56 protein-coding genes (2 of these 56 only partly in view) are annotated in these 56,704 nt (G+C 67.1%); 29 read left to right on the top strand and 27 right to left on the bottom strand.

Going from position 1 to position 56,704, the window contains the following annotated elements; genetic code table 11:
- From DMB37_RS28095 to DMB37_RS28085, 3 genes are all read right to left on the bottom strand, one after another.
- Window positions 1–409: the beginning of an RND family transporter gene (locus DMB37_RS28095; protein ID WP_135235238.1), read on the bottom strand. Its footprint begins 2,483 nt before the window's first position; only the first 409 of its 2,892 coding nucleotides appear in the window; its start codon is at window positions 407–409; its stop codon lies beyond the left edge, outside the window.
- On the bottom strand, window positions 406–819 hold the full coding sequence (locus DMB37_RS28090; RefSeq protein ID WP_135235237.1) for an MmpS family transport accessory protein: 414 nt from the start codon (window positions 817–819) through the stop codon (window positions 406–408). The genes DMB37_RS28095 and DMB37_RS28090 overlap by 4 nt, the downstream gene beginning before the upstream one ends.
- Window positions 820–1,070: 251 nt before the next feature.
- Window positions 1,071–2,963, bottom strand: coding sequence for a nitrate- and nitrite sensing domain-containing protein (locus tag DMB37_RS28085; protein ID WP_240771683.1), 1,893 nt, complete (start codon window positions 2,961–2,963; stop codon window positions 1,071–1,073).
- Window positions 2,964–3,363: 400 nt separating this feature from the next.
- On the opposite strand from DMB37_RS28085, the gene DMB37_RS28080 reads away from it, so the two are divergent.
- Both DMB37_RS28080 and DMB37_RS28075 read left to right on the top strand, forming a co-directional pair.
- A complete protein-coding gene (locus DMB37_RS28080; protein ID WP_135235235.1) occupies window positions 3,364–5,397 on the top strand; it encodes a M3 family metallopeptidase in 2,034 nt (677 codons plus the stop codon).
- A 169-nt stretch (window positions 5,398–5,566) separates the two neighbouring features.
- A complete protein-coding gene (locus DMB37_RS28075; RefSeq protein ID WP_135235234.1) occupies window positions 5,567–6,226 on the top strand; it encodes a serine protease in 660 nt (219 codons plus the stop codon).
- A 10-nt stretch (window positions 6,227–6,236) separates the two neighbouring features.
- Here DMB37_RS28075 and DMB37_RS28070 read toward each other — a convergent pair whose 3' ends face one another.
- Window positions 6,237–6,863, bottom strand: coding sequence for a TerD family protein (locus DMB37_RS28070; protein ID WP_255508315.1), 627 nt, complete (start codon window positions 6,861–6,863; stop codon window positions 6,237–6,239).
- A 236-nt stretch (window positions 6,864–7,099) separates the two neighbouring features.
- Here DMB37_RS28070 and DMB37_RS28065 point away from each other — a divergent pair, with 236 nt between their 5' ends.
- Entirely contained in the window at window positions 7,100–7,573 is a 474-nt protein-coding gene (locus tag DMB37_RS28065) for an NUDIX domain-containing protein (RefSeq protein ID WP_135235233.1), read from the top strand.
- A gap of 21 nt (window positions 7,574–7,594) precedes the next feature.
- Here the strand turns inward: DMB37_RS28065 and DMB37_RS28060 are convergent, their stop codons facing one another.
- The 3 genes from DMB37_RS28060 to DMB37_RS28050 form a co-directional block, all read right to left on the bottom strand.
- Entirely contained in the window at window positions 7,595–8,884 is a 1,290-nt protein-coding gene (locus tag DMB37_RS28060) for a hypothetical protein (RefSeq protein WP_135235232.1), read from the bottom strand.
- Window positions 8,885–9,005: 121 nt separating this feature from the next.
- Window positions 9,006–9,185, bottom strand: coding sequence for an RNA polymerase sigma factor region1.1 domain-containing protein (locus DMB37_RS40725; protein WP_159080163.1), 180 nt, complete (start codon window positions 9,183–9,185; stop codon window positions 9,006–9,008).
- Between the two features lie 178 nt (window positions 9,186–9,363).
- Entirely contained in the window at window positions 9,364–10,335 is a 972-nt protein-coding gene (locus tag DMB37_RS28050) for a G1 family glutamic endopeptidase (protein ID WP_135235230.1), read from the bottom strand.
- 207 nt (window positions 10,336–10,542) lie between these two features.
- Between DMB37_RS28050 and DMB37_RS28045 the strand changes: the two genes are divergently transcribed.
- Window positions 10,543–11,004 (top strand): transglycosylase SLT domain-containing protein, encoded by a 462-nt coding sequence (locus DMB37_RS28045; protein WP_240771681.1) that lies wholly within the window; start codon window positions 10,543–10,545, stop codon window positions 11,002–11,004.
- Between the two features lie 40 nt (window positions 11,005–11,044).
- Window positions 11,045–11,512 carry a DUF4352 domain-containing protein gene (locus DMB37_RS28040; protein ID WP_135235229.1) on the top strand — a complete coding sequence of 156 codons (468 nt, stop codon included), beginning with the start codon at window positions 11,045–11,047 and terminating at the stop codon, window positions 11,510–11,512.
- Between the two features lie 20 nt (window positions 11,513–11,532).
- Here DMB37_RS28040 and DMB37_RS28035 read toward each other — a convergent pair whose 3' ends face one another.
- Together DMB37_RS28035 and DMB37_RS28030 are read right to left on the bottom strand one after the other, a co-directional pair.
- Window positions 11,533–13,125 carry a carboxylesterase/lipase family protein gene (locus tag DMB37_RS28035; RefSeq protein ID WP_135235228.1) on the bottom strand — a complete coding sequence of 531 codons (1,593 nt, stop codon included), beginning with the start codon at window positions 13,123–13,125 and terminating at the stop codon, window positions 11,533–11,535.
- Between the two features lie 60 nt (window positions 13,126–13,185).
- Window positions 13,186–13,578: a hypothetical protein gene (locus DMB37_RS28030; protein ID WP_135235227.1), complete on the bottom strand. Its 393-nt coding sequence runs from the start codon at window positions 13,576–13,578 to the stop codon at window positions 13,186–13,188.
- 383 nt (window positions 13,579–13,961) lie between these two features.
- On the opposite strand from DMB37_RS28030, the gene DMB37_RS28025 reads away from it, so the two are divergent.
- The 3 genes from DMB37_RS28025 to DMB37_RS28015 all read left to right on the top strand — a co-directional run bounded on the left by DMB37_RS28025 (window position 13,962) and on the right by DMB37_RS28015 (window position 16,058).
- Window positions 13,962–14,606, top strand: a complete 645-nt coding sequence (locus DMB37_RS28025) for a TetR/AcrR family transcriptional regulator (RefSeq protein ID WP_135235226.1) — start codon at window positions 13,962–13,964, stop codon at window positions 14,604–14,606.
- Window positions 14,607–14,859: 253 nt separating this feature from the next.
- Complete coding sequence (locus DMB37_RS40720; RefSeq protein ID WP_167768960.1) at window positions 14,860–15,114, top strand: STAS domain-containing protein; 255 nt, start codon at window positions 14,860–14,862, stop codon at window positions 15,112–15,114.
- The gene (locus DMB37_RS28015) at window positions 15,111–16,058 is read left to right on the top strand and encodes a sensor histidine kinase (RefSeq protein ID WP_135235224.1); all 948 of its coding nucleotides are present in this window, start codon (window positions 15,111–15,113) and stop codon (window positions 16,056–16,058) included. Before DMB37_RS40720 ends, DMB37_RS28015 begins: the two co-directional genes overlap by 4 nt.
- Window positions 16,059–16,088: 30 nt before the next feature.
- On the opposite strand, the gene DMB37_RS28010 is transcribed toward DMB37_RS28015, so the two are convergent.
- The 3 genes from DMB37_RS28010 to DMB37_RS28000 all read right to left on the bottom strand — a co-directional run bounded on the left by DMB37_RS28010 (window position 16,089) and on the right by DMB37_RS28000 (window position 19,318).
- The gene (locus DMB37_RS28010) at window positions 16,089–16,871 is read right to left on the bottom strand and encodes a crotonase/enoyl-CoA hydratase family protein (RefSeq protein WP_135235223.1); all 783 of its coding nucleotides are present in this window, start codon (window positions 16,869–16,871) and stop codon (window positions 16,089–16,091) included.
- 87 nt (window positions 16,872–16,958) lie between these two features.
- On the bottom strand, window positions 16,959–17,576 hold the full coding sequence (locus DMB37_RS28005; protein WP_135235222.1) for a TetR/AcrR family transcriptional regulator: 618 nt from the start codon (window positions 17,574–17,576) through the stop codon (window positions 16,959–16,961).
- Window positions 17,573–19,318: an amidohydrolase family protein gene (locus DMB37_RS28000; RefSeq protein ID WP_135235221.1), complete on the bottom strand. Its 1,746-nt coding sequence runs from the start codon at window positions 19,316–19,318 to the stop codon at window positions 17,573–17,575. Before DMB37_RS28000 ends, DMB37_RS28005 begins: the two co-directional genes overlap by 4 nt.
- 366 nt (window positions 19,319–19,684) lie before the next feature.
- Here DMB37_RS28000 and DMB37_RS27995 point away from each other — a divergent pair, with 366 nt between their 5' ends.
- From DMB37_RS27995 to DMB37_RS27975, 5 genes are all read left to right on the top strand, one after another.
- On the top strand, window positions 19,685–21,640 hold the full coding sequence (locus DMB37_RS27995) for a primary-amine oxidase (RefSeq protein ID WP_135235220.1): 1,956 nt from the start codon (window positions 19,685–19,687) through the stop codon (window positions 21,638–21,640).
- Window positions 21,633–23,081 (top strand): APC family permease, encoded by a 1,449-nt coding sequence (locus DMB37_RS27990; RefSeq protein WP_135235219.1) that lies wholly within the window; start codon window positions 21,633–21,635, stop codon window positions 23,079–23,081. The genes DMB37_RS27995 and DMB37_RS27990 overlap by 8 nt, the downstream gene beginning before the upstream one ends.
- Before the next feature lie 102 nt (window positions 23,082–23,183).
- Window positions 23,184–24,680 carry an AIM24 family protein gene (locus DMB37_RS27985; RefSeq protein ID WP_135237862.1) on the top strand — a complete coding sequence of 499 codons (1,497 nt, stop codon included), beginning with the start codon at window positions 23,184–23,186 and terminating at the stop codon, window positions 24,678–24,680.
- Window positions 24,681–24,921: 241 nt separating this feature from the next.
- Complete coding sequence (locus tag DMB37_RS27980; RefSeq protein ID WP_135235218.1) at window positions 24,922–25,368, top strand: L,D-transpeptidase; 447 nt, start codon at window positions 24,922–24,924, stop codon at window positions 25,366–25,368.
- Window positions 25,369–25,487: 119 nt separating this feature from the next.
- Window positions 25,488–25,856 carry a DUF1304 domain-containing protein gene (locus tag DMB37_RS27975; RefSeq protein WP_135235217.1) on the top strand — a complete coding sequence of 123 codons (369 nt, stop codon included), beginning with the start codon at window positions 25,488–25,490 and terminating at the stop codon, window positions 25,854–25,856.
- A 7-nt stretch (window positions 25,857–25,863) separates the two neighbouring features.
- Here the strand turns inward: DMB37_RS27975 and DMB37_RS27970 are convergent, their stop codons facing one another.
- From DMB37_RS27970 to DMB37_RS40715, 3 genes are all read right to left on the bottom strand, one after another.
- Window positions 25,864–27,327 (bottom strand): family 1 glycosylhydrolase, encoded by a 1,464-nt coding sequence (locus tag DMB37_RS27970; RefSeq protein WP_135235216.1) that lies wholly within the window; start codon window positions 27,325–27,327, stop codon window positions 25,864–25,866.
- 146 nt (window positions 27,328–27,473) lie between these two features.
- Window positions 27,474–27,974, bottom strand: coding sequence for a hypothetical protein (locus DMB37_RS27965; protein WP_135235215.1), 501 nt, complete (start codon window positions 27,972–27,974; stop codon window positions 27,474–27,476).
- Window positions 27,968–28,138 carry a hypothetical protein gene (locus tag DMB37_RS40715; RefSeq protein ID WP_167768959.1) on the bottom strand — a complete coding sequence of 57 codons (171 nt, stop codon included), beginning with the start codon at window positions 28,136–28,138 and terminating at the stop codon, window positions 27,968–27,970. Before DMB37_RS40715 ends, DMB37_RS27965 begins: the two co-directional genes overlap by 7 nt.
- 898 nt (window positions 28,139–29,036) lie before the next feature.
- Between DMB37_RS40715 and DMB37_RS27960 the strand changes: the two genes are divergently transcribed.
- A complete protein-coding gene (locus DMB37_RS27960) occupies window positions 29,037–30,731 on the top strand; it encodes a cutinase family protein (RefSeq protein WP_167768958.1) in 1,695 nt (564 codons plus the stop codon).
- A gap of 53 nt (window positions 30,732–30,784) precedes the next feature.
- Here DMB37_RS27960 and DMB37_RS27955 read toward each other — a convergent pair whose 3' ends face one another.
- On the bottom strand, window positions 30,785–31,246 hold the full coding sequence (locus DMB37_RS27955; protein ID WP_135235213.1) for a hypothetical protein: 462 nt from the start codon (window positions 31,244–31,246) through the stop codon (window positions 30,785–30,787).
- A gap of 481 nt (window positions 31,247–31,727) precedes the next feature.
- Here DMB37_RS27955 and DMB37_RS27950 point away from each other — a divergent pair, with 481 nt between their 5' ends.
- The gene (locus DMB37_RS27950) at window positions 31,728–32,735 is read left to right on the top strand and encodes an alpha/beta hydrolase family protein (protein ID WP_240771680.1); all 1,008 of its coding nucleotides are present in this window, start codon (window positions 31,728–31,730) and stop codon (window positions 32,733–32,735) included.
- A gap of 34 nt (window positions 32,736–32,769) precedes the next feature.
- Here DMB37_RS27950 and DMB37_RS27945 read toward each other — a convergent pair whose 3' ends face one another.
- Entirely contained in the window at window positions 32,770–33,219 is a 450-nt protein-coding gene (locus DMB37_RS27945; protein ID WP_135235212.1) for a hypothetical protein, read from the bottom strand.
- A gap of 382 nt (window positions 33,220–33,601) precedes the next feature.
- On the opposite strand from DMB37_RS27945, the gene DMB37_RS27940 reads away from it, so the two are divergent.
- Window positions 33,602–34,546, top strand: a complete 945-nt coding sequence (locus DMB37_RS27940; RefSeq protein WP_370465221.1) for a glycoside hydrolase — start codon at window positions 33,602–33,604, stop codon at window positions 34,544–34,546.
- A gap of 384 nt (window positions 34,547–34,930) precedes the next feature.
- On the top strand, window positions 34,931–35,425 hold the full coding sequence (locus tag DMB37_RS27935; protein ID WP_135235211.1) for a DUF4254 domain-containing protein: 495 nt from the start codon (window positions 34,931–34,933) through the stop codon (window positions 35,423–35,425).
- A gap of 27 nt (window positions 35,426–35,452) precedes the next feature.
- Here the strand turns inward: DMB37_RS27935 and DMB37_RS40710 are convergent, their stop codons facing one another.
- Window positions 35,453–35,608: a hypothetical protein gene (locus DMB37_RS40710; protein WP_167768957.1), complete on the bottom strand. Its 156-nt coding sequence runs from the start codon at window positions 35,606–35,608 to the stop codon at window positions 35,453–35,455.
- A 268-nt stretch (window positions 35,609–35,876) separates the two neighbouring features.
- Between DMB37_RS40710 and DMB37_RS27930 the strand changes: the two genes are divergently transcribed.
- Window positions 35,877–37,139: a CdaR family transcriptional regulator gene (locus DMB37_RS27930; protein ID WP_167768956.1), complete on the top strand. Its 1,263-nt coding sequence runs from the start codon at window positions 35,877–35,879 to the stop codon at window positions 37,137–37,139.
- A 61-nt stretch (window positions 37,140–37,200) separates the two neighbouring features.
- Here DMB37_RS27930 and DMB37_RS27925 read toward each other — a convergent pair whose 3' ends face one another.
- The gene (locus DMB37_RS27925; protein ID WP_206055379.1) at window positions 37,201–38,043 is read right to left on the bottom strand and encodes an alpha/beta fold hydrolase; all 843 of its coding nucleotides are present in this window, start codon (window positions 38,041–38,043) and stop codon (window positions 37,201–37,203) included.
- Window positions 38,044–38,477: 434 nt separating this feature from the next.
- Between DMB37_RS27925 and DMB37_RS27920 the strand changes: the two genes are divergently transcribed.
- Window positions 38,478–39,917, top strand: a complete 1,440-nt coding sequence (locus DMB37_RS27920; RefSeq protein ID WP_240771679.1) for a lipase family protein — start codon at window positions 38,478–38,480, stop codon at window positions 39,915–39,917.
- Window positions 39,918–39,923: 6 nt separating this feature from the next.
- Here DMB37_RS27920 and DMB37_RS27915 read toward each other — a convergent pair whose 3' ends face one another.
- Window positions 39,924–40,763: a DUF72 domain-containing protein gene (locus DMB37_RS27915; protein WP_135235209.1), complete on the bottom strand. Its 840-nt coding sequence runs from the start codon at window positions 40,761–40,763 to the stop codon at window positions 39,924–39,926.
- A 108-nt stretch (window positions 40,764–40,871) separates the two neighbouring features.
- On the opposite strand from DMB37_RS27915, the gene DMB37_RS27910 reads away from it, so the two are divergent.
- On the top strand, window positions 40,872–41,294 hold the full coding sequence (locus DMB37_RS27910) for a PPOX class F420-dependent oxidoreductase (protein ID WP_135235208.1): 423 nt from the start codon (window positions 40,872–40,874) through the stop codon (window positions 41,292–41,294).
- Between the two features lie 387 nt (window positions 41,295–41,681).
- Entirely contained in the window at window positions 41,682–41,927 is a 246-nt protein-coding gene (locus DMB37_RS27905; protein WP_135235207.1) for a cold shock domain-containing protein, read from the top strand.
- Between the two features lie 54 nt (window positions 41,928–41,981).
- Here DMB37_RS27905 and DMB37_RS27900 read toward each other — a convergent pair whose 3' ends face one another.
- From DMB37_RS27900 to DMB37_RS40705, 5 genes are all read right to left on the bottom strand, one after another.
- Window positions 41,982–43,166: a TetR/AcrR family transcriptional regulator gene (locus DMB37_RS27900; RefSeq protein ID WP_135235206.1), complete on the bottom strand. Its 1,185-nt coding sequence runs from the start codon at window positions 43,164–43,166 to the stop codon at window positions 41,982–41,984.
- Window positions 43,167–43,180: 14 nt separating this feature from the next.
- The gene (locus tag DMB37_RS27895) at window positions 43,181–44,728 is read right to left on the bottom strand and encodes a long-chain-fatty-acid--CoA ligase (protein ID WP_135235205.1); all 1,548 of its coding nucleotides are present in this window, start codon (window positions 44,726–44,728) and stop codon (window positions 43,181–43,183) included.
- A gap of 8 nt (window positions 44,729–44,736) precedes the next feature.
- Entirely contained in the window at window positions 44,737–45,567 is an 831-nt protein-coding gene (locus DMB37_RS27890) for an SDR family NAD(P)-dependent oxidoreductase (protein WP_135235204.1), read from the bottom strand.
- Between the two features lie 135 nt (window positions 45,568–45,702).
- Window positions 45,703–46,890, bottom strand: a complete 1,188-nt coding sequence (locus tag DMB37_RS27880; RefSeq protein WP_135235203.1) for a lipid-transfer protein — start codon at window positions 46,888–46,890, stop codon at window positions 45,703–45,705.
- Window positions 46,891–47,093: 203 nt separating this feature from the next.
- Window positions 47,094–47,261, bottom strand: coding sequence for a hypothetical protein (locus DMB37_RS40705; RefSeq protein ID WP_167768955.1), 168 nt, complete (start codon window positions 47,259–47,261; stop codon window positions 47,094–47,096).
- A 335-nt stretch (window positions 47,262–47,596) separates the two neighbouring features.
- Here DMB37_RS40705 and DMB37_RS27875 point away from each other — a divergent pair, with 335 nt between their 5' ends.
- From DMB37_RS27875 to DMB37_RS27855, 5 genes are all read left to right on the top strand, one after another.
- Window positions 47,597–48,907 carry an acyl-CoA desaturase gene (locus DMB37_RS27875; protein WP_135235202.1) on the top strand — a complete coding sequence of 437 codons (1,311 nt, stop codon included), beginning with the start codon at window positions 47,597–47,599 and terminating at the stop codon, window positions 48,905–48,907.
- Window positions 48,908–49,174: 267 nt separating this feature from the next.
- Window positions 49,175–50,023: a S8 family serine peptidase gene (locus tag DMB37_RS27870; RefSeq protein WP_135235201.1), complete on the top strand. Its 849-nt coding sequence runs from the start codon at window positions 49,175–49,177 to the stop codon at window positions 50,021–50,023.
- Entirely contained in the window at window positions 50,013–50,237 is a 225-nt protein-coding gene (locus DMB37_RS27865) for a hypothetical protein (protein WP_135235200.1), read from the top strand. The genes DMB37_RS27870 and DMB37_RS27865 overlap by 11 nt, the downstream gene beginning before the upstream one ends.
- Window positions 50,238–50,266: 29 nt before the next feature.
- Window positions 50,267–51,190 carry a hypothetical protein gene (locus tag DMB37_RS27860; protein WP_206055021.1) on the top strand — a complete coding sequence of 308 codons (924 nt, stop codon included), beginning with the start codon at window positions 50,267–50,269 and terminating at the stop codon, window positions 51,188–51,190.
- Complete coding sequence (locus DMB37_RS27855; protein WP_135235199.1) at window positions 51,187–51,570, top strand: hypothetical protein; 384 nt, start codon at window positions 51,187–51,189, stop codon at window positions 51,568–51,570. Before DMB37_RS27860 ends, DMB37_RS27855 begins: the two co-directional genes overlap by 4 nt.
- Window positions 51,571–51,597: 27 nt before the next feature.
- Here DMB37_RS27855 and glpK (DMB37_RS27850) read toward each other — a convergent pair whose 3' ends face one another.
- Window positions 51,598–53,121 carry a glycerol kinase GlpK gene (gene glpK / locus DMB37_RS27850; RefSeq protein WP_135235198.1) on the bottom strand — a complete coding sequence of 508 codons (1,524 nt, stop codon included), beginning with the start codon at window positions 53,119–53,121 and terminating at the stop codon, window positions 51,598–51,600.
- A 28-nt stretch (window positions 53,122–53,149) separates the two neighbouring features.
- Complete coding sequence (locus DMB37_RS27845; protein WP_135235197.1) at window positions 53,150–53,914, bottom strand: IclR family transcriptional regulator; 765 nt, start codon at window positions 53,912–53,914, stop codon at window positions 53,150–53,152.
- Between the two features lie 253 nt (window positions 53,915–54,167).
- Between DMB37_RS27845 and DMB37_RS27840 the strand changes: the two genes are divergently transcribed.
- The 3 genes in view from DMB37_RS27840 to glpD are tightly spaced (at most 41 nt apart) and all read left to right on the top strand, a layout consistent with a single transcriptional unit that may run on beyond the window.
- Window positions 54,168–54,995 carry an MIP/aquaporin family protein gene (locus DMB37_RS27840; RefSeq protein WP_135235196.1) on the top strand — a complete coding sequence of 276 codons (828 nt, stop codon included), beginning with the start codon at window positions 54,168–54,170 and terminating at the stop codon, window positions 54,993–54,995.
- 41 nt (window positions 54,996–55,036) lie between these two features.
- Complete coding sequence (glpK, locus tag DMB37_RS27835) at window positions 55,037–56,557, top strand: glycerol kinase GlpK (protein WP_135235195.1); 1,521 nt, start codon at window positions 55,037–55,039, stop codon at window positions 56,555–56,557.
- Window positions 56,558–56,595: 38 nt separating this feature from the next.
- Window positions 56,596–56,704: the 5' end (the start) of a glycerol-3-phosphate dehydrogenase gene (glpD, locus tag DMB37_RS27830; RefSeq protein WP_135235194.1), read on the top strand. 1,571 nt of this gene lie beyond the right edge of the window; the window shows 109 of its 1,680 coding nt (coding positions 1–109); the start codon lies at window positions 56,596–56,598; its stop codon lies beyond the right edge, outside the window.

Here is a 56,704-nt window from a genome sequence, read left to right as displayed (position 1 = left end):
TGTCCTGCGTCAGCCGGTCGAGCAGCGCTGAGTAATACCGGTGCGCGTCGTTCCCGAGCGGAGCGTCCCCTTCCAGCAGCACGTAGACGAAATTGTTCGTCCCCGCCCCGCCGAACGAATCGCCCATCTTGACGATCGCCTGTACCGAGGAGGCCTCGTCCGGCAGAAAGGACCTGGCGTGCCCGTTGACCACCGTCTCCAATTGCGGGACAAGAAGATTGAGCCCACCCGCGAGGAGCAGCCACACCACGACGATCGGCACCGAGAACTTGTACAGCAGCCGCGCTGGCAACGGCCGACCCGGCGCGCGTCGCGCAAGCTTTCGGTCGAACGGCACCGAAAACTCCCCGCGCACCCGGTCGAGCACCTCGCGTACCTGGATCGATGCCCGCGTCCTTCGCTCGCTCATGACACCGGCACCGTGCAGTTGACCGCGGCGAATCGTCCGTTCGCCACCTGCGCGTCTCGGGCTTGCCCGTCGATGACTATCCGGCAGGAGACCTGGTCGGCTTCCGACTGCGCCACGATGCCGGTGGCCAGGGTCAGCTTGCGAGTGCGCAGGGAGGTCCGCCACGGCAGGTCGGCGGAGACGTCGTTGACGTTGCCGTGCTCGTCCAGATACGACAGCCGCACCGGTGTGCCCCGCGGACCGTCGATCTCGTAGTCGACAACCTTCTCACTCAGTCGCCCCAATACCGGAGGCGCGCTCGAATGCCCGATCGCCAGGTCCGGGATCTCGCTCAGGCGCAGCCGGGCGATGAATATGGCCGTCGAACCCAAAACCAGGAACACCACGCCGTATACCCAGGCACTCTTCATGACGCTCTCCGCTATCCGTCCCGTGTGTCCTTGTGTTCCGCGAGTTCGCGGCGCCGGCGTTGCAGAGCTCGTTCGCCGGCATCTCAGCGGCAGTCGATTCGACAGTCACGGATCTCCGCCATATATTTCCGTGACGGACGGTAACAGATAAAATCGTATATAGGCAATATGCCATATGACATAGGCGCGAGACGGCTCTGACCACCCCTTTCGATCTGGAATCCCGGCCGGGACCGGTCCTACGACGCCCGTCAGCCGCGCAGGATCAACCCGCCGGGCACCCTGGTCTCATCCGCACCCTGCGCGGCAACAGCACTGTGCGGCGGCACCGCGGTCACGCTCTGCGCACCCAGCTCAGTCGCAATGATCTCCGCGGGCAAATGCAACCGCGCGACGATCCCACTGATCGGTGACGCGGTGAGCTCGACCGCGATACCTAGCCGCCGCGCCAACCGTCCGACCACATACAGCCCGACATACCGCGTCGGCGCGACGACGAAGTCCTGCTCGCCGCGCAGCCGCGCGTTCGCCTGCGCCAACTTGTCCGACGGCATCCCGATGCCGTGATCGACGACCGCGAGCAGATACCCGGCGGCGACCATCCGGCCGTGGATCTCCACTTCGACGTCCGGCGGCGAGAAGGCGAGACCGTTCTCGATCAGCTCGGCGAGCATGTGTGCCAGACCGGTGACCACCCCGCCGACGATCGCGACCTCATCGAGCCGGTGCACCACCACCGGGTGATAGTCGGCCACCTCGGACAGTCCGGCCCGAATCACATCGCTGAGCGCGATCGGCTCGGCCCAGCGCCGCGGGCTCGCCTCACCGACGAGCACCAGGAGATTCTCCGCGTTGCGGCGCATCCGGGTGGCCAGGTGGTCGAGCTCGAACAGGTTGGACAACCCCCTGGGATCGAGTTCTGTGCGCTCGAACTCGCTGATCAAGCCGAGCTGGCGGCGAACCAGGTTCTGACTGCGGCGCGCGAGATTCGCCAAGGATTCCTCTGTGTTGCGACGAACCAGCGCCTGCTCAGAGGCCAGCGCGAAAGCGGTGCTCTGCACACCGTCCAATGCCGCTGTCAGGGCCGTGATTTCAGTACTCGCGCCAGGTGCGGCGCGCACCGGCTCCGGTGGGAGCGGCTGCGAACGATCAGCCGCCTGCCAGGCTGCAATGATGCGTGGCAGTCGGCGATCAGCCACATCGTCCGCGTCGGCGGCCAGCAGCGCCAGCGGGCGCACGATTGCCCGCACACTGACGAAAACCAGGGTCACCTCGGCGATTACCGCAATCAGCGCCGCGAGCAGGACACCGCCGAGGATCAGCGCGGCATGCATACGCAGCACCGCCGCGCGCTGCCGCACATCGTCACCGATCACCTGTTGCACGCTGCGCTGCTCATCGATGACCGCCGTCATCTGCGCCCACCAGTTCCCCGGATCTACCGGGCGCACCAGCGGTCCGTGGTAAGAAGCGACGGCGACCTGCTCCGATTCTGCTGCCGCGGTGGCGTTTTCACCATGCAGCACGGCATCGAGCAGCCGCTGCCGACGGTCCGTCGCGTACAGCGCGAACGCGGCGAGGCCCGCCGTTTTGGCGGCGCGAATCTCCAGGAATTGCCCGTACTCGTCAGGCTGGAACGCGTTGGCGGTGAAGACGCCATTGAGGAAGCCACGCTCCTTGGCCGTCTGTTCTTTCACATCACCCAATGCGTACAGCGCTCGCAATCCGTGCCGGATCTGCTCGTCGCGCGCCGAGTCGAGGCCGAGCGTCAGACGATTCAGCACGGCGATGCCGTCGGTATAGAACTGAAAGGCCGCCTGCCTGCTGACCCGATAGCCATCGATCTGCGCACGAGTCGTCGCGAGAGTCGCGAATCTGTCGAGAGCCGAGCGTAATTGGTCCGCACCGGCGGTTCCGGCGGCGAGTGTATCGATCGCCCGATCGGTGCTCACTCGTTGATCAGCCAATGCCCGCTCCAGCCCGACATCACCACCCAGCAACCCGTTGCTCAGGCCACGCTCCCGCTGTATCTCCTGCACCAGGTCCTGCACCGCCAGGGCGTGCGACACCGCGGTGACGGTCGCACCGCTCTGCCGATAGGAGCCGACCTCCCGGACCACGATCACCCCGAGCGACACCGACACCAAGACCAGCGAAACAATCAGGATTCGCCCCAATAGCCCACGGATCGTGATTTCCGTTCTGCTACCGGCATTTTCCGATCGTCGACGTGAACGCACAGCCAGCTCCTCCGATTTACCGAAGCGATCGCTTCCCGGTGAGCACGGAAAGTCAGGTGCAGCCTCTAACCGCACCATCCAGCTGTCAACGCGAAGAACGGACAAATCAGGCACCTGTTACATTTCTAAACACGCTGGTAATCAACCATTTTCGACATGTCGATGCCCGCACAGCGGACCGGCGGACGCGGTGAGGTTTTTGGCGATGCACAGGTGGCCGAGCAACCCGGCGAGCACGGCGGCGTCGCGACGCATTGCGCACATCCGCCGACGGCCGCAGGGCGTTCCGACATAGGGTTTCCCTATGACGAGCAACCCGTTCTTCGAGCGCAGCACGCTTCCCTACCAGTTGCCGCCGTTCGCCGAGATCGCCGAGGAGCACTACCTGCCCGCGTTCGAGCGCGGCATGGCCGAGCAGCTGACCGAGATCGCCGCGATCACCGCCACGGACGAAGAGCCGACCTTCCGCAATACCGTCGTGGCACTCGAACGCTCGGGCGCGCTGCTCACCCGCGTCTCCAATGTCTTCTTCAACATCGCTTCGTCGGACTTCACCGCGGGGACCGAAGCGATCGAGGCCGAGCTGTCGCCGCGGCTGGCGGCGCACCGCGACACCATCCACCTGAATGCGGACCTGTTCGCCAGGATCGAATCGCTCTACCGGCGCCGCGCCGACCTGGACCTCGACGCCGAGGAACTGCGGTTGGTGGAGCAGTATCGCCTGCGGTTCGTCCGGGCGGGCGCCGGACTGGACGCGGCGGGCCAGGCGCGGTTACGTGAGCTCAACACCGAACTCGCTGCGGCGACAACGGAGTTCGGGCAGAACAACGTGACGGCAAGGAACGCCGCGACGGTGCTCGTGGCGAACGTCGAGGAACTCGCAGGCCTCAGCCCCGCCGAAGTGATCGCCGCGGCCGAGAACGCCCGTTCGGCAGGCCACGAGGGCGCATGGGCGCTGAGCCTGCAGAACGTCTCCAACCAGCCCGTCCTCGCCGAGCTCGCGGACCGGGACCTGCGGCGCAGGGTGATGGCGGCCTCGCTGGGGCGCGGCTTGCCCGAGAACGGCAACCTCGCCGTCCGGATCGCCGCCCTGCGCGCCGAACGCGCCGCACTACTCGGCTACCCGGACCACGCCGCGTACGCGGTAGCAGACCAGACCGCGCGCACCCCGGAGGCCGTCGAGGAGATGCTCGGACGGCTGGTCCCGCCCGCGGTGGCCAACGCCGAGCGCGAGGCGACCGAGTTGGCGGCGGCGATGCGCGCGAACGGCACCGAGGGCGAACTCTGCTCGTGGGATTGGCAGTTCTGGTCGCAGCGGGTGCGGGCCGAGCGGTTCTCGCTGGACGCCGAGGCCTTGCGCCCCTACTTCGAACTCGAGCGGGTGCTGCACGACGGGGTGTTCTTCGCCGCCGAGCAGGTCTACGGGATCACCCTGCGCGAGCGCACCGATCTGGTCGGTTACCATCCGGAAGTCCGGGTCTTCGAGGTGTTCGACGCGGACGGCAGCGCACTGGGGCTGTTCCTCGGTGACTTCTTCGCGCGGCCGTCCAAATACGGCGGGGCCTGGATGAACGAGCTGGTCAGCCAATCCCGGCTGCTGGAGACGCAACCGGTGGTGGTGAACAACCTCAACATCGTGAAGCCACCGGCCGGTGAGCCCGCGCTGCTGACCTGGGACAACGTCCGAACGCTCTTTCACGAGTTCGGGCACGCGCTGCACGGGTTGTTCTCGGATGTGCGCTACCCGTTCTTCGCAGGCACCGAGGTGCCGCGCGACTTCGTGGAGTTCCCGTCGCAGGTCAACGAAGTGTGGATGGTCCGGCCGGACATGCTGGCCAACTATGCCCGCCACATCGAGACCGGCGAGCCGATGCCCGCCGAGCTGGTCGAGCGGATGACCGCGGCGCAGCGGTTCGGTGAGGGCTTCCGGACCGTCGAGTATCTCGGTGCGACGCTGCTGGATTGGGCGTGGCATCGCGTGCCCGAAGCCGAGGCGCTGGCCGGGGCCGACGCGGAGGCGTTCGAGGCGAAGGCGCTGCGCAAGGCCGGACTGGCCATCGAGGCGATCCCGCCGCGGTACCGGACGGGCTACTTCGCACACATCTTCGCGGGTGGATACGCCGCCGGGTACTACTCCTACATCTGGAGCGAGGTGCTGGACGCGGACACGGTGGACTGGTTCGACGACGGTGCCGCGTCGATCCGGGAGAAGGGGGCGGCCTTCCGGCGCGAGCTGCTCGCCAAGGGTGGGTCGGTGGACCCGTTGGCGGCGTTCGAAGCCTTCCGTGGGCGTGCCCCCGAGATCGAGCCGCTGCTGGCCCGCCGCGGGCTGATCTGAGGGCCGGAGAACGGCACGGCAGCGCACGCCGGTGGCGTACGCTCCGGAGGATCGCCGCTTCCTGCGCGAATTCGGTTGCGACATAGCCCGTTTGGAAACGATCGAGGCGGGAATGTCGCGAACACCCGGCCGGACCGCACCGGGGAGCCGATCCAGAGGAGCCCTGCTCGTGACACGAACCGCACTCGCCTTCGCCGCCGCCACCGCAACCGCGCTGCTCGGAACCGCTTCCGCCCAGGCTCAGGCGGACGACACCCCGCCGACCGTCGGCGGTGGCTCCGGCATCCTGGTCGACTCGAAGGTCGGTTGCACCTTGACGACCATCGGTAAGGACAGCGCCGATCGGCTCGTCGGTTTGACCGCAGGGCACTGCGGTGAGCCGGGCTCGGTCGTCGTGGTCGAAGGCGATCCCAACGGGGCGGCGGTGGGCCGGTTCGCCTACTCCGACCGCACGCTGGACTACGCGGTCATCGAGTTCGATGACCAGCGCGTGCAGCCGGTGCGCGGCGTCGGCGGCACCACCATCACCGATCTCGGTGCGCCTGCCCAGTTTCCGACCGTCGTGTGCAAACGGGGCAGCACCAGCGGGACGAGCTGCGGTGTCGTCTGGGGCGATGTGCGCGCCACCAGCACCGAGACCTGGACCCAAATGTGTGTGATGAAAGGCGATTCCGGTGCGCCGGTGGTGGTCGGCACCACACTGGTCGGCATGGTGAACGCCTATCTCGGCGTCGGGTGCCTCGGGCCGCAGGTCGGCACCAACATCAGCGCCATCATGCACGACCTCAATGCGCGCGGCGGTGTCGGCGCCGGCTATCGGCCGCTCTGACCTACCCGCACTACGGCAGGTAGCGCGCCATCTGCGGGACCGCTTCGGCCAGGTGATGGGCGTATATCCCTTCACCGATCCCGAGAAAGTACCAACACTGCGGTGTGCGAACGAGTTTGCCCATCGCGAGCCCGGTGTGCGGTCCGCCGCTGAGAAGGTAGCGGGTGATCTCGAGGCCCGAGGTGGTGTCGACCAGCCGGAGGTACGCGTTCTCGATCTGCGCGAAACTCTGCCCCGAGTACGAAGTTACGAGAAAAATGACCGACGTCACCTCGGGCGCCAGCCGCCCCAGCTCGACGGTGATCACCTCGTTGTCCCCCGCGCCGTCCCCGATCGGGCTGTCCCCACTGTGCGCGATCGCTCCGTCCCGCGAGACCAGTTGCTCGTGGTAGACGGTGTCCACCAGGACTTCCCCCGCGAAAACCAAAGCCGCCGAATTCAAGTCGAATCTGGTGCCCGGGGTCACCGTGCCGTCGAAATCGACCAGCAGGGATTGATCCGACGGATCCCACCCCAGGGAGACAGCGACATGCTCCGGTGAGGTGCCATCGGGATTCTGCAACGGGAAGGACAACCGTGTCCCCTTTCTCAGGGGCGAGCACGGTATCCAGCTACCGCAACGCCTATCTATCTCCAACTGTGCTCAGGGCCCGTACCGGTCGCTCCCGCCGTGCCTGCTCGTCATCGAGAAGCTCGTCACCGTTGACGCTGCCGGGGTGCACCGCTACTCCGGGCTCGGACCGCATCTCTGCCGACCGAACCCGAAACAGCCCGTCACCGGCCGCATACCCCGCAGACAACGGATTCAATCGCGGAGATTCGCCACGCTCGCGATTCGACCGGTGCGGCGGTCCGGCGCAATACTGTCGCCCCATGGCTACCCCCGACTTCATCCGCACCATCCGGGCCGACGCGGGCAGGCAACTGCTGTGGCTACCGGGCGTCAGCGCGGTGGTCTTCGATGACGAGGGCAGGCTGCTGCTCGGGCGGCGCGCCGACAGCGGTGCCTGGGCGATCATCGGCGGGATGCCCGAACCCGGCGAGCAGCCTGCGGCCTGCGCCGTCCGAGAGGTGTTCGAGGAGACCGCCGTTCACTGTGTGGCGGAGCGTCTCGTGCTGGTCCGGGCCATGCCGCCGCACACCTATCCGAATGGTGACATCTGCCAGTTCATGGACATCACCATCCGGTGCCGGGCGACCGGCGGCACGGCGCGGGTCAATGACGACGAATCCCTGGAGGTCGGGTGGTTCGCGGTGTCGGCGTTGCCGGACTTGCCCGCGCACGACGTGTTGCGCATCGAGCAGGCCTTGGGCGACGGCCCTGCCTGGTTCGAACCTGCTCCCTGACAGCCGGTTTCGCGGCACGGACTATTTCTGTTCGCAGGCGGTGACCGAACCTCGCGACCCTTGGCCCTTGATGGTGCAGGTGTTGGTGCCCGCGCTGCCGTCGACGAGGTTGTTGTTGACGTCGATGGTGATGGTGTCGTCGTCGTTGCCGCCGAAGATGCTGCCGTTGTTGGCGATTGCGGTGATGGTGTCCTTGCCGGTGCCGCCGTTGGGGTCGGCGCCCGCGGTGGGGTCGGTGCCGTCGCCGAGCACGACGGAGTCGGTGGTGCCGACCGTGCCGACGTCGATCCTGTCGTCGCCGTTGCCGCCGATCAGTGTGGCGGCGCGGGTGCTCGGATCCTTGTTGAGCGAGGTCGCCGACAGCGCGTCGTTCCCGTCACCGCCGAAAACACTTGCGCCGAGGTACATGTCGGCGGCCTTGATGGTGTCGTTGCCGTCGTCGCCCCAGAGTGCGGCGCCCGCGCCGCCGAGGGTGCCGCCGGTGACGAGGTCGTCGCCGGGGCCGCCGTGGACCCAGCCGCCGGTCATCTCGTCCACCGTGATGGTGTCACCGGCCGCGTCGGGGATGGGTGCGTAGGCATCGCCGTAGATATCGGCGGCGCCGACGGTTCGGTGGACCGAGATCGTGTCCTTGCCCGCTCCGCCGAACACGGCGTCCGGCGCGTCCGGCGCGGTGCCGCTCGGCGGGCGCTCGCCGAGGCTGACGGTGTCGATGGTGATGGTGTCGTCGCCCTCGTCGCCGGATACCCGGCCACCGTGTGCACCGGCGGTCGTCGCCGGATCGGCCGGGTCGGGCTGGAAAACATAACCGACACTGCCGATTCGGAGCACGTCGTTGCCCGGCCCACCCACGACGGCACCGTGGCGCCCGACATTGCCGCCGGGCCCCTTCTGCATGGCGGCATCGCAGGCCGCGGGCCGGTCCTGGCCGCCGACCGTGATCTCGTCGTCGCCCGGACCACCGTCGAGGACGCCGCCGTTGACATCGTCTGCGCCGAGTTCGGCTGCCGGGCAAAGGAACCGGCCGACATTGCGCGCGGAGATCTTGTCCTTGCCCACGCCGCCGGATACCACCGCACCCTCGAGTACGTCACCCTCGATCACGATGGTGTCGTCGCCCTCGCCCGCGTCGAGTACCGAACCGGCCGTGAGGTTGTCCGAACAGGTGATGGTGTCGTTGCCTGCCGTCACCGCACCGGCGCAGCCTGCGGGCAACCCCTCCGCCCGCACCGGAGCGACCGCCAATACCATCCCCGCCAGCAATGCGGAGACTCCCACCATCGACCGTGCACCGCGCGCTCGAACCACCACAGTTCATCCTTCCGGTCTCACCGACAACGATGTCCGGCGTGCACGCCTCGAGTGCGCACACCGCCGGTTCGTATTCGAACCTGTGAGCCGTCCGGATCGGTCGGATCGCGTCAGAGGAGCGTTATTCCACCGGATCGGATTCGTAGACCGGGATGCCCCTGGCGTCCAGCATCTGGATGATGCCGACGAACTGATCGCGATCGCCGACGGCCTCGGGGACGTACTCATTGATCTCGGCGTGGGTGATGTACTTCTGTTCGTGCCCCAGCGCGATGAGTTCTTTCATTCCGGGATTCGCCATGCAATGTCTCCAGTGTCGGGTGGCCGAACGGCTGTCCGTCCAGGGACGGCCAAGGCTATCAGCGCGACCTGGGTGACGACTGAGATATCGCTGGACTCTTGATATTTGACTGCCGCAGCCCGCTGCACGGCGACGCCGCGCTCGGCGGCGGGCACCGCGCGGGCAGACGAGCGGCGAACTATTTGGCGATGGTGAAGCTGGTGCCGTTCTCGTTGATCGGCCCGGGTCCGAGCTCACCATTCGTGGCGCCGATCGAATAACCCACCGGCTCGAATGCGGTCAACGGTTTTCCGTCGATCTGCACATTGGTGAAGGTGATCGGGCTGAACGTCGGCAGGGCGCTGTTCAACTGTCCTTCGACGATGATTTCCGCGCTCAACGCGGGAGCATCGGACTCCGCGACGGTGGTCCGCGTCCAATTCTGCGTCACATTCGCCAGCGTCATGGTGTACGCCTTACCGTCGAAGGTGACCGAGGCTCGCATTGTGTCGCCGGGGTTCGAGGAAACGTCCGGATAGATCACCGGGTTCGCCGGATATGCCTCCCACAGCGCCATTCGATACGTCTGCTGGGCACACATCGCGGCGCCCTGGGCCGAACCGGTACCCAGCACAGCGCACCCGTCGGAGGCGAACTGCCCTATCTGGCTGTTCATACTCTGGGCGGCCCTGACCGCATTGCGGAACCACTCCGGATTATCGGCCACGGTGGCGCTGGCCACATTGACCACCGCCAATCCTGGCAGTGAGGCGAGCGCACCCGCCGGGCTGACGCAAATGGCTTCCGAGCCGGTCTGCATCAACGGCAAGGCCTGCTTGCCGTTGACCAGCGTCCCGTTCAGCCCGACCCAGGGCACCACGCGCTGGATCACGCCGGTGTCGGAGCAGGTGACTTCGGGTTCGACCCATTCCGCGCTGACGCTCTTGAAACTGCCCGTGACGACGTAACCGGCCCAATTCGTGCCGCGGATGCGCGGCGGCGTCTGCTCCGATTTCGCACCCGGTGGCGACTTCGGCGCCGGTTTCGGCGCCGGCTCGGGCGCCGCTTGCGCGGGCACCAGCGATGGCGAAGCCAGCACCACCACGATCGCCCCCACCACCGACGCGGCGAGACGGCTTCGAATTCGCGTCCGACCCGGGGTAGTCGTCATGAAGGGCCACGATAGCCGAAAAGTATGACCGAGCTGCGATGGCACACCCGACGAACCGCAGAAATTATCTCCATACCCGAAAACCGCGATTGTATTCATTTCGCGGACACTCCGGAGCAGCTGCACCACATCGCCGGTTACTAGTGATTTGCTGAATTAGCACTACCGGCTTCGAGATTCACCCGTGGATACGAAAGGACCGAATCGATGATGCGGTACTTCATTCCTACCCTCGCAGCAGCCGTCTGTGCCATTTTCCTCGGCGCCGCCCCGGCGAACGCCGTCGCCACCGACTGCGCGGCCCCCGATGCGCCGCCGATTTGCGCGACACCGTCGAGCAGTTGGAAAACTCATCCGGTGGGTTCCTCGCTCTCGCTACCCAGGGCCGGCGTCAAGGCGCTGGCCATGACAATGGTGCCGCCGCACCATTTCTGGGCGTTCGACAACATCATCACCAGGGAAAGCGGCTGGAATGTCTTCGCCGTGAATCCGGAGAGCGGGGCCTACGGCCTGGGCCAGGCCCTGCCGCCGCACAAGATGGGGACCCACGGACTCGACTGGCCGTTCAACCCGGTGACCCAGATCCGCTGGACCTACGACTACATGAACAAGCGCTACGGCAGCCCCATCGGCGCCTGGGAATTCTGGCAAGCGCACCACTGGTACTGATCCGCGATACAACGGGACGCGGCACACCTAGTCTTGATCCGTGCGTCGGCTCCTCCCCCTCTTGCTACTGCCCCTCACTGCCTGCGGCGCGGAGCCTGCCCCGGCGCCGCCACCGGCGCCCACCACCACCGAACACGTTCGCACACCGCAGGACTGCACCAAGCTGACGGTCACCGCCATGACCGTCGAGCCCGGCATCGCCTACATCTTCGGCACGCACGCCGAGTGGCTGCCGAAAGGCCAGTTCATCCGTGTTCGGATAGCAATCACCAACACGGACAACACCTTCCGCACCACCCGGCCGAGCGACTACCACCTCGACGACGCTGCCGATCGCCCGCACCCGCCCAGCGTCGACGCGATGGCGATCAAGCGCCAACCCACCGAGCTCACCCTCGGCGCAGGCAATCGTGCGGAAGTGGACCTCTGGTACGACATTCCGGCCGATACTTCCCCGAAGCTGCTGCGCGACAACACCTGTGTCGCCACCATTGCGCTGCCCGGCTAGCACGTGCGCGGGCGGGTCGATTACGGGGCAGGTATGCCCGACCAGAGATCGCAGTGGTGGTTTCGGGATACGTCGATGGTGGTGAACTTCTCCGGTTCGAGGACCAGCGTCTGGTCACCGGTGTGCCGGGGCCAGTCCGGGAGGCCCTTGCTGTTCGGATCGCCGGATCGAACGAAACTGGACCAATAACGGACCATCTTGTCGGACAAGTCTTTCTGAGCAGGGCTGGCCGGCGGCGATGCCCCCTTCAGGTCGAACAGGTAGGGCAGTTCGAAGGCGTGTGACGCGCCCAGCGGAAAGGGCGGCGGGGTGGGCACGCCGGGCAGCGGCGCGGCGTTGCGGTCCGCGAACTGGTAGGCGTACACCGGGCCGGTGCGGACGAGAGATTGCGCCATGCCCGCGATCGGGCAGACGAAGAGGTAGTCGGTCATCACCGCCGACCAGGCCAGCGTCGGCTGGTCGTAACCGGTCAGCGGATAGCGTTCGGCCACGGCCCCGGCGCGGGGACCGAATACCGACAGCAGCTGGGGATATTGCTCGGCGGTGATCGCCTGCCGGGCGGTGAAATAGGTGTACTCGTCGTGGTTCGCGCCGATGAGCACCGGCACCTTCGCGGCCTTGCCCGCGCGGAAAGCGCCGAGCGGGTCTTCGGGCAGCAAGGGTTGGCCGAAGATCGGACCGGGCAGCCCCTCCCCGCCCTCGCCGGTGAACTGCAAGGGCGTCGCGGCGACCTTGTCCGCGGGCAGCGCGCGCAGGCACTGCGCGGTGGCGGCATCGGCGCCCGGGCAGCCGAGCGTCGCCGCGTATTGCTCGCTCTTGGCGACCGCGGTCTGCCGATCGGCCTGCAATTCGCACGGACCGCTCTGCAAGATCGCGCCCTGGAACAACCGCTCCGAGGCGGGCGACACCAGGTGATCACACACCGACATCGCACCCGCCGACTCACCGGCGATGGTCACCTTTGCCGGATCGCCGCCGAACGCGGCGATATTGTCGCGCACCCAGCGCAGCGCAGCCTGCTGATCCAGCAGCCCGAAGTTGCCGACCTGCCCGTCGTCGTGCGCCACCGACGGGTGTCCGAGAAAACCTAGCGCACCCAGCCGGTAGTTGACCGTGACCACCACCATGTCGCCGGTCCGCACCAGCCGCGACGGGTCGTACCAGTCGCCGCTGCCGACGAGGAACGCCCCGCCGTGGAACCACACCATCACCGGTCGGGGCCGCTCGGGCGTGCCGCTCGGCGTCGACACGTTCAGGAACAGGCAGTCCTCACTGCCCGAGAGCGGCCCTGGGCCTTCCGTCTGGAGGCATTGCGCGCCCGGTGTGGTGGCAGCCCGCTCCTGCGACCAGATGGCCGGTGCAGCAGGCGGTTTCCACCGCAGCTCGCCCGTCGGTGCTGCCGCATAAGGTATTCCGGAGAACGAGCGCAAGTCCGCGGTCACCGACCCGCGCACCGGCCCGGACTGGGTCCGCACGACCGCCGCGTCGGTCGGCTGCTGCTCGTTCGAGTCGTTGCACCCGACTACCGCCCCGCACACCACGGAGAGGACGGCGACCGTCACCGCCATCCGTCGTGCTCGCCACCGGAGCTTGGCGGACCAGTAGGCGTTCATCGCGGAGCCTCTCTGTCGAGTGACGGTCGGCTGAACCGTTGTGCGCCCTATCGCAACCCGCTAGGAAGCACTGCCGGTGGCCGGACGCGACCGCCACCGTTCACACGCGGCGGAGTCGGCGTTCGGACGGTCCGCGCCGTTGCGGGCGCAGCCCTGTGCCGTGTACCCCTCCCGATCGTAACCGGACCGGTCATAGCCGGACCTGTTGTAACCGAAGCGGTTGTAACCGAACTTGTCATAACCGAAGAGGTCGTAACCGTCCACCCCGTAGCGATCGTCGAAACCGTCCGCCCCGTTGCGATCGTCGAAGCCACCGGGACGGTGGTGCGGACCCGTATTGAGGGTTCCGTTGGGGTTGGTGCAGCCGACATCGGTCGGCGCGTGGCACGGGATGGCGGAGGCCACCGGGACAAGGACCGCAGCCGGTGCCAATACCAGGGTTGCCGCGACCACGCTCCGCACCATTACCCGCCGAGCCCCACCGGAACGCACACTCTTCTTCGACACCATCGACCTCTGGTTCACCGGGAACGCACACATCGCGTTCGGATTCGGAACAGACCCTTCCCACCGGAAGTTTTTCCTGGTGCGGTGGGCCGTCTAAAGCATTGGAGTACAGCGTTTTTCGGTCTGCGGCTCCGATGGGACGAAGATATTCGAAACGAAACTGTTTACGCCTCAGGGGAATCCCCCATTTCGCCGTCGATCGTTGGACGTACGCTTCCGCAAGGTTCCCGGGGCGGCAGCCCACCGGACGCCGATCGGCGCCGCACCCGAACACGACAAGTCTCCACCATTGCGACCGATCGGTCGTACCTATTGAATAGGATATCGACATGACGAACAGGCCCCCGGCCGACGGGCGCCGAGCGCGCGGCGACCGATCCAGAACGGCCGTCCTGGACGCGGTTGTCTCGCTCGCCTCCGTCGAGGGACTCGGCGCACTGAGCATGGGCCAGGTGGCCGCCGAGGCCGGCGTGAGCAAGTCCGGACTGTTCTCGCTGTGGCGCGACAAGGAAGAGCTGCAGTTGGCGGCCATCGAGCGCGCGCGACTGCAATGGGCGGAGCGGGTGGTGCAGCCCGCCATGCAGGCCCCGGCCGGCGTGCGTCAATTGTGGGCGCTGCACGAGGCGCGATTGGCGTTCTATACCGGCCGGGTGCTGCCCGGCGGCTGCTTCTTCGTGGCCGTCCAGCACGAGTTCGACGACCAGCCGGGGCCGGTGCGCGACCGGGTCGTCAGCCTCGCCCGCGATTGGGATGCATTCGTGCACAACATCATTCGCACCGCACTCGACGCCGGCCAGTTGCGGCAGGACACCGACCCCGGCGTGCTCGCCTTCGAGCTCGACGCGCTCGGCTACGCCGCGGTCACCCGTTCGCGACTGCTGGAGCGCGACGCCGCGTTCGCGCAGTCGCGCGCCGCCATGCTGTGGCGACTGCGGGCGTACTGCACCGATCCGTCGATCCTTCCCGCAGCCTGAACGGACTTTACGACCGATCGTCCGCGCACGGCATCGCCGTCGAACAGTACGGCCTGCCCGACCGGCCACCTGATGACCGCCGGGCAACGGGGCGTAAGTTTATGCATAAGTTTCCCTGCCGTGGATAGGCAGAAGGGGTGGTACGACGGTGCAGGCCGAACCAGCGAGACCCGCCGAACGAGGTCCCGCTATCTCGCCGGATACAACCAGGTTGCGGACGTTCTCGACCAGCAAGCCACCTGGTCTACGCTGCGTGGGTCAGGTCGACCTCACGACGCATGACGAGTGGCAGAGTGCGCTGGCCGAACTACCCGCCGCACCCGACATCCACCTGGAATTGTCCGAGCTGACCTTCATCGACACACATGGCACCCTGATACTGGTGGAAGCCACGAATCAGTCGGCCGAGGGGCGCCGGGTCGTGCTGCACAACCCGCCCGTGACGCTGGTCCGCATCCTCGAGCTGTTCTGGCCGTCGCTTCCCACAATTGAGGTAGACCGCGCATGACCATCACCACCGACCCGCTACCCACCGCAGACCCCTTCGTGCACCCGGCGCTGTTCTACAGCGATACCGAGGAGTACCTGGCCGGCACCGTGGGCTTCATCCGAGCGGGACTGGCCAACAACGAACCGGTCGCGGTCTCGGTCCCCGGGCCGAACCTGGAGCTGATCCGCGCCGAACTCGGCGCCGATGCCGAGGCCGTGCGGCTGATGGACATGACCGTCGAAGGCCGCAACCCCGGCCGGATCATTCCGGGCGTGCTGCGCGCCTTCGCCGACACCTACCCGACCGGCCGCGTGCGGATCATCGGTGAACCCATCTGGGCCGGGCGCTCGGCGACCGAGTACCCGGCGTGCGTCCAGCACGAAGCGCTGATCAATGCCGCGTTCACCGGCCGCGAGGTCACGATCCTGTGCCCTTACGACACCGAACGCCTGGACCCGACCGTGCTGGTCGACGCGCACGCGACGCATCCGACCCTGATCGACGGCGACGGCGAACGGGCCAGTAATGCCTACGATCCCGACCGCATCGTCGCCTCGTACAACAAGCCGTTGTCCCCGCCGCCCGCCATAGCGAGCGTGCTCGCCTTCGACGCCGCGACGCTCGCCGAGACCCGGCACAGGGCGGGCGCCTACGCGCGCGGCCTCGGCATGGACGACGACCGGATCATCGACCTGGAGTTGGTGATCGCCGAGACCATCACCAACTCGGTGGTGCACGGCGGCGGCAGCGGCACGCTGGCGCTCTGGCTCGAGGGTAGACAGCTGCGCGCTCAGGTCCGCGACGCGGGCCACATCACCAATCCCCTCGCGGGCCGCCTGCCACCGCAACCGTTCCAATTCGGTGGCCGCGGCCTGCTGCTGGTCAACCACCTCACCGACCTGGTCCGCATCCACACCGGCGTGCACGGCACCACCATCCAGATGGACCTCCGCCTGGCCTGAGCGGCCCGTGAAAAGCCTGGCGGTTCGGCCTTATTTGCCGGTGAACCGCGCTTTACGCCGCTCGATGAACGACTGGATGCCCTCCGCACCGTCGGCCGTCGCGAACAACTCGGTGACATCGCCGACCAGATGCTCGGCCGCCGCGGCATTGCCTTCGTCGCGAGCGCGGTGCGCGGAGGCCAGGATGGTGCGCACGCCCAACGGTGCCGAGTCCTCGGCGATCTCGGTGGCCAACGTACGCGCCGCGGCGAGCGCCGTCGCAGCGTCGGGGGTGACCTGCTGAACCAGGCCGATCCGGTAGGCCTCGGCGGCATCGAACTCAGCTCCGGTCAGCACCCAGCGCATGGCGTTGCCCCAGCCCGCTTCCCGCCAGAACCGCAGCGTCGCACCGCCGAACGGGTAGATGCCGCGCCGGACCTCCAACTGACTGAACCGGGTGCCTTCGGCGGCGATCCGGATATCGGCGGCCAGCAGCAGCTCGATGCCCAGCGTCATGCACCAGCCCTGTGCCACGGCGATCACCGGCTTGGTCCAGCGGTAGTTCAGCCGCCACGGATCCAGGCCGTCCTCGGGATAGGTGATCGCGCCGGAGGCGAGCGCGGGCGCGACATCGACCAGGTCGAGACCGGCGGTGAAATGCTCGCCGTGTCCGAACAGGACGCCGGCGCGCAGCTCGTCGTCGCGCTCGAGCAGGGCGTACGCGCGGGAGAGCGCCTCGAGCATCTCGCGGGTGAACGCGTTGCGCTTGTCCGGGCGGTTCAGCCCGATGAGCAGGACATGTCCGTCGCGTTCGACGGTAACGGTGTCGGCCATGGGCTTCAGTCAACAAGACTGCTATTTATTATGCAATAGACCATAATCGGTGGGCTGGGCTCTGCGGGCCGGTTTGCTCAGGACGGCCTATTCGGCTCGGCTCTGCTCGGCCAGCCGCTGGAAGGTGCCTGCGATGTACTCGATCCGGGTGTCTTCGAGCTCGGGCCTGGGATAGGTGGAGCGGAAGATCGCCTCACCGTCGAACATGTGCACAATCGAGGTGGCCAGCAGGCGCGCGATATCGGCGGGGACGGCGGGGCCGAGGGCCGCCACCGCGACACACTCGACGTCGTCGATCAGGGCGCGGGCGACCGGGGCCAGGCGGACCCGCAGCTCCGATTCGGTGCGCGCGGCGACCAGCAGCTCGAACCAGACCGTGTTGGTCTCCTGCCGGATCTGATTGCGAGCGCGATGCAGGATATGTGTCAAATCCAGTGGCCGGTCCGGGTTTTCGCGCACGCGAATGTTGTCGAACGCGCGCATGTGCCTGCGGCCGACCTCCTCGGCGGCGGCCACCACCAGGTCGGTCCGCGAGTCGAAGTGCCGGAAGATGCCGCCCTTGGAAACGCCTGCGCGGCGGCTGATCTCCCCGAGCGAGGCGTTGTGGTAGCCGACCTCGGCGATGGCCTCGATGGTGGCCTCGACGAGTTTGGTGATCGCGGCGGCGCGGCGCTGGGCCTGGGTTCGGCGCGGTGGCGCGGTCACCGCACCTGCGACCTGAGGAATCGCCCGGTGCGGTCGGTGCCGAGGATCGGCGCGGCCGTGCCGTCGCCGAAGACGTACTTGCCGCCGATGAAGACGGCCGAGACCGCTCCGTCATTGCGATTCACCATGCGAGACAGATTGTCATACTGCGCGACCGGGCTTTCGGCGTAGGCGTCCAGCGAGTCGTCCAGGTGCGCCGGGTCGATGATCACCAGATCCGCTCGGTCGCCCGGTCGCAGGTGGCCCGCGTCGATCCCGTACCAGTCGGCGAGCTCGCCGGTGAGCCGGTGCACCGCGCGCTCCAGGGAAAGGAACGGCGTCCCCGCACGCTCGGCGTCGTGCACGCGGCGCAGGAAGCGGAGCCCGAAGTTGTAGAACGCCATGTTCCGCAGATGCGCACCGGCGTCCGAAAAGCCCAGCTGCACACCGGGATTCGCGCCGAGCCTGGTCAGGAACTTCGGCCGATGGTTGGAAATCGTGGTGCGCCAGCGCAGTTTGGTGCCGTGGGCGACCACCAGATCGAGAAACGCGTCCACCGGGTGCGTGCCGCCGCGTTCCAGACCGACCTGACCGAACGTCTTCCCGATCACCGAATCGTCCGGACAGGAGACGATCTCGGCGTCGAAGAAGTCACGGTGCCAGACCCGCATCCCGAACTTGGCGTCGTAGTCCTTCCGGAACCGCCGCCGATACGACTCGTCCTGCATCAGCGCGTTGCGCTCGACCTGATCGGCGAGGTGCAGCGCGGCGGCGCCCGAGCCGAACTCCTCGAAGATCACCAGGTCGATGCCGTCGGCGTAGACCTCGAACGGCACCGGCAGGTGCTGCCAGCGGAAGTCGCCGCCGAGCGCGTTCAACGCGCGCGCGATCGGTCCCATGATGTAGACCAGCGCCGGATTCGCCTTGATGTCGGCGGCCGAGAGCAGCGTCGTCTTCAATCGCTTGCGGAAGATGCCCAAGCTGCTCAGCGTCATCGCGGCGATACTGCGCACCGAGGCGATGTCGGGACCGGCTTGCAATACGCGGCGCCGCCTTCGCAGAATCGCGTTGAGGCGTCGGCGTTCTCGCGCCTTGGCGTAGGTCGACGGCAGCGTGCGCGAGCGGCAGGTGTCGCCGTCGATCTTGTCGAAAAGCAGCTGCTGCGCGGACATTCCGACGAAACCGGCATCGAGCGCCTCGGTCAGCGCCGTTTCCATGGCCGCCTGTTCGGCCTGCGTGGGCCGGACCTCCTTGCGGGTAGCGCGGTCGAGTCCCATCTGTGCGGTCCGGATATCCGAATGTCCGAGCATGGCAGCGATATTCGGGCCGAGCGGCAGCTGCTCCAGCGCCGCGATGTACTCCCGGGCGGACCGCCAGGTCTTGGCCTCTTCGACCGCCTCGATGACGTGGCGCCGTGGGATCGCCTCGACCCGGCCGAACAGATCGCCCGCGTCGGTCGCTCCGACGTGCACGGTCGACAACGAACACGACCCGAGCAGCACCGTGGTGATGCCGTGACGCACCGACTCGGTGAGCGCGGGCGTCTTCAGCACCTCGATGTCGTAGTGGGTATGGATGTCGATCATGCCGGGGACGACCCACTTGCCCGCGGCCTCGATGACAGTCGGACAGCCCGTCTCGTCGAGCGGGTCCGCCGACACCGTGACGACACGATCCCCGCGGAGTCCGATGTGCCGCGTGGCGGAGGGCGAACCGGCACCGTCGAACCAGCGTCCGGACTTGATGATCGTGTCGTAGCTCACTCTCACATTGCAACCGATCGGTCACTAACCGTCAAGGGGTCAGGTCTCACACCGCACCGGGATCGCGTGCGCGCAATGATTTGCCATTACGTAACTCCACGCTCGGAATGTGGTCACCAACGCCCGTCATTCTCACCCGAACGAATATGGGAACAGGGTAGTAACTTCGCCCGATAACCGCCCGCTACCACCGACAACATGCGGATTCACCAGATTGCGTCGGGCCGGGCAATAAGCATCGACAATGCGAACGCGCCCGACGTCTTCCAATTGTCCGAATAGTTGCTGAATATACTGACCGGACGCAGCTCCTCGGCGAACAACTCCTTGTTTCCCGTATTCGCAGAACCAGGATGGAGGGGCCGCATGCCCACACCGATACCGGAACGTGCCGATCATCCGCTCGCGCTGCCCACCGAAGCGGAGATCGCCGAGGTGCGCGCCGTCGTCGCCGAGGCCGGGCTGATCGCGGCGACAACACGTTTCGTCTACGTCGGGCTGGATGAACCGGACAAGTACGCCGTCTACGACTGGTCGGGCACCACGCCGTTGGACCGCTGCTTCCGGGTGCTGCTGCACGACGTGGACCGTCCGAACGCCGTCGACCTGACCGTGTCGCTCGGCCGCCGCGCGGTGCTCACGCAGCGCACCATGGACGCGATCACCGACGGCCAGCTGCCGGTGCTCGACGAGGAGTTCGAGCTGGTCGAGGCGGTGCTGGCGACCGATCCCGACTGGCTGGCGGCGCTGGCCGCCCGCGGCCTGGACGTCGCGAAGGTGCGGGTCGCCCCGCTGTCGGCAGGCGTGTTCGACTACCCGGGCGAGGCAGGTCGGCGCATCCTGCGCGGCTTGGCATTTCACCAGCAGCACGAGAAGGACCACCCGTGGGCGCACCCGATCGACGGGCTGGTCGCCTTCGTCGACGTCATGACGCGCGAGGTATTGCGGGTGATCGACGCCGGGCCGGTCGCCATACCCCAGGAATCCGGCAATTTCGACGATCCCGGCGTGACCGGCCCCCTGCGCGGCACCCAGAAACCGATCGAGATCACCCAGCCACAGGGGCCGAGTTTCACCGTGCGCGGCAATCTCGTCGAGTGGGAAAAGTGGTCGGTGCGGGTGGGTTTCGATGCCCGCGAGGGACTTGTCCTGCACCAGATCGGTTTTCACGACGGCGGCCGGGTCCGGCCGATCATCCATCGCGCGTCCATCGCGGAGATGGTGGTGCCCTACGCCGATCCGTCACCGATCCGCTCCTGGCAGAACTACTTCGACACCGGCGAGTACCTCGTCGGGCGCTACGCCAACGCCCTCGAGCTCGGCTGCGACTGCGTCGGCGACATCACCTACTTCGACGCGGTCATCGCCGACGAGGCAGGTCGGCCGCGCGTGCTGCACAACGCGATCTGCCTGCACGAAGAGGATTTCGGCGTGCTGTGGAAGCACACCGACCTGTGGACCGGCTCGCGGGAGGTGCGCCGCCAGCGCAGGCTGGTGATCTCGTTCTTCACCACGGTCGGCAACTACGACTACGGCTTCTTCTGGTACCTGTACCTCGACGGAACCATCGGTTTCGAGGTCAAGGCCACCGGAATCGTGTTCACCGCGGCCTATCCCGGCACCGACCACCCGTTCTCCACGCAGGTGGCACCCGGTCTGGGTGCGCCGTATCACCAGCACCTGTTCAGTGCGCGACTCGACATGATGGTCGACGGACATCGCAACCAGGTGGCGGAGGTCGAGAGTGTCCGGCTGCCGATCGGGCCCGACAACCCGCACGGCAACGCTTTCACGCGGCGGCGCACCCCGCTGATCCGCGAATCGCAGGCTCAGCGGCTCGCGGACAACCGGGTCGGCCGCACTTGGCACATCAGCAACCCCGAGGTGTGTAACCGCTTGGGGCAGCACGTCTCCTACGTGCTGCATCCGGAAGGTAAAGAGACGCTGCTCGCCGCCGACGACTCACCCATCGCTCGGCGGGCCGCGTTCGCCACCAAGAATCTCTGGGTCACCCGCTATGACCCGAAACAGCGCTATGCCGCAGGCGATTTCGTGAACCAGCATCCCGGTGGTGCGGGACTTCCCGATTACGTGTCCGGCGACCGTTCGCTGGACAACGAAGACCTCGTCGTGTGGCATACGTTCGGCCTCACGCACTTCCCGCGCCCGGAGGACTGGCCGATCATGCCGGTCGCCTACACAGGGTTCACGCTCGAACCGGTCGGCTTCTTCGATCGCAACCCCACCCTCGACGTTCCGCGCACCGGCTCCGGCCACTGCGCCGACTCGACCAGTCCATGCCATGGAGCTCCCGATGACTGAATCATTTACTGCCGGTGCACGATTACGCGGTTCGATCGGGGTGACGGGGATCGTGTTCCTCGTCATCGCGGCCGCCGCGCCGCTGACCGCCGTCGGCGGCGCGTTGCCGCTCATGATCGGGCTCGGCAACGGGGCAGGCGCGCCGACCGCCTACCTCGTCGCCGCGGGCGTCCTGCTGCTCTTCAGCGTCGGATATGCCGCGATGAGTAGCCATCTGGACGAAGCGGGCGCATTCTACGCCTACGCGCGCCGGGGCCTCGGCCCCCGTGCCGGGCTCGGTGCGGCGGGTCTGGCTCTGCTGACCTATACCGCGATCCAGGCGGGGATCTACGGCCTGGCGGCGTCGACCGTCGAAGAGCTCGTCGTACACTACGGTGGGCCCGACTTACCTTGGTACGTCTACGCTTTCGTGCTGATGGCCGTCGTCGCCGTGCTCGGCTACCGCAATATCGAGCTCGGCGCCAAGGTGCTCGGTGTGCTGCTGGTGGTCGAGATCGGCAGCATCGTGGCGTTGTCGGCCGCCGTGCTGGCCCGCGACGGCGCGCACGGCATCGACACCGTCTCCTTCACTCCGTCGGCGTTCTTCGACGGATCTCCCGGTGTCGCGTTGATGTTCGCGATCGCGTCGTTCATCGGGTTCGAGGCCACCACGATCTACGGCGAGGAGGCCCGCGACCCGCGCCGCACCATCCCACGGGCCACCTACCTCGCGGTCGGCACGATCGGCGTGCTCTACGCGGTGGCCAGCTGGGCGGTCGTGCTCGCGTTCGGCAGCGACGGCGTCGCGGATGCCGCGGGTGCGGATCCCGAAGGGCTGACCTTCACCGCCGCACGGCTGTTCCTCGGCGAATCCGCCGCCGATCTCATGGCGATCCTGCTGGTGACCAGCCTGTTCGCCGCCCTGCTCGCCTTCCACAACGCGATCTCCCGCTACGGCTACGCGCTGGCCCGCGACGGCATCGGCCATCCGGCGCTCGGCCATATCCACCTCCGGCACGGCTCGCCGCACAAGGCCGCGCTCGCCCAGACGTTGTCGGCGGCACTTCTCCTCGGCACCTTCGCACTCGCCGGCGCCGACCCTGTCCTGCAGCTGTTCACCTGGATGTCCGGCCTGGCCACCGTGGCCATGCTGCTGCTGATGCTGCTCACCAGCGTCGCCATCATCACCTTCTTCCGCCGCACCGGCCTGGACCGCCGGGCCTGGCACACGGTGATCGCGCCCGTCCTCGGCACCGGCGGACTACTGCTGATCACAGCGCTGGTCATCGACAACTTCACCACCCTGGTCGGTGGGTCCGCCCTCGTCGCGATCGTCCTGTTGGCCATCGTGGCAGCCACTTTCGCGCTCGGCGTCGCCCTCGCCCGCACCGCCCCGAACCCTGCGCAGCCGCTCGGTACGGCGCGGACGGTGGCGCGCGGGGCCGAGTCGGGACAGACTTGATGCCGTGAATCCCATGCCATTCGGACCGAGCGCCGACGACCGCGCGGGTCCCCGGTGAGCGCCCTCGCGCGCGGCGAGAACCGGCCGGCACCCGCCGATCGGATGACGGTGACCGTCGCCTGCTCGGCCGGGGTCGACGTGTCGGCGCTGCTGCTCGGCGCGGACGGACGCGTCCGGTCCGACGCCGACTTCGTGTTCTTCAACCAGCCGGTCGGCCCCGGCGTCACCTACCGGCACGGCAGCGGCCGCGGCGACATGGTCGACGTGCAGACCAGCGCGCTACCAGCCGATGTCGACAAGGTCGTGGTCACCGCCAGCCTCGACGGCAGCGGACCGCCCACCTTCGCCCGCGCAGGCACGTTGCAGGCGACGATCGGCTCCGATTCGGGGACACTAACTTTCCCGATGGCCGGACTCACCACCGAAACGGCCGTGGTGTGCGTGGAGATCTATCGCCGCGGCGGCGCGTGGAAGGTGCGTGCGGTCGGGCAGGGTTACGACAACGGGCTGGCCGGTATCGCCACGGCGTTCGGGGTGAACATCGACGACGAACCCGAGGCGCCACCGGCCCCCGCGCCGAGCGCGCCTGCTGCCGCACCGGTTTCGCCGCCGGGCTACCCGCCACAGGCCCCGCCGCCACCCGGCGCGTCACCGCCGAACTATCCGCCCCAGGGCGCGCCCGCGCATTACCCACCGCCCGGCGCACCGCCGAACTACCCAGCGCAAGGCGCACCTTCGCCGACCTACCCATCACACGGCGCACCGCCACCGAATTACCCGCCCCATGGCGCGCCACCGAACTATGCCCCGCAGGGCGCACCCTCGTCCTACGCCCCACCTGTCGCGCCCTCACCTCAGCAAGGAGCACTGCCCATGCAGAGCGATCTGTTCAACCCGAACCACGCCGAGGTCACCGGTGTCGGCATCCAGAAGCAGGGCAGCAAGATGATCAAGGTCGCCGTCAACGGCGAGGTCATGGCGCGGGCCGGTTCGATGGTGGCCTACCAGGGCGATATGCAGTTCAAGGCGCTCGGCTCCGGCGGCATCGGCCGGGCGATCACCCAGCGGCTCACCGGGGAGGGCGTGCCGCTGATGAACGTCTCCGGCCGCGGCGACCTGTTCCTCGCCGACAGCGCCGCCGACGTGCACCTCATCGACCTCGACGGCAGCGACGGCCTCACCATCAACGGCTCCAATGTGCTCGCCTTCGACTCGAGCCTGAGCTACCGGGTCCAGCGGGTGCAGGGTGCGGCCGGAGTCGCCAGCAACGCCGGGCTTTTCAACTGCGTCTTCACCGGACGCGGCCGGATCGCCATCACCACGCACGGCTCGCCCGTGGTGTTGCAGGTGGATCAGCCGACCTACGCCGATCCGCAGGCGGCGGTGGCCTGGTCGTCCAGCTTGCAGACCGGGATCAAGCGCAACGACTCGTTCGGACTGGGCAGGCTGCTCGGGCGCAGCACCGGTGAGGGCCTCACGCTGGCGTTCTCCGGCCGCGGCTTCGTCATCGTGCAGCCGTCGGAGCTGCCACCCGGTGGGTTCATCGGCGGCACCGGTGGCGGCCAGCAAGCTGGGCACGGCGGCGGGTTGTTCGGTTAACCAGGGATAGTTCGGCTAACAATTCGCGCGCCACGATTGACCACACGCGAACCGTCCGCGATGATCGGCAGCACCTCGGATTTCTGAGCGTTGCGACGAGGCATTCCTATCACCCTGGCATTCGGCACAAAGCGTGGCGGTAAGGCGAAGAGAGGTCGGAAATTTGACGAGCAGCAGGCGTTTTCGAGATCGGGCGGCTAGATTCGCGGTACTGGTCGGGGTCGCGTCAGCCGGATTCGCCATGACGGGAACCGCGCAGGCCGAGCCGTTATGGCCCGGCGGCCCCGATATACCGGGTATCCCGGCCATCATTCAGCCGCCGCCTCCCGCGCCGGTCTACGCACCATGCACCGCGCCGAAGGCGCGCGCGTGCATGCGGTTGTCGACCAAGGAAGTGTGGCTGATGGAGGACGGCAGGACCGTCTACGGCCCGAAGCCGATCGAGATCGGCAGGCCCGGATACGAGTCGCACGTCGGCGTCTTCGATGTCGACTTCAAGCGGCGAGATTTCTGGAGCACAATGCACAATGCTCCGATGGAATACGCCGTCTTCTTCGACGGCGATATCGCGACACACATCGGGCCGCTCGATTCGATGTCGCACGGCTGCATTCGGATGAACCCCGATGCCGCCGAGGCCACCTTCAATCATCTGGAGCCCGGCGACATAGTCGAAGTCGTGGAGTAACACGATCTTTCAGCACGCGAACGGGATGCCCTCGACGGGCATCCCGTTTTTGCTCTCGGTAACCCTGAAGTCGGCGTCCCGGCCTGTTCCCGCCGGTAACACGAGAAAGCGAGTCGATCGTGCGAGTAGTAGCCGAGGTGCTGGTCGGATTGGTCGCGGCACTGCACGTCTACATCATGGTGATGGAGATGTTCCTGTGGACGACACCGCGGGTGCGCGCGACGTTCGGCAGCACCGCGGAGTTCGCCCAGCAGACCAAGGTTCTCGCAGCGAATCAGGGGCTGTACAACGGATTCCTCGCGGCCGGATTGCTCTGGGGGATCATCGCCTCGGACCCGGTGGGCCGCGCGGCGATGATCTTCTTCACCGCCTGCGTGGTGGTCGCCGGCTGCTATGGGGCCGCCACCGCCAGTCGCCGCATCCTGGTGGTTCAGGCACTGCCCGGCGCGATCGCGCTGGTGGCGGTGCTGGTGGCCGGCGGCCGGTAGTCGGTGCCTACGGAGCCGCCACATCGACGCAGCCGGGGGTCGGGTCGACGATGTCGCAACCGGACGGCGGACGGGTAGGCCGATAGTCGGGTGATACTCCGCCCGCGGCGATGGTCTCGGTGTAGGTGGCGACGGCCTTGGTGGGGCGGCGCTGCAGGGTGGGGTCGGCGAGCACGTCCACGGTGTAAAGGCCGAATCGTGGGCGGTAGCTGCCCCATTCGTAGTTGTCGGTGATGCTCCAGTAGTTGTAGCCGATGAGGTTCACGCCGTCGGCCTTGGCGCGTTGCAGCCAGTAGACGGTGTCGCGCAAGTGGTCGCTGCGGTTGTAGTTGCCGGTCCCCGGCGTATTGCCGTCGTCGGAGTTGGCATCCTCGGTGGGCATGCCGTTCTCGACCACGTAGATCGGCATATCGGGCTTGCCGAACTTGCGCGCCTCCTCGGCGTAGCGTTTCACCGCGTAGTAGATGCCCTCGGTCCGGATCGGCAGGTTCCACATACCGGGTGACCCGATGGCCGCGATGGACCGGACGGTGGCGGGTGGTGTCGAGGCCGGCGGTTCGAAGGCGAAGTAGTAGTCGACGCCGATGTAGTCGAGGCGATCGGCGATCTTGGCGAACAATCCACCGTTGACCTGATCGTCGATACCGGCGACGTAGCCGATATTGCTGGTCACCTGCGCGTCGGGGCGTACCTGGTGAATGTAGTCGTAGATCTTGTTGTGCGCCTCGGCCACCAGATCTTCCATCCGCCCCTGATTGGTGGCGTTGTTGCGCACCTCGTGCATGATGTAGGCGACCGGCTCGTTGATGGTGACCCACAACGGATTTCGCGGGGCGTACCGGTCCACCACCTTGCGCATGTTGGCCAGCCAGGCCGCCACCATTTCCGGGTGGTCCCAGCCGGTGTTCTCGGAAGGTGTGCCATCGAACGCGCCGTCGTAGGCCCAACCGGGGTACACCCAGTGATCGAGGGTGAGCATCGGCCGCATGCCCGCCTTGACGATTTTGGCGATCACCGCGTCGTAGAAGCGGAACCCGTCGGCGTCCCACTCCAGTCGGCTCGTCGGTTGCAGCCGCGCCCACTCGATCCCGATCCGGAACACCTTCACCCCGAGCGACTTCGCCAGGTCGATATCGGCGGCGTACCGGTTGTAGAAGTCGATCGCGCTCTTATATCGGTCGAACTCGGGGTGGCGCTCGATGTAGCGCACCCAATTGCTGTCGGGCGCATCGTTACCCGCGGAAACCCGGTGCGTCGAGACCGAGCCGAGGGCACCCGAGCCGGGGCGACCGTTGCCCGGCGCGTGCCCTTCCGACTGGAAGCCGGACGCCGCGACACCCCAGAGGAAGTCGGGCCCGAGCGCGGCCACCCCCGCCGTTGGCTCCGGTTGAGCATCGCTCACGCCGGGGACCAGCAGCGCGGCCATCGATGCCGCGAGTGCTACCGCGGCACGCCGTGTCCATGTGCGCATAAACCGTGAACTTAACCGATTAATTGCTGAACCCCCGGCAAGCTCGGTCCTCTCGGCGAGTACAGGGCGCGGGACAGGCACGAGAAGCAGACCTGGCAACGCCGCCAAGCAGTTGCGAGAGCCGACGATTCTGCGCTGGACCCGCGTCAGTTCGTGGACATGCGCTGGCCGATCCGGGCGATCGTCACGGCAGTCGGGGCACCGTAGGCCCCGTTGCTGGCACCGGCTGCGGCCTCCTCCGCCGCGGCGGCGGTGTTGGCGACCGTGATGTCGTCGGGGGCGAAGGCGGCGGCCTTCGCGGCGGCGAGCGCTGCGGCGGCCGCGTCCCCGACGGTGACCGCCGCGTCGGCGCTGGCGACCGCGTAGAAGGTTGCCTTGATCGCGTGGTTGGCGGCGACATACGCGTGCCATGCGGCGTCGCGGGTGGTGTCCGCGGCCGCGACGGCACGGGCGGCGCCGTGGGCGCGCGCGACATGGTCGACCGCCTTGTCCCGGTTCACCGCACGCCTGCTCGCGGCACTGGCCCGGCCCGCGGCGCTGGTCGCCCTGGCTCGTGCTTGGGCGAGCAGCTCACGGGTGTCGTCCGCCTCCAGCACGGCGATCCCCTGGGCGCCGCCGGGCAGCAGCGGAATCACTTTGCCTACCAACGGGACCCGCCGCCGTCGACCTGCTGAGCACTCTCGCCCGACACCCCGAACCAGTCCAGGCCGACGCCGTCCTGGTTCCAGAAGGACATCGAATCCGTTGCCGCACAGTAGATTACGATCGCCAGCACGGCAAAAGCCGCTAATTCCTTCGACAAACGCGTCACAGCGAACCTCCTCGATCGTTGCTCGTGCGCCGGCACACCCGGCGAATGCGGTAGGGACCACACAGAATGCGCAGTGGGCGCACATCTCCGGATTGCCCGAATTCGATCCGGAGTCAACGGAAATGCGCGCCTGCCGCTAGCCCAAAATGCCGAAGGTGAGAATCCCGACGAGGTTCTCCGTTACCGCGAGCACGCTGTTCACTAGACCGAAGAGACCACTCAACATGACTGCTCCTGTGATGCGCCATTGACGGATCGATGACATTTGCCGAACGAGAGCACGAGCTGGATCGCCGAGGAAGGCTAGCGCACCTGCCCCCAAAAGGACAAAACACCTGCGCGCGGCGGCCGTCACCGTCGAAGCCGCAGGGCAGCAGCCATTTTCCCAGCTCAGCGCCTGATCAAAAATCGATCGAAGATTCTTCCATCCGAACGTACTCGGGTAACGAAGACACTATCGACGCCTGCCACTGACGGTTCCCGGCATGGTCAGCGTTGGACGCCCAACCGGGTTGTTCGCGCCACCTGGAGTTCTCGTAGCGGGGCGCCGACATTTCAGACTCGGCGTCGGATCGACCGCACGAAGACTGACCGGGTGGCTTGAAAACACATGAAAACGAAAGGGAGATCATGCTTGGAACGATCCTCACCGCCGTCGTTACCGCCCTCACCTCGGGCCTCACCAGCGTCGTAACCGCGCTTCTCGGCGGCTGATTCGACACGGTCCGGGGTGGCGGCGAAGCCCACCCCGGACCGGCGAACGCCGCAGACCTTCGGTGACCACTACCGGCCCCAAGCCGAGCAGAGCAATGTGAAGGTGGAGATAGTGCGTCGAATGCTGTTCTCCAGAACAGATATTCGGAGACTAGGGACAATTGTCGCAGGTGCGGCCTTCGCCATGCATACCGGAGTCGGCACCGTCACGGCTGCGCCCGCGCCCGGCCAATCACTGCGCTGCCCAGCGCTGTACGCCATCGGCGTACCCGGCACCGGCGAATCCGCGCCGGACGCGAACCCCTCCGCCGACCACGGCATGCTGTCGGCGATCTTCCGGCCGATGCTGGCGGCCGAGCCGGAACGGGTCGATCGCGCCTATGTCCCCTATGAAGCAGGTTTCGGCGGTGCGGTGCCGGGCGGCCAGGTCCCCTACTCGCAATCGGTCACCGGCGGTTTGCGGCAGCTGCGGACGATGACGCAGTCGGTCATAGATCGTTGCCAAGACACCCGATTGGCCTTTGTCGGGTATTCCCAGGGCGCGCACATCGCCTCCTTGTTCGCCCAGGAGATCGGGCGCGGCGAATCCCCCGTGCCCGCCGACCGGATCGCGGGCGTCGCCTTGCTCGCCGACCCCACCCGCTACCCCGGCGCGCCCCTGTTCCCCGGCGCCGCGGGCAAACGCGCACCGGATCCCGCACCCGGCACGGTGTCCACCGGCCTGGCCGCGCTGCAGGCTCAGCCCGCGCCCGCCGCAGGCGGTGGCATCGGACCGTTGCGCGATCTCGCCCCCGATTTCGGCGCGCTCACCGGCCGGGTGGCGTCGTTCTGCATCGACGGCGACCTCGCCTGCGACTCGCCCGCGAACGCCCCGATCCTGCACATGATCACCAACATCGCCGGTCAGGCGCTGCTGCCCTTGGACGACCCGCTGACCGCGCTGTCGTCGATCACCGACGCCCTGGCCGCCACCGTCAGCAAAACCGCGACCGACGTGGTCGACAAGGACCTGCACGGCTTCACTCCGGGCAGTCTCGTCCTGTCCCGCGACAAATCGCTGAGCGAACGACTCGCCGAAGCCTCAGACCCGCGTTCGGTGATCGACGACCCGACCGGGCAGGCCGCGGCGCTGCGCATCGCGACCATCACGCTCAATACGCTGACCAGCATCGTCGGTGTCGTGCTGCATCCGGAGGACGTCTGCCAGATCGGGGCCATCGGCGCCACGGATCCACTGGCCGGCCTGGCCACCCTCGGCGCCAAGATGTTCGCCGCGATGCCCAAACGCTCCGCCGCGCCGCGGTTCACCCAGGTCGTCACCCAGGCGTTCAACGCTATCGGGCGCCTGGTCAGCGACAACGTCGAACTCGTCGACACCGAGGTGTGGGCGAAGTATCAGGACGCGGTGACCCGCCACGGCGCATACGCCGTCACCGCGGTGGACGCCGACCGCCCCTCGGCGCAATTCATCGCCGATTGGTTCGTCGAACTCGCCCGAGCCCTACCGGTGCCTGCCGAACCCGAACCTGTTCTCGCCCAACCCGAAAGCGTGCTCGTCACCATCCCTGATCCTGAAGTTCGGTCGCCCTCCGCCGGTAGCGCCACCAAACCTCCTACCCCGCAGCGGAAGCCGAAGAACCCCGCCATCGAGGTCGGCACCGGAGCGCAGGTGGACACCACTGATCCGTCGCGTGGTCGCATCCGGCCGGAGTCCGCCGAGGCGAAGACCGAGCGTCTCACCACAAGTCGGCACCTCGTCTGGGCGTTGCTCCTTTCCGAAAGCGCCTGCCTGCTCTACTCGGGTCGCCGAAGGATCGTCCGTACCGGGTGGGACACCGACTTTCTCCCTGAACGACAGCAAACAGGTCCGATCGCATAATCTGCGATGCGGACCTGCCTGTTGCCGGATGAATCAGTAACGCGGGGAGGTCACTACCGCGGCATGATCGGCTTGGCCTTGGGCGTGTCGGCGCCCGGCTCGGGGCCGAGGAACATATCGAGCCACTTGTCGACGGGTATACCGCCGAGGCCCAACTCCGCACCGCCATTCGGTGGCCGGAGGAAATCCCGCAAAGCGGAGTTGAGTGTCGCCGCCAGTTCGGTATCGACGGCGGTGGGTTCGTCGCCGGACTCGCCGCCCTTCCCCTTGCCTTTACCCTTCCCCTTGCCCTTGCCCTTTCCCTTGCCTTTTCCGTTGTCTTCCTTGCCACCCATCGTCTCCGGCTCCGCGTCTGTCTCTGCCACGGTGTCGAAGTTGTGCGCCAGGGTGGTCACGTCCGGCGTGGTGCCCGAATCTTGTTGCGGAGCGGCATTTGCCGCGCCCGCGGCAACGGCGAGCGTCGCCGTGACAGCGAACAGGCCGGTCACCGCGGCGATCGCGCTCTTGTGAAACATAGATAACTCCTTTGTCGTAGCGAATGCGATACACGGGGCCGACACCCGAACGACACGTGTCGGCACTACGACATATTCGGATCGACGGCGGTTCTGGATCGGAAAGTTCGGCGCGAATTGTCGCCGCGACAACAGAATCGCCCGATCACGACCAATGAGGCCCGGGGGATCCCCGAGCCTCATCGGACTGTGTACAGCGATAGTGAGCCGCAGGGGCGACCACGACTCACTCTGCGGAACTGTCCCGAACTTCATGGGACTCGACAAGATTAGCCACTCGATCGCAATCCCGTGGCGATTCCGGATGGAATGATGCGCTGACCGTGCCGATCCCAGATAAACGCAACCTTGCATTCGATAGAAAGTGACACGCCCGCGCGCACAACCGCTTCGGGCAGATCGGTAACGAAAGGTAGTCCGATCCCGAATCACGGATACCTCGCCGCTTTTCCGCGAGGCAGCAGTAATGAGGACGGGCCCGATGACAATGTACGGTTCTGGTTCGACACCGACGCGGCGATCTCGCCGTACCGCCTGGCTGGTCGCGGTAGCGCTCGCGGTGACCGCGCCGCTGGTCGTGCCGCCGCCGGCCGGCGCGCAGGCCGTGGTCGATCACATCACCCAGCGCACGGACCGCTGGCAGGAGGTATTCGTGCGGTCGCAGGCCATGGGCCGCATCGTGCAACTCGATGTCCTGCTGCCCGCGGACCGTACGGCATCGCGCCCCACCCTCTACCTGCTCGACGGGAACGGGTCGACCGAGACTCAGCCACTGAGCACCTGGACCATGCGCACCGACATCGTGAACTTCTTCTCCGACAAGCAGGCCAACGTCGTGATGCCCGTGGGCGGCGGTGGCACCTTCTACACCGACTGGCTCAAAGACGACCCCGCACTCGGGCACAACAAGTGGGAGACGTTTCTGACCGAGGAGCTGCCACCCCTGATCGATAACCTGCTGCACGGCAACGGAATCAACGCCATGGCAGGTGTCTCGATGGGTGCGCAGGCCGCGACCACGCTGACCTTCCGCCACCCCACCCTGTACCGGGCGCTCGCCGCCTACAGTGGCTGCCTGTACTCCAGCAACCTCGGGCAGGCCACCGTCCGCACGGTCGTTGCTGACAAGGGCGGCAACGCCGACAACATGTGGGGCGGTGTCGCCAACCCCGAGTGGCCCGCCCACGACCCGATCCGGCACGCCGAAGCCCTGCGCGGCAAACCCATCTACCTCTCCACCGGCACCGGTGTCCCCGGACCCTACGACCTCGCCTTCGACCCGAGCTACTCCTACCCCACCGACCTCCCGGCCGCCATCGCCATCGAGCAGGTCGCCTATGAATGCACCCTGCTCTTCGACGCGAAGCTGCGCCTGCACCGCATCCCCGCAACCATCCGCTACACCACCCCCGGCACCCACTCTTGGCCGTATTGGCAAGATGCCCTGCACGATTCGTGGCCGACACTCAGAGCCGGTCTCGGTATCTGACCGATCTCGCCCTGGTACGGGTCAGCGCTATGCCCTAACGGTCGTGCCCGGCCAGCTTGTCGTAGGCGGCACAGGCGGCGAGCAGGGCTTGGTGGGTGTCGACCTGGTGCGGCAGGTCGTCGCCGGTGCCGACGTCGCGCCAGTCGACCCAGGCGCGGGCCAGTTCATCGACGGCCTTGCCGACGCCGTCGACGCCAGGGGCCGCGGCGGCGATTCCCTCGATCAGGTAGCGGCGCAGGGTGCGCGCGGCGCGTTCGATCCCGGGGCCGTTCACCCGGCGCCCGGCGAGTGGGCTCGCCTCGATCGCGGCGCGATGGCGGTGGATCCACTCGTCCACCGCGGCGAGCAGGCAGGCGGCGCGCAGGATCGGCGCGGCCGGATGTCGTTCGGGGACAACATCATGCATCGCGTCCAGCAGGTCGCGGGCGGTGGGGAGGGCGGGCGATGACCGCTCTTCCCGGGACGGTCGGTCGGGCTCGGACATGGTTCCGACTCCAGCTACTCGGCGTTCGGCACACGAACTGAGGCACGTGACGGCTCGGCACGACCGGCGACCAGGACGCAATCGACGCGGTCCGCCGGGCGGATCCTCTTGCTTGCCTAGAGAATCGCAATCCGCGTGGTGCGCTGTCTTGGGCTGTGCACCAAGGATGGATCCGTAACTTGTTCCCCGACACAGCCATTCGACATACCAATCAGCCTGGGCGGTTCACCGTCGAGGCAGCGACTCGATCCAGGCCAAGGACGGGGACGACCTCGTCGGGCTGCCCGCGCGTCGAGCTGTGCGAATCGCTGTCCAGTGGGCTGCCCAACTTCCTGCGGCGTGTCGGCAAGCAGGTGGCAACAAGCGTTGGATAATTCGGAATGTGGCAGTGGTGACGATGCGTCGCAGGTCCGCGCTGGCCTTGGCGGCAGGCCTGCCCCTCGGCCTGCTGGCACTGAAGCATGCCGCGGCCACCGGGCCGGTGGTGCGTTACACGATGACCGCGTTCACCCATTCCAGCGAAACCGATTTGTACGTCTACGAATCGACCGACGCGACAAACTTCCAGCTACTACGCGGACCCGCTTACCGTCCGCCGACCGGCCTGCTGCGCGACCCGTCCCTCTTCCGCCACGTCGACGGCGTCTACTACCTCACCTACACCACCGCGTGGGAGGGCCGCACGATCGGCTTCGCGCGCAGCGACGACCGCGTCAACTGGACGCACATGTACGACTACGAGGTGGCGGACCCGAGCGTCACGTCGACCTGGGCGCCGGAATGGCTCGTCGACGCGCAGGGGAACGTCAATGTGATCGTGTCGTTGTCGGATGGGTGCCGGTTCACGCCGCATCTGATGCGGGCCGAAGACCGGGAACTGAGCTGGTGGGGTCCGCTCACGCCGCTGGCCGGGCTCGGTCCGCCGGCCGGCTACCGGACCCCCGTCGATCGCCCGACCTGTGACCACTTCGGCTACGGCTACATCGACACCACCGTTGTGTACCACTACGGCCGCTACTTCGCGTTCACCAAGAACGAAACCAGCAAACTCGTCGAACTCGCCGTCGCCGCCGACCCGCTGGGTCCGTATGTGTTTGTCGCAACCGGAGATTGGGCGCACTGGGGCGCGCCGCGCGAAGGTCAGTGCGTCATCCCCCTGCCGGGCGGCGGCTGGCGGATCTTCTTCGACGACTACAACCAGGATCACCCCCGGTACTTCTACAGTGACAGCCGCGACGATTTCCGAACCTGGTCCGAGCCAACCGAACTCCCCCACTTGTCCGGCACCGTCCGCCACTTCACCGTGTTCCCCGAGACCAGCCGGTGAACCCCGCTCGGCGCTGACCACCGACTGGCGGATTGCCCGGACATAACCAAAGAGGCCAAACTAGCCCAGGAATGACCTGAATTAGGGTTACGGTGAACCGCGTCACCGACGAGACTTGTAGTTGCATCCGGTGCCGGGCGCTTTGCTCCCTTATCTCGGGTACGCGCAGAACGACCGGCCTCACCCAGAGGATATGGCTGGTCGCCGGCGCCGGATGCACCTCGACCGTCGCTAGGGAAGGCCTACCTTGCCCACGCAATCGGAACACCGATCGATGGGGGACGCGCGGTTTCGCGCGTGCGCTATGCAGCAGAGTCTTCGCAGTGAGGCACGAGCCGGTCGCATTTGCCAGGCGCATGCACCAGGCCGCGCCGACCGCGTCACGTGACCGTGCAGACCGCCGACGGACCGAGGTCATGGGCGATGTGCGGCGAAGGCGGCCGCCGCCCGCTCCTGCCCGACTGGCACGAACTGTCCGCCGCGTTGCGACTACAAACCGGGGACCGTCCGGGCGACCACCTGGTCATCCAGCTGGCTCGGGCGTTGGCGCAGTTGCACCACACCCGCCGCGCACAGCCGGATCGTCTGGTGGAAATCGACTGCCGCCGTAGCGAAGTCGTCACCGTGATCGATGATTGGGTGGCCAAGCAGGTCCCGCCGCGGCGCACGAAAGACCAGCAGGCCGAGTCCCTCGGCAGCACCATCGACCGGATGGCCGCCGCCCAGATCCTCGCCGACCATCTGCTGATGACCGCAGAGAACGTGCCCGAACAGCGAGTGCACGCGGCGTGGTCCCGGCTCGCCGCACTCGCCAACCAGTGGACCGATCTCGCGCACGACATCGAGACGCGCCGACCACGATCGATCGGGCATCGCTGAGTTGTTGTGCCGGAACCCGTCTCGGCGCTATGTGGGAATGGTCCAGAGATAAGCCGATATCGGCGGCAGTTCCATGGTGTCTTCGAGGGGATCGACGCGTAGTAGGCCGATGAATTCTTCCACCGACGTATAGCGCGCCAAAATGTCCTCCAGCAAGCGGCGCGCGGCTTCCTCCGGTTTCATGAGCCGGTTATGCCCACGAGTCCGAAATACAAACTGACCAACTGGTTTCTTTGATGCTCGATAGTTCGCTGATCGCCGATCCGTTCATTACGGCCTCCACGTGTGGGGTCACTGCTGATCGGATGTGCCGAACGACTACTGAAAAGATTCGCCGAAACGAGGCTTACTCAGATTACCTATCCGGCGCGCCGCCGGCCGCAACCACGCAGTGTGCGTCGCGTAATCGAATGCGCCGCGCCCCGACAGCCCGGGCAGCAGAATGAGCGTTATGACTGCCTTGGATCAGGAAGCCCTCGACTGGCTCGTCCAGTTCGGGGCGCAGGCCCGCAGCGACGAGCAGACCCAGCAGCTGGTCGATCTGGTCGACGGCCGGATCAGTGCGGTCAACGCGCAACTGCCCGGTGACGCCGAACTCGCCGAGCAGTTGCATGCAGCGACCCGCTCGCACTGGCGCAGCTTCCTGGCCATGGTGAGCCGGGAGGTGTTCGAGGTGCACCCGCCCGCGGAGGTACTCGCGCTCTCGCGAACGGTCGCCCGGCGCGGCTTCGGCATCGACGTGGTGATGCGCACCTATCGGGTCGGGCAGGCCATGCTCTGGCAATACATCACCGACTTCCTGAACAAGGCGATCGAGGACGACCAACTCCGCAGCGCCGTGTTGCTGCTGTTCTGGGATCGCGTGCTCGAATGGACCGACACCTGCGTGGAGGCCTCGGTCGCGGTGTACACCGACGAGCGTGAGCAGTGGCAGCGCGGCGCGCTGGCCCGGCGGTTCGGGCTCGCGGGTGCGCTGCTGCGCGGCGACGCGGTCGACGTCGATCAGGCCGAGACCCAGCTCGGCCACTCGCTGCGCCGCTACCAAACCGCGCTGGTGCTGTGGACCGACGAGTCGCTGGCCACCCCGGATCCGGTACGCACGCTGGAGAAGTTCGGCAACGACATCGCCACGCTGCTCGACGCGCCGCGACCGCTGATGCTGTCGTCCGGGGTGCGTGGCATGTGGGCGTGGGTCGCCACGGCGAGCGTGCCGGACCTCACCGCCCTGCCCGCAGCCGGGCAGCCCGGTCTGCACGCCGCGGTCGGTTCGTCGGCCCCGGATATCGCCGGGTTCCGGCAGAGTCATCGCGAGGCCATCGCCGCGCAGCGGGTGGCGATCGAAACCGACTACGCCGCAACGGTGATCCGCTACAGCGACGTCGAATTGGTCTGCCTCACCACCGGTGACGGCAGCGTCGAGGCGATGCGTGCCATGGCGACAAGGGAATTGGGCGCGCTGATGAACACCGACGAGACCACCGCCCGGTTGCGCGAAACACTGCTCGCCTACCTGGCAGGCGGCCGCAATGCCCCGGCCACCGCTCAACAATTGAACGTGCATCCCAACACCGTCCGCTACCGCATCAACCAATCCGAGGAATTGCTGGGGCATTCCATCGAAGCGCGGGCCACCTATATCGAATTGGCGCTGCGCTGCGCACAAACTTACGGCGACAAAATCCTCACGCCCCAGCCGGACCGCGCGATCGCCTGAACGGTCGTCGAGACCCCACGGACCGTCCGCTGCGCACCCCTTCGGCGACGGGTGAGCCAGGTCATCCACAGTCGGCGGCTTCGGCGAGAAAGTCTTGGATCAGTGCGGTGACGACAGCAGGTTGCTCCAGGACACAGCAGTGCCCGGCATTTTCGATGATCTCGAACCGTGCCTTGGGAATCAGCTCCGCGAGCCGCGACGCCGCCTGAATCGGTGTCACCACGTCGTCGCCGCCGACCGCGACCAGGGTCGGCGCGGTGATCGCGGTAACCTCCCGGTCGGCCGGTTCGCGACCGATCACCCCGAGTATCGCTCTCCTGGTGCCCACGCTGTCGACCCGGTCGAGCCGCTGGGCCCACTCGGCGACGGTGTCCGCGGCGGCGGGATCGGCCAGGAACGCAGGCCCGAACAGCAATCGCGCGAGTTTGCCGCGCACCGCGTCGACGCCGAGAAGGCGCATCGCCCAAGCGAGCCGGGTATATCTGCCGATCCTGCTCGGGTCCTCGGGGTCGGCGCTGGTGTCCAACAGGATCAGCGACCGCAGCAACTCGCCGTGCCTGGCGGCGACCCGCTGGCCGACGCAACCACCCATGCCGATGCCGACCCAGTGCACCGGCGCGAGACGCAGTGCGCGGATCAGCCCGACGGCGTCGATGGTCAGCGTGTCCATGTCGTAGCCGTCCGGAGTCGGCGGTGTGCCGCCCTGACCGCGCCAATCGATGGCGATGCAGCGGTAGTGCTCGCGCAGTAGGTCGATCTGTGCCCGAAACATCCAGCCGCCGAACAGCAGACTGTGCCCGAAAACGATGACAGGACTGTCGGATCGGCCGTTCGGGTCACCCGTGTCGGTATAACCGATCGGTACGCCGTGCACGTCGATCGTGCGAATGATGGTGGACAGCATCGGCACGTCTTGCTCCTCGGGAATGGCATCGACCGAAACCGGGATAACGCACCTGCGAGTCTGGCAGCGCAGGCGCTGCCGACTCTTGGTACAGCCACCAAGGCTGTCGCCATGGGTTGTCATCCAGCACAACCCGGCCCCGCGCAACCGGCCGCCACGCGGACAGCATTCGGGCAGCCACCGGCAGGCTGTCCAGGGCCAGAAAGCATCGGAATTGTGCAATGTGCATATTCCAGCTGGCGGCGAATTAGAACTTTGCCTCTGGACCTACCGCACGCTTTAGCATTTGCTGTTACTTAGCCTTACAGAAATTCTGGTGGGTTACGCGCGGCGCGCCGTTCACCGGCGCGTGGTCGTGGCCGGAATACTTTCTCCGCCCGACAGATCCCTTCATCGGATCTCTTCAGCACCGCTCACCAGCGAAAGAAGCCGCAATGAAGACCGTCATCCCCGGCAAGCTCGGGCGATTCCGCACCGCGGTTCTCGTCGCCCTCATCGCGACCGCCATGCAGGTTGCTGTCGGAATACCAGCAATTGCCGCACCGGCCGAACAAAATCCTGTCGCGCAGCAGGTTCCGGTACAACCGCCGCTGCCGTTCCCGATTCCGCCGTCCCCGCCGGAACTCGATCCGGCGTTCTACGCACCCCCGGCCGAGGTCGTGGCGTCGAAGCAGCCCGGCGAGATCATCGCGGCGCGCGCGGTGCATCTCGCGTTCTACTCGACCATTCCGTTCAACATCGACGCGTGGCAGTTGTCCTACCGGTCGACCAACACCAGGGATGAACCGATCGCCGCGGTCACCACGCTGATGAAGCCGCGCGGCGACAACGGCGGCGTGCCGCGCCCGCTGCTGTCCTACCAGTTCCCGCAGGACTCGAACGCCCAGTACTGCGCGCCATCGTATGTGCTGCAACAGGCTTCGGTGCCGGGCAACGTCACCAGCCAGTTCGACATCCCGTTCGAGTTCGTGCTCCCGCTGACCGGGCTCGGGGCGGGCTGGGCGGTGGCGATGCCGGATCACGAGGGCCCGAACTCCGCCTTCGCCGCCGGTCCGCTCGGCGCCCGGATCACCCTCGACGGCATCCGGGCCGCGGAGAACTTCGAGCCGATGGGCCTCGGACCGCAGACCAAGGTCGGACTGGCCGGGTACTCCGGCGGCGCGATCACCACCGGGCACACCGCCGAACTGGCGGCGTCTTATGCACCGGAGCTGAATATCGTCGGAGCGTCGGAAGGCGGCGTCCCCGCCGACATCAAGGCGATGTACCAGATGGCCAGCGGCAATCTCGGCTCGGGACTGATCTTTTCGGGGCTGCTTGGGGTCGAGCGGGAGTATCCCGAGCAGGCCGCCTACAACGCCCAGCACATGAATGCGTTCGGCAAAGCCTTGGCTCCGGTCAAGAACTCGCTGTGCCTGTACTCCGCCGCGATCCTGCCGTTCATGAATCTGGAAGGCGGCCTCTACGATTCACCGAACGCGTTGAACGATCCCGTGCCAACCAAGGTATTCGACGCGCTCCGGATGGGGCATGCGGTTCCCGACATGCCGATGTTCATCTTCAATTCCAACCCCGACTGGATTGCGCCGGTCGGTCCGGTGAACGCGCTCGTCGACCAGTACTGCCGCGACCCGAAGGCTCAGGTGCAGTACACCCGTGACCACTTCAGTGAACACATCACGCTCGAAATCGACAGCCTCGCACGGGTATTGCTGTGGCTGAAGGAGCGTTTCGACGGCGTCCCCGCGCAACCCGGCTGCACCATCCACGACGAGGGCTCCATGGCCTTGGATCCCGCGAGCTGGCCGATCTGGCTGCAGGGTGCGGGCACGGTGCTCGCCGGGCTGGTGCAGCAGCCGATCGGCAGCCGGTAGGCCGCGTCAGAAGAGGGTCATCGGGTCGGTGGGCGCCGGTTCGGGCAGCGGTGCGAGCTCGGGCAGCTCGGCGCGCACCGCCTCGTGAAAGCGGCGCGCGAGCGGTACACCCTCGGCATTGTCCGGGGTGTGGATGAAGACGGTCGGCGATCGGCCCTCGCGCAGCCACTCGACGACCGTGCCGATCCACGGCTGCCAGCCGTCGACCGTGCGCTCGGTCGAGTCGCGGCCGTGGTAGCGGACGATCGGGAATTCGGTGAGGGCGCGGGTCCGGCGCGGCACCCGCGGTTTCTTCGACCACGCTTCCTGCTCGGCGGCGGTGACCGGTAGTCCATCGAAAAGTGTTGTGGTGTCGAAGGGTATCCATTCGGCGCCGACCCGGGCGAGCACGCTTTCCAGCTGCCGGGCGGCCTGCTCGTTCTCGAAGAACGCGCGATGCCTGACCTCGACCGCCGAACGGTACTGCTGCGGCAGCCTGCGCAGGAACAGCGCGAGCGGGCCGAGATCGTTCGGGCCGAACGAGGCGGGCAACTGCACCCACAGGGCGTGCGCGCGCGAGCCGAGCGGTTCGATCGCCGACAGAAACGCGCGCATCTCCTCGTCGACCCCGGTCAGCCTGCGCTCATGGGTGATCGAGCGGTGCAGTTTCACCACGAACCGGAACTCGGGCGCGGTCTGCGCGGCCCACGACTCCACCGTGCGGCGGGCCGGTATCGCGTAGAAGGTGGTGTTGCCCTCCACCGCGTTGCACCGGTCGGCGTAGGCGGCCAGCCGAGCCCCCGAAGACGGTTGCCATTCCTGCCATGACGGGTGCGTCCACATCGCACAGCCCACGTGAAGCCGCATGCCAGCGACGGTAGTACAGCGCCGCCGCGCGCTTCGACCGAGCTCCGTGGCGCCGGAGCGCGGCGTCGGCCGGGGAATGAACGGGCGGGCCGGTTGGTAGAACAACACATGGAACTCGACGACGCTGCTCGTGCCCTCATCGGAGCGGGGGCCGACGCCACGCTGGTCACCATCAACCCCGACGGCAGTCCGCACGTGAGCGTGGTGTGGGTGGCACTGCAATCGACGCCCGAGGGCGACGAGCTCGTCACCGCGCACCTCGGCGAATACAAGAAGGTGCGCAATGTCCGCCGCGACAACCGCGTCGCAGTCACCATCCTGTCTGCTGAACGCGGCGAGATCATGCGCCCATACCTGTCCGTCACCGGGACCGCTCGCATTGTCGAGGGCGGTGCCCCCGAGCTACTCGCCGAGCTGGCCGAGACCCTGGCCAGCCCCGACGCCGGCTTTCCGCCGCCCGACGCCCCGCCCGGTCTGCTGACCCGCATCCGCATCGAGAAGGTCGGCGGCATCGGCCCCTGGGCCGCCTGACCCTCGCACCGCACAACTGGCCGGGCCCGTACGGGGCTCGGCCAGTTGTTTTTCGTCGGCCGAGCTCGGCCGACGACGGAATGTGACGTTGTACCGAGTGGAAGCGGAATTCGGGCGAATATCCGTTCGGGTGCTTACAGTTTGAGTAACGCAGTAGCGGGCATCCGGCGTACGCGGGGATGCCCGCGTAACGTACCGACTCCGAGGAGATCGTCCGACCGTGGTTCGTTCAGACAAGTTCAGAGCTTCGCAGAAAGTATCCACGCATAAGACTGCCCGATCGGGTCCCGCCGTCGTGTGGCCCGACCCGAGCCCACTCGCCTCCTGGTGGCAGCAGGTGATGCAATCCGGGTCCGGCGAGCGCGCGAGCGCCTTCGAGGTCGCGCGATGACCGACGGCGAGAACTGGGTGCACGGCACTGTCCGGTGGTTCGACACCGCCAAAGGATTCGGCTTCCTCGAATCCCCCGAATACCCGAACGGGGTCTTCGTGGAGTACTCCAGCATCGACTCCCCCGGCTTCAAAACCCTTTCTGCGGGCCAGCCCGTAGTTTTCACCTGCGAGCTGCGCCCACGCGGCATCGAGGCCACCGCGGTACGCCCGATGGCATTGTTATCCACCGCTGCCGCATAATCCCGGACCGCCCTTGATGTCTCGCACGCCCCAACGGTCGTGGTGTGCGACGCATCAAGCGAGGGCGAGCACTTCGGCGCCGATCGCGGCGGCCACGGGCACGATGCCGGGGAACGCGCGCAGATGGGGAGTCAGCGCGAGGTCGTTCAACATCGACTGCGCGGCCTGTACTCGCATGCGTGCGGGGATCGGGTCCCAATCCGGGTGCACCTTGCGCAGCAGGTGCACCCACTCCGCGATATAGGCCCGCTGCGCGGCCTTCGCGCGTGCGCGGTCCGGGTCGGGCAGGTGCCTGGCCTCCGACACGAGAATCTGCATGAGATAAGGGTTTTCGAAGACGAAGGCCCCGTAGCCCGCGAGCAGACGTTCGAGTCCGTCGCGTGGGTCGGCGGCGTGCGCGAGAGCACGATTCAGATCAATGCGGAGCCATTCGTCGCCACGGACGATGCCCGCCATGAGAATGTCCGCTTTCCCGGCGAAGTGGTTGTAGACGCTGGGACCGGCGATGCCGACGGCGGCACCGATCTCGTCCACGCTGACGCTCGCGAAACCCCGTTCGGCGAACAGCGTGATCGCCTCGGTGAGGATCGCTTCCCGCCGGGCCCGCGCGGCCAGCGGCACCGCCACGACAGGCCGATCCGGTCGCTGCCCCAGCTTCGGCACCGGCGCGGCCAGCACCGCGTCGACGAGTTCACCGAGCAGCGTGCCGAATTCCGGCTCGGGCAACGAAAGACCGTGGAACGACACACTATTGGCGACGGCCAAGGCGCTCCAGGAGAGCAGGTCGGCGGCCGCCGGATCCAGGTCCGGGCGGCGCGCGGCGACGACCTCGGCGAGCCGGGCCCCGATCCGCTTGGCTTGCTGACGAAACGCGGCCCGATCGTCGTCGGAAAGATGCCGGGCCTCGCGCCGCCACAGCACCCCGACATCACGGCGGGCCAGCACGGTCGCGGCCAGCGTGCCCGCGATGTCGGCGGGCTCGCGTGCCGCCGTATCGAGTGCGGCAGCGAATGCGGTCAGCGCCTCGTCGACGACGGTGGCCAGCAGGCTCTGCTTGCCGCGGAAATGCCGGTACAGCGCGGACGGTCCGATGGCCACCGCCTCGGCGACCTCACCCATGCCGACATTCGCGTATCCGTTGCGGCAGAACAGTTCCGCGGCCGCCGCGACGATCAGCGCCCGCCGATTCGCCGGCCGGGTGCCACGGGCCGGACGGACCACGCCCGGCCCGTTCACCATTCGATACCGCTCCCTCAGGAAACTTGACTGTCGCTGGGATCCCAATACTTCTTGCGAAGTTCGCGCTTGAGGATCTTACCGGCGCCCGATAGGGGCAACGCGTCGGCGAACTCCACCGTGCGCGGGGTCTTGTACCCGGCGATCAGCGCTTTGCAGTGCGCGCGCAACTCCTCCTCGGTGGCCTGCGTGCCGGGCAGCAGCACCACCACAGCATGCACGCGCTCGCCCCATTCGGGGTCCGGTACCCCGATCACCGCGCAGGCGGCGACCGCGGGGTGCGCCGCGAGGGCGTTCTCCACCTCGGCCGAGTAGACGTTCTCACCGCCAGTGATGATCATGTCCTTGATCCGGTCGACGATGAAGACATAGCCGTGCTCGTCCATCCGGCCGCCGTCGCCGGTGTGCATCCAGCCGTCGCGCACGGCGGCGGCGGTGTCCTGCGGCCGGTTCCAGTAGCCGAGCATGACGTTGTCGCCGCGCACGACGACCTCGCCGACCTCGCCACGCGGCACCTCGTTGTCGTCGGGGTCGACGATGCGGACCTCCACATGCGGCATGGCGCGGCCCGCCGAACGCCGCAGCGCCGGATCGTCGTGGTCGGCGGGGGACAGCAGCGTCGCGACGGGCGCCAGTTCGGTCATGCCGTAGGCTTGGGTGAAGCCCGCGGCCGGGAAGACCTTGCGGGCCCGGCCGAGGACCGCCTCGGCGATCGGCGAGGCACCGTAGGTCACCGTCTCGACGCCGCTGAGGTCGAAGTCCGCGACGGCCGGATCGTCGACCAGCAGCTGGATCATGGTGGGCACCAGCAACAGATTGGTGACGCCGTGCTCGCTGATCGCCCGCATGACACCGGCCGGGGTGAACATCGGCACGATCACGTGCGTGCAGTTGACCAGGTTGCCCGCCGTCAACATGGCGATATCGGCGAGGTGGAACATCGGTGCCGCGTGCAGCACAGTGCCGCCCCGGCTGACGAACTCGCCGCCCGCGGTGCTGCCGAGCGCGGAGATGATCATGTTGTCGTGGCTGAGCATCACGCCTTTGGGATGCCCGGTGGTACCGCCGGTGTAGAAGACGCCCGCCAGGGTCGCGTCGCCGGTTCTGGTGTCCTCGGCGGGTGGGTGCTCGGCGACGAGTGTCTCGTAGTGCAGTACGTCGGCCGGTGGTTCGCCGTCGCCGCAGAAGATCACCGTGGCCAGCTCCGGAAACTGTTGCCGGAGTGCGGGAATCATGGCGGCGAAGGCGTCGTCCACCAGCAGCACCCTGGTGTCGGATTCGCGCAGCGAGTAGCCGATCTCCGCCGGACTCCAGCGGATGTTCACCGGGTTGACCGCCGCCCCGATCCACGGCACCGCGTACAGATATTCGTAGTAGCGATCGGAGTTGAGCGCCAGCATGCCGACCCGGTCGCCGGGCCGGACCCCGAGCGCGGCCAGCGCACCCGCGAATCGCGCTATGCGATCGGCCGATTCGGCCACGGTGCGCACCCGGTCGCCGTAGATCGTCAGCGGACGATCCGGGCTCTGCTGCAGGTTGCGGTGCAGCGATTGGGTCAAATACATTGCCGGCCCTAGATGTTGAAGCCGCCGCCGCAGACCAGGGTCTGCGCGCTGACGTAGTCGGACTCGGGGATGCACAGCAGGTACACCGCGCCCGCGGCCTCGGCCGGCGTGCCGCCGCGCCCGAGCGGCACCATCTGCTCCATCGCGGCGAGCAGGTTCGGGTTCACACCGACCTTGATCTCCTTGCCCTGCACGTCGATCGTGCCGCCGGTGCCCGCGGGCGCCTCGGTGAGCCTGGTCTTGATCAGCCCGAACGCCACCGCGTTCACCGTGACGTTGTAGCGGCCCCACTCCTTGGCCAGCGCCTTGGTGAGCCCGAGGATGCCCGCCTTGCCCGACGAGTAATTCGCCTGTCCCGCATTGCCGCCCGTGCCCGCCAGCGACGAGATGTTCACGACCTTGCGGCACGGCACCGGTTCACCAGCGGCCTTGGCCTGCTTCACGGCCGCCGCGATCACCGGCTGCGCCGCACGCAGGATCCGGAACGGTGCCTTGAGGTGCACGTCGAGGATGGCGTCCCACTGTTCGTCGGTCATCTTCTGGATCACCGAATCCCAGGTGTAGCCCGCATTGTTGATGATGATGTCCAAGCCGCCGAATTCGTCCACCGCGGTCTGCACGAAACGCTCGGCGAACCCCTCCTCGGTGACGCTGCCGACACACGAAACCGCCTGCCCGCCCGCGGCTTCGACCGCGACGACGGTCTCCGCGGCCGGCTCGGCGTCGAGGTCGTTCACCACGACCCTGGCCCCCTCGCTCGCGAGTTTCAGCGCGATCTCGCGTCCGATGCCGCGGCCGGAGCCGGAGACAATGGCGACCTTGCCATTCAGAGTTCCCATGTGCTGCTTGTCCTTTCAGAAGGCGACGACGGCGTCGCCGGTGAGTGTCACGGTGCCGTCGGCGAGGGTGACCGCGAGGTCGATGGTGGCCCGGCGTTCGCCGTCCACGGATAGGTGAACGACTGCTCGCCGTGCTCAGCCCACCTTCTCGTACAGCGTCACGACGGCCGCGCCGCCCAGCCCGATGTTGTGCTGCAGCGCGAGTTTCAGGTCGTCTGCCACCTGCCGTGGCTCGGCTTGCCCGCGTAGCTGCCAGACCAATTCGGCGCATTGGGCGAGCCCGGTCGCGCCGAGCGGGTGCCCCTTGGACAGCAGTCCGCCGGATGGATTGGTGACCACACGCCCGCCGTAGGTGTTGTCACCGTCGTTGACGAACTTCTCCGCCGTACCCTCCGGGGTGAGACCGAGCGCCTCATAGGTGAGCAGTTCATTGGCGGTGAAGCAGTCGTGCAGCTCGACGACCCGGATGTCCTCGGGCGAGACCCCCGACGCCTCGTAAACCTGCTGTGCCGCAGCCTTGGACATGTCGTAGCCGACGATCTTGGTCATGTCCTTTTCGGCGAAGGTGGATGGAAAATCGGTGGTCATCGCCTGCGCCCTGATCACGATCGCGGGGTCGATACCGTTGGCCTCGGCGAACTCGTCGCTGACGATGACCGCCGCCGCGGCGCCGCAGGTGGGTGGGCAGCACTGCAGCCGGGTCAGCGGACCGTAGATGTGTGGCGAGGCAAGCACTTCTGCCACCGTCACCGGATCTCGGAACACTGCGAACGGATTGTTGGCGGCGTGCCTGCGCGACTTCACCGTGATCGCGGCGAAGGTTTCCGGTGCGGTGCCGTACTTTTCCGCGTACTGCCGGCCGGCCCCGCCGAACATCTGTGCCGCGAAGGGAGATTCGTCGCGCTGCTGGATTTCGTCCATCACCTCGTCGAACCGGGCGAACGGACTCGGCCGATCGGGGTATCCCATCGCCAGCGCGCCGCGGCGCATCTGCTCGAACCCGACGGCGAGAACCGCGTCGGCGGCGCCGGATTCGACCGCCTGGCGCGCCAGGAACAGTGCCGTGGATCCCGTCGAGCAGTTGTTGTTGACGTTGATCACCGGGATACCGGTCTGCCCGAGTCCGTAGAGCACCGCCTGCCCGCAGGTCGAGTCGCCGTAGACGTACCCCGCGTAGGCCTGCTGGATCCGCTCGTACCCGAGACCGGCGTCCAGCAGCGCGGCCCGCGCCGCCTGCGCGCCCATGACGTCGTAGGTCTGGCTCCGGCTCGGCGTGGTGAACGCGATCATGCCCACCCCGGCAACGACGGCGCGTCTGCTCATAACATTCCCATCGACAGTGACTAGCAGCTGTTCACTTATTGAACAGCACGCCACTTGAAGCTGGGATGGAAATCTACAAACCGGCTGGTCAGCTACCAGAGTTATGCTACCGAAAATTCACTTAGACCCTAGTCGGGAGCCCGTGAACGGCCCGAGCCCCCGCATCTCCCGAGGAGATGCGGGGGCTCGCGTCATGTCCGGCGTCAGGCGTGCGGCGGCGCGACCTCCCCGACAGCAGACCCGGAGCCGTCTTCGGCTCTACTGAATACCGGCTGATGATGTACGTCGCTGCTCTCGGCAGGCGTATACACCTGAATGGGAATGGTGTCATGGCTGAACAGCCCGGACCCTTGCCCGCTTTCCTGACTCATTCGTCGAGCCTCCTCCGATCGGCCGCGAATAGCCAATCCCCTCTATTGAACCTTGTCCGCGGCGCAGACCGCGCATGATCCCGCTCGAACTGGGATGTTGTCGTGTCCGGAACGTCGCGATTCCGCGCGGCCATGCCCCGTTGTTCCGGCGGCCGTCCGCTGTTGACCTGGCGGTATCGGAAGCGCTGGTAGCGTCGAACCAAGAATCTTGTCGGCCTTTCGCATCGGCCGACCTTTTAGCTCGGTTCCGCTGAGCAACGCCGATCGCTCCCCGTGTCGGCGGCCCGACCGGGCTTCCCTGCGCCCTGCGCAGCCGATCCATCCGAAGAGGACCAATGGCCATCACCGACATTGCTGTGTACGCGCACCTGAGCAAGGAAGACATCGAGGCGCTCGGTACCGAACTCGACGCGATCCACCGTGACGTCAGTGAATCGCTCGGCGGCCGCGACGCCGCCTACATCCGGCGTACCATCCGGTTCCAGCGTGCCCTCGACACCGCCGCGCGACTGCTCATCGCGGTGAACCGGAACAAGGCGAGCTGGCTGCTCGGCACGGCGGCGCTGGCCGCGGCCAAGAGCATCGAGAACATGGAGATCGGGCACAACGTCTCGCACGGCCAGTGGGATTGGATGAACGACCCGGAAATCCACTCCACCACCTGGGAGTGGGACATGGTCGGGCTGTCCACCCAGTGGAAGTACTCGCACAACTTCCGCCACCACCTCTACACCAACGTGCTGGACATGGACGACGACATCGGCTTCGGCGTGATGCGGGTGACCAGGGACCAGCCGTGGCAGCCGAGCCATCTCTTCCAGCCGGTGCAGAATCTGCTGCTGGCCACCACCTTCGAGTGGGGCATCGGCCTGCACGGGCTGTACGCGGACCGGGATCGCTTCGAGACGAAGGCCGAAAAGTCCGCTGTGACAAAGGCTTTCCTGAGGAAAATCGCCCGGCAGGCGCTCAAGGACTATGTACTCTTCCCCGCGCTGAGCGGAAAGCGCTGGCGCCGTGCACTGACGGCCAACGTCACCGCCAACGTCGTGCGCAATGCCTGGACCTATGTGGTCATCTTCTGCGGCCACTTCCCCGACGGCGCGGAGAAGTTCACGCCCGCCGCGCTGGCGGACGAGACCAAATCCGAGTGGTACCTGCGCCAGATGCTCGGCACCGCGAACTTCGACGCAGGCCCGACCCTGGCCTTCGCCAGCGGAAACCTGTGTTACCAAATCGAACACCACCTCTTCCCCGACCTGCCCAGCAACCGCTACGCCGAGATCGCCGTCCGGGTTCGCGCGCTCTGCGACAAATACGACCTCCCCTACACCAGCGGTTCGTTGCTGCGTCAGTATCTGCTCACCATGCGGACCATCCACAAGCTCGCGGTCCCGGATCGCTTCCTGATCGCCACGTCGGACGACGCGCCGGAGACCGCCTCGGAGCGGAAGTTTCAGACCGGCACCACCTTCACCGTCCCGGAGATCTCCGGCGTGACAACAGGTTTGCGCACCGCGCTGCACAACGGTCGCGTGCGGCTGGAATTCGAGGCCGGGCTCAAAGGGGGTCGGCTGCGCCGGACCGCCGCCCGGGTCCGTTCGAATATCGCCGGGTCGCTGCGCGCTCCGGTTGCCGGCACCGGATAGGTAATACGGTCGGGGCACATCGCCTCGGCACCTAACCGGCCGCGCGACATCGGGGCCGCGAGCGCCGGACCAGCGCAAACCCAACCTTGGGTATTGCTTTCACCCCGGCACCCCCACATCGATATCGCGTCGCCGAAATCCCGCTCTGCCAGCGGAAATCGAGTGCTACCGTTTTGCCAGAGGTCGATCTGTCGACCGGCAGGTACATCGCCCGCATCCTGCGGGCGGAACCGTCCACACGACCGGCCTCCGGGGATGTGGTGCGGTATGACGCCGCTGGAGATGGTTCGACTCGACGGCTTGATGGCACGCACCACGGGCTCGCCGAAGATCATGATCGGCCTGATCGACGGCCCGGTGGACACCACGCATGCCGGACTGGCGGCCGCGCTGCTGCGCGGACACGCGAGCGGTTGCGCGGTCCCCGAAGCCACCGCGTGTACCCACGCCACTTTCGTGGCGGGAATCCTGTCCGGCAGCCGAAATTCACCCGCTCCCGCACTGTGTCCCGGCTGCACCGTCTATCTACGACCGATCTTCGCCGATCGAACCGTCGCCCGGCTGCCGTCGGCCACCAACGACGACCTCGCGCGTGCGCTGCTGGAATGTATGGCGGCCGGAGCGGCCGTCGTGAACGTGAGTGCCGGTCCGCCCGTACCCTCGATGGCCGACAACCGGCTGCTTACCCAAGCTCTCGACACCGCTGCACGCCGCGATGTCATCGTGGTCGCCGCCGCCGGAAACACCACCGACCTCGGCACCTCGACACTCACCCGGCACCGCTGGGTCGTGCCGGTCATAGCGGTGGATGCGCACGGGCGGCCTGCGCGGCAATCCACCCTCGGGCCGTCCATCGGCCGCAACGGCTTGGCCGCGCCGGGCGGGCTGACCAGCTTCACCGCGGGCAACGGCCTGGCCACGCTCACCGGAACCAGTTTCGCCGCACCGCTTGTCACCGGAACCATCGCGCTGCTGTGGTCGCTGTTCCCCCGCGCCTCGGCGGCCGAAATACGCGCCGCGGTGCTCGGCCGCCGCAGGCGCGGCGCACTGATCCCGCCGCTGCTCGACGCCGAGGCGGCATACCAGCAGATGAAGGAGTTGATCCATGCCGGATGAACAAACACCACCGGACACCGAGCAGCCACCGGAACCACCGGCGCGGCGCGTTCGGCTACCCGGCTTCGTGGTCAGCGAAGAAACCGGGCTCGGCGACGTAATCAAGCACGTCACAAACAGATTGGGCGTCAAGCCCTGTGGCGGGTGCAACCGTCGCGCCGCGGCGCTGAATCGTCGCATCGTCTTCTCACCGCGTCGCACGTCGCGCGGCTGAGCCCGAATTCCCGACGCTCCGGAGAGATCATGGATACCGCCCCCGCTACGGCGGAGCTGGACAGCCCCGCCGACACCCACCTCGATCGCATCGAACCCGCGCACACGCCCCATGAGGTCCCGTGCCCGACCTGCTCGGGTCAGGCCGCCGCGCTGCGGCTGTCCGACGTGTACGCGATCGGCCGGATCGAAGCCCGATTCCCGTCGCTCGCTGTGGAAAAGGAGTTCGCCCAGTCGGTCGGCCGCGCCGTCACCGACGGTCAGACCGACCGGGAGACCTTCGCCACCGTCCTGTCGGATCCGGACAACCGCTATCTCGCGCGGGCCTTGTGCTGGGTATTGACCATTCGCGAGCTGGAGACCTACATCGTGCTCCCGCGCGATCCCAGCGACCTGGACCGCTTGATCGAGGCGCTGCGCCCCCGGCCGCGCCCCGGCGACCTCGACGTGGTCATCGGCACCCGCGGCCCGTTGGCCGCACCTGCGATGTGCAACGGCCTGGTGGTCCCCGTGGTGCACTTCGACCAGCTCTACTCCTTCGACCGGGCCGAGCTGATGGGCGCGCTCCCGCGCTCCGAAGGGGTCAGCGACGACCAGTTCACGGCCGCCGCCGAACTGGTGCTCGACCGCATCCTGCACGTCGCCGACAACGCGGGCGCCACCGACGAGCATCGCGCCCTGAACTACCTCGCGATGCGCTACTCGGAGATATACCGGCGCACCGCAACACAATTCGAGGCCAACTTCTCGCTGACCGGCGTCGATGTCCGACCGTCGTCGCTGGGCGGTGGCCGGTCGATCGTGGACTGCATCTTCTCCTACACCGACCGGCGCACCTCGTTCACCGAGAAGTACTTCGTCGCCGTCGACGTCACCGAGCGGGTTCCCGTTCCTGATCGGCAGCCTCGGCCCCTACTACGACCGCACCAGCACCTACTGAGGAGAGCACCATGAGAACACCAGGATTCACCGCGGAACAGTCCCTCGGCCGCACCGGACGCGTCTACCGGACCGTCGACCGAGCCGGCGGTTTCCGAGGAACGAATCTGCTACCACAGCAGGATGATTGGGACGCCGAGGGAGGCGGCGTCGGGACCGAGGCCACCTGTTGCCGCAAGAAATGTCCCGGAGCGTGTCATTGCAGCGGACACCAAGGGCACTGTGACTCCGTGGTCGAGGAGGCGCAGCCCGAGTTCCTGATGGCCGGACCGATCGACAAGTGCGTATCGACCGACGGAAGGTCGCATGCGTACTGCTCGTGCGGTTGCTGGGCAGACGCGCACGACGCAGGCTGCGGGGAGTGCCCGGAGCTGCCGGAGCCGATCTACCTGTAGCCCATCACGTGCTGGACGAGAAGCGCCTCAGGCTCCTTGCCGATGTCGTTTCGAACGCAGCCAGCCGAAGGTCAATTGCACCGCGCGCTGCCAGTTCTCGTACTCGTCCGCGCGGTGGACCGGATCCATCTGCGGCATCCATTGCGCGGCGAGGCGCCAGTTGTTGCGCAGGCCCTCCAGGTCCGGCCAGTAGCCGACGGCCAGCCCGGCGGCGTAAGCCGCACCGAGCGAGACGGTTTCGGCGTTGAACGGGCGCATGACGGGCACGTCGAGGACGTCGGCGACGATCTGCATGAGCAGGTTGTCCGACGTCATGCCGCCGTCGACGCGCAGTGCGCGGGCCTGTAAACCGGAGTCGGCGTTCATCGCGTCGACCACCTCGCGGGTCTGCCATGCGGTCGCCTCCAGGACGGCACGGGCGATGTGGCCCTTGGTGATATAGGACGTCAGGCCGGCGATCAGGCCGCGCGCGTCACTGCGCCAGTGCGGCGCGTACAGACCGGAGAACGCGGGCACGATGTAGCAGCCGCCGTTGTCTTGCACTGTGCGAGCGAGGGTTTCGATCTCGGGCGCGCTGGCGACCAGGCCGATGTTGTCGCGCACCCACTGCACCAGCGAGCCGGTCACCGCGATCGGCCCCTCCAGCGCGTACACCGGTTGCTCGTCGCCGATCTGGTAGCCGATGGTGGTGAGCAGGCCGTGCGAGGACTGCACCAGTTCGCGGCCGGTGTTCATCATGAGGAAGCCGCCGGTGCCGTACGTGCACTTGGTTTCCCCACGCGCGAAACAGGTTTGGCCGAACAGCGCGGCGTGCTGGTCACCCAGCGCGGCGGCGATCGGGATGCCGGGTACCACCCGGCGGGTCGTGCCGTACGACGCCGTCGAAGGCTGGATGCGCGGCAGCATGGCCGCGGGGATCTCGAAGAAGCTCAGCAGCTCCGCATCCCAGGTCAGCGTGGTGAGGTTCATCAGCAGGGTGCGGCTGGCGTTGGTGACATCGGTCAAATGCAGGCCGCCGTCGACGCCACCGGTCAGATTCCAGATCAGCCAGGTTTCCATGGTGCCGAACAGCACCTCGCCGCGTTCGGCCCGATCCCGCAGGCCCGGAATGGTATCCAGCAGCCAGCGCAGCCGGGGTGCGGCGAAGTAGGTGGCCAACGGCAGGCCGCACAGCTCTCGAATGCGTTGCGCGCCAGGCTTTTCCTCGAAGTCACGGACCAACTCCTCGGTGCGCGTGTCCTGCCAGACGATGGCCCGCCGGATCGGCGTGCCGGTGCGGCGATCCCACACCACCGTGGTCTCCCGCTGATTCGCGATGCCGAGGGCGGCAACCTGATCGGCGGTGATACCGGAGTCGCGCAGCGCCTGCGGCACGATCCGGTCCACATTGCGCCAGATCTCCATCGCGTCCTGCTCGACCCAGCCGGGCCGCGGATAGTGCTGCTGGTGCTCGCGCTGTGCCACACCGACCAGGCGTGCGCGCTGATCGAACAGGATGCACCTGGTGGAGGTGGTGCCCTGGTCGATCGCGAGCACAAACCGCTGCGTCATCCGTGTCCTCTCGTGCCATATAGGTGTGTCAGTGTCCGGCGCCGAGATCCCGCGAGACCGCGTGCGCGGCGTCGCGCACCAGGCCGATCAGCGCGGGACGGTGCCGTAATTGCGGGTCGCAGAGCCGGTCGACCGGTCCGCTGATGCCGATGGCGCCCACCACGAGTCCGCCGTGCGCGCGGATGGGTGCCGCGATGCCCGCTTCGCCGGGCCGGAATTCTTCGGTGTCCCCCGCCCAGCCTGCCTGCCGCACCGCGGCGAGGGCCCGATTGAGGGTGGGACGGTCGACGATGGTGCGGCGGGTGAGCGAGGGCAGCTCGCCCGCGCGCACCGTGGCCGCGAGTTCCGCGTCGAAGGCCAGCAGCACCTTGCCGAGCGCGGTCGCGTGCGGCGGCAGCAGTTCACCGAGCTCGAGGGCCTGTTCGGTGTTGTCCGGGCGGAAGACGTGGTGCACGACCACCACGCTGCCGTCTACCGGCGCGCCGATGCGGACCGCCTCGCCGGTGCGTGCCGCGAGTGCGTCGGCCCAGTTGATGGCGCGCGAGCGCAGCTCGTTGGCATCGAGATAGCTGGTACCGAGATGCAACAATGCCGCGCCCAGCTGGTATTTGCCGGTCGCCGCGTCCTGTTCGACGAACCCGACGCCTTGCAGGGTTCGCAGAATTCCGTGCGCGGTGGGTTTGGCGAGGTCGAGCGCGCCGGCGATCTCGCCGACGCCCAAGCGGCCCGCGCCGCGGGCGAGCAGCCGCAGAATGGCCGCCGCTCGTTCGATCGATTGGATCGGACCGGGCATGAACCGAAACCTAACCTCTCGATTCGACAATGTCGAACATGTGGTGAACGGCGAGCAACACACCCGGCGCACCGGTGTGACGTGCGTCATGTCGACGCCCTCGGGCGCCCGACAGTAGCGGCAGCGGCCCCCCACAACCAGCCCGACCGTTCAGCATTGTCGAACGTGCCCTATGTCCGGTTCCTCGATCCGGTCGTAACGTCGAGGTCCGCAGGGTCGCATCGGCGGCCGCAGGGCGAACGGAGACTCAACGGTGAACTTCGGCTCGATCTTCCTGAGTGAAGCACTCGGCACGGGAATGCTGGTGCTACTCGGTGTCGGCGTGGTCGCGAATGTATTGCTGACCAAATCCAAGGGATTCGACGGTGGCTGGTTACTGATCAACTTCGGCTGGGGCTTCGGCGTGCTCGCCGGGGTGTACGTGGCCTATAAGACCGGCGGCCACCTCAATCCCGCCTACACCATCGGCGTCCTGTTCAGCGGCGCCGATCAATACGGCCCCGACATCGACATCACTGTCGCCACCACCATCGCCTACATCACCGGCCAGCTGGTCGGCGCGTTCGTCGGCGCGAATCTGGCCTATGTGGCCTACAAGCGGCACTTCGACGAAGAGACCGACGAGGCGAAGAAGCTGGGTGTGTTCGCCACGGGTCCCGCGATCCGCGGGCTGCGCTGGAACTTCGCCACCGAGGTGATCGCCACCTTCGCGCTCGTCCTGGTGCTGCTGTCCATCGGCCACACCGCGACCGGTCTCGGCCCGCTCGCGGCGGCGTTGCTGGTGGTCGGTATCGGTGCCTCGCTCGGTGGGCCGACGGGGTATGCCATCAACCCGGCTCGTGATCTCGGGCCTCGGCTCGCGCATGCGCTGCTGCCGGTCAGCAAGGGTGTCGCCGCCGCACCGGTTCGTGAGCCCGCGGGTGCGGGTGTCGGCGGGTCTTCTGCCGAACGACTGCCCGAACACACCGGTTCACCCGGTCCCAATCGCAAGAGTTCCGACTGGAGCTACGCCTGGGTCCCGATCCTCGGTCCGCTGGCGGGCGGCGTACTCGCCGGGCTGGCCTCTCAGGTCCTTTTCTGAATCTCTTTCTCGCTCAGTATTTTTCTTTCGAAAGGACCACGATGAGCCAGTACGTCGGCGCCATCGATCAAGGCACCACCAGCACGCGCTTCATGGTGTTCGATCACAACGGCAACGAGATCGCTCGCCACCAGCTCGAACACCAGCAGATCCTGCCGCGCGCGGGCTGGGTGGAGCACGATCCGACCGAGATCTGGGAACGCACCAGGGCGGTCATCCAGAGCACCCTCACCAAGGCCGATCTCAACGCCAGCGACCTGGCCGCGGTCGGCGTCACCAACCAGCGCGAAACCACCGTGGTGTGGAGCCGCCGCACCGGGCGTCCCTACTGCAACGCCATCGTCTGGCAGGACACCCGCACCGATCGCATCGCGGCCGAACTCGAGCGGGCCGGCCACGGCGACACCATTCGGCACAAGGCCGGATTGCCCCCTGCCACTTACTTTTCCGGCGGCAAGCTGCGCTGGATCCTGGACAACGTGCCCGGTGTCGCCGAGGCGGCCGAGCGCGGCGAGGCGATCTTCGGGACCACCGACAGCTGGCTGCTGTGGAACCTGACCGGCGGGGTCGACGGCGGCGTGCACGTCACCGACCCGACCAATGCCAGCCGCACCATGCTGATGAACCTGGAGACCTCCGACTGGGACGACGAACTGTTGTCCATCTTCGGCATTCCGCGGTCCATGCTGCCGGCCATCGCGCCGTCGTCGAATCCCGAGCTGTTCGGAAAGACCAGGGCCGACGGACCTTTCGGCGGCGAGGTGCCGCTGGCCGGTGTGCTCGGCGACCAGCAGGCGGCCACGGTCGGCCAGGTGTGTTTCCGGCCCGGCGAGGCGAAGAACACCTACGGCACCGGAAACTTCTTGCTGCTCAATACCGGTACCGAGATCGTGCGCTCGCAGCACGGGCTGCTCACCACGGTCGCTTACCAGTTCGGCGACGACAAGCCGGTGTACGCGCTCGAAGGTTCGATCGCGGTGACCGGTTCGGCGGTGCAGTGGCTGCGCGATCAGCTCGGCATCATTTCCGGTGCGTCGCAAAGCGAATCGCTGGCCAGGCAGGTCGACGACAACGGCGGCGTGTACTTCGTCCCCGCGTTCTCCGGACTGTTCGCGCCCTACTGGCGCTCCGACGCGCGCGGCGCCATCGTCGGGCTGTCCCGCTACAGCACCAACGCCCATCTGGCGCGGGCGACGCTGGAATCCATTTGCTACCAGACCCGCGACGTGGTCGAGGCCATGCAGGCCGACTCGGGCGTAAAGCTCGACGTGCTGCGGGTGGACGGCGGCGTCACCGCCAACGAGCTGTGCATGCAGCTGCAGGCCGACTTCCTCGGCGTGCCGGTGTCGCGACCGGTGGTCGCGGAGACCACCGCGCTCGGCGCCGCCTACGCGGCCGGGCTGGCCGTCGGATTCTGGAGCAACACCGACGAACTCGTGCAGAACTGGCACGAAGACAAGCGCTGGAACCCCACCGGAACCGAGGAGCAGCGCGCACGCGGCTACGCCCGCTGGCAGAAGGCCGTGTCGCGCACCCTCGACTGGATTGACGTAGACGACTGAGTCGCCGACGCGAATATCACTGGAACAAGGAGAGATTCATGTCAGCACGATTAGACCCCACCTACCGCGCCACCGCGGTCGAGGCACTAGGCGACGACGAGATCGATGTGCTGGTGATCGGCGGCGGCGTGGTCGGCGCGGGCGCGG

It is taken from the genome of Nocardia sp. CS682 (genome assembly GCF_004634405.1).
Taxonomy (GTDB): Bacteria; Actinomycetota; Actinomycetes; order Mycobacteriales; family Mycobacteriaceae; genus Nocardia; species Nocardia ninae.
This window is presented reverse-complemented; position numbering and strand designations above follow the sequence as displayed.

Bases quoted from the DNA above. Each gene is read 5' to 3' on its own strand.
- DMB37_RS28090 (WP_135235237.1), bottom strand. From the start codon at position 819: ATGAAGAGTGCCTGGGTATACGGCGTGGTGTTCCTGGTTTTGGGTTCG.
- DMB37_RS28080 (WP_135235235.1), top strand. From the start codon at position 3,364: ATGACGAGCAACCCGTTCTTCGAGCGCAGCACGCTTCCCTACCAGTTG.
- DMB37_RS28065 (WP_135235233.1), top strand. From the start codon at position 7,100: ATGGCTACCCCCGACTTCATCCGCACCATCCGGGCCGACGCGGGCAGG.
- DMB37_RS40725 (WP_159080163.1), bottom strand. From the start codon at position 9,185: ATGGCGAATCCCGGAATGAAAGAACTCATCGCGCTGGGGCACGAACAG.
- DMB37_RS28050 (WP_135235230.1), bottom strand. From the start codon at position 10,335: ATGACGACTACCCCGGGTCGGACGCGAATTCGAAGCCGTCTCGCCGCG.
- DMB37_RS28045 (WP_240771681.1), top strand. From the start codon at position 10,543: ATGATGCGGTACTTCATTCCTACCCTCGCAGCAGCCGTCTGTGCCATT.
- DMB37_RS28035 (WP_135235228.1), bottom strand. From the start codon at position 13,125: ATGAACGCCTACTGGTCCGCCAAGCTCCGGTGGCGAGCACGACGGATG.
- DMB37_RS28025 (WP_135235226.1), top strand. From the start codon at position 13,962: ATGACGAACAGGCCCCCGGCCGACGGGCGCCGAGCGCGCGGCGACCGA.
- DMB37_RS28015 (WP_135235224.1), top strand. From the start codon at position 15,111: ATGACCATCACCACCGACCCGCTACCCACCGCAGACCCCTTCGTGCAC.
- DMB37_RS28010 (WP_135235223.1), bottom strand. From the start codon at position 16,871: ATGGCCGACACCGTTACCGTCGAACGCGACGGACATGTCCTGCTCATC.
- DMB37_RS27995 (WP_135235220.1), top strand. From the start codon at position 19,685: ATGCCCACACCGATACCGGAACGTGCCGATCATCCGCTCGCGCTGCCC.
- DMB37_RS27990 (WP_135235219.1), top strand. From the start codon at position 21,633: ATGACTGAATCATTTACTGCCGGTGCACGATTACGCGGTTCGATCGGG.
- DMB37_RS27985 (WP_135237862.1), top strand. From the start codon at position 23,184: ATGACGGTGACCGTCGCCTGCTCGGCCGGGGTCGACGTGTCGGCGCTG.
- DMB37_RS27980 (WP_135235218.1), top strand. From the start codon at position 24,922: ATGACGGGAACCGCGCAGGCCGAGCCGTTATGGCCCGGCGGCCCCGAT.
- DMB37_RS27970 (WP_135235216.1), bottom strand. From the start codon at position 27,327: ATGCGCACATGGACACGGCGTGCCGCGGTAGCACTCGCGGCATCGATG.
- DMB37_RS27960 (WP_167768958.1), top strand. From the start codon at position 29,037: ATGCATACCGGAGTCGGCACCGTCACGGCTGCGCCCGCGCCCGGCCAA.
- DMB37_RS27955 (WP_135235213.1), bottom strand. From the start codon at position 31,246: ATGTTTCACAAGAGCGCGATCGCCGCGGTGACCGGCCTGTTCGCTGTC.
- DMB37_RS27950 (WP_240771680.1), top strand. From the start codon at position 31,728: ATGACAATGTACGGTTCTGGTTCGACACCGACGCGGCGATCTCGCCGT.
- DMB37_RS27945 (WP_135235212.1), bottom strand. From the start codon at position 33,219: ATGTCCGAGCCCGACCGACCGTCCCGGGAAGAGCGGTCATCGCCCGCC.
- DMB37_RS40710 (WP_167768957.1), bottom strand. From the start codon at position 35,608: ATGAAACCGGAGGAAGCCGCGCGCCGCTTGCTGGAGGACATTTTGGCG.
- DMB37_RS27930 (WP_167768956.1), top strand. From the start codon at position 35,877: ATGACTGCCTTGGATCAGGAAGCCCTCGACTGGCTCGTCCAGTTCGGG.
- DMB37_RS27925 (WP_206055379.1), bottom strand. From the start codon at position 38,043: ATGCTGTCCACCATCATTCGCACGATCGACGTGCACGGCGTACCGATC.
- DMB37_RS27920 (WP_240771679.1), top strand. From the start codon at position 38,478: ATGAAGACCGTCATCCCCGGCAAGCTCGGGCGATTCCGCACCGCGGTT.
- DMB37_RS27915 (WP_135235209.1), bottom strand. From the start codon at position 40,763: ATGCGGCTTCACGTGGGCTGTGCGATGTGGACGCACCCGTCATGGCAG.
- DMB37_RS27910 (WP_135235208.1), top strand. From the start codon at position 40,872: ATGGAACTCGACGACGCTGCTCGTGCCCTCATCGGAGCGGGGGCCGAC.
- DMB37_RS27905 (WP_135235207.1), top strand. From the start codon at position 41,682: ATGACCGACGGCGAGAACTGGGTGCACGGCACTGTCCGGTGGTTCGAC.
- DMB37_RS27900 (WP_135235206.1), bottom strand. From the start codon at position 43,166: ATGGTGAACGGGCCGGGCGTGGTCCGTCCGGCCCGTGGCACCCGGCCG.
- DMB37_RS27895 (WP_135235205.1), bottom strand. From the start codon at position 44,728: ATGTATTTGACCCAATCGCTGCACCGCAACCTGCAGCAGAGCCCGGAT.
- DMB37_RS27890 (WP_135235204.1), bottom strand. From the start codon at position 45,567: ATGGGAACTCTGAATGGCAAGGTCGCCATTGTCTCCGGCTCCGGCCGC.
- DMB37_RS27880 (WP_135235203.1), bottom strand. From the start codon at position 46,890: ATGAGCAGACGCGCCGTCGTTGCCGGGGTGGGCATGATCGCGTTCACC.
- DMB37_RS40705 (WP_167768955.1), bottom strand. From the start codon at position 47,261: ATGAGTCAGGAAAGCGGGCAAGGGTCCGGGCTGTTCAGCCATGACACC.
- DMB37_RS27875 (WP_135235202.1), top strand. From the start codon at position 47,597: ATGGCCATCACCGACATTGCTGTGTACGCGCACCTGAGCAAGGAAGAC.
- DMB37_RS27870 (WP_135235201.1), top strand. From the start codon at position 49,175: ATGACGCCGCTGGAGATGGTTCGACTCGACGGCTTGATGGCACGCACC.
- DMB37_RS27865 (WP_135235200.1), top strand. From the start codon at position 50,013: ATGCCGGATGAACAAACACCACCGGACACCGAGCAGCCACCGGAACCA.
- DMB37_RS27860 (WP_206055021.1), top strand. From the start codon at position 50,267: ATGGATACCGCCCCCGCTACGGCGGAGCTGGACAGCCCCGCCGACACC.
- DMB37_RS27855 (WP_135235199.1), top strand. From the start codon at position 51,187: ATGAGAACACCAGGATTCACCGCGGAACAGTCCCTCGGCCGCACCGGA.
- glpK (WP_135235198.1), bottom strand. From the start codon at position 53,121: ATGACGCAGCGGTTTGTGCTCGCGATCGACCAGGGCACCACCTCCACC.
- DMB37_RS27845 (WP_135235197.1), bottom strand. From the start codon at position 53,914: ATGCCCGGTCCGATCCAATCGATCGAACGAGCGGCGGCCATTCTGCGG.
- glpK (WP_135235195.1), top strand. From the start codon at position 55,037: ATGAGCCAGTACGTCGGCGCCATCGATCAAGGCACCACCAGCACGCGC.